Raw genomic sequence first — 51,921 nt, 5'->3', positions numbered from 1 at the left:
AAACTATGAGGGATAAGGGCAAGTGTTCTCGCCCGTTAAGAATAAGGGTTGCCTGTTAAGGTCGAAAGTTAAATACCAAACTTCTTACAAAGAAGCCACATCCCCTTGTGGGTGTGGTAGTTCACACTTAGTGTTTTTGTTTTGTATATAGATTGAAGAGAAACCATATGAAATAGAAGGGAATCCCCCATTTACTTAAGTTGAGATGGAAAATTCATATTTTCAAGCAGATATTGAAAATTTTTATCGTTTTCGAAGTCGAAATTAACGATTCTCGCAAATACATTATTAAATTTTGTGTATTTTTCAAATTGCTGAAACTTTTTCTTTTTAGGAGTTTTGTATTTTGAAAGTATTTTTTCACCTAAAGGAGTAAGATCATAAGCATAAGGGCATTTGAATAAGAATGGCTCTAGAGGAAGTTTTCCATCAAAAGCAGCACAAAAATTTTCAAGATGATGACCGATTTCATAATAATCAATACAAATTGGCTGAATTACTTGAAGATAATATCCAAAAACATTTACAAACCACATTCCAAAAAATATATCTAAAATAGTCATTGATGCCATAATCATTTTTGCCTCTTTATGCTTTGATGTAAATTCGTCGAAGTCTTCCATGCCAGATAGCTTATTGTCACTGAATAGAAAACTAATGTCTATATTTAATTTTGAATACATTTTTTTATAAATATCATCTACAATCATATTATTATCAAGTAAATATATAATAAAATCTTCTGTAAATGTATTTTCAAGGAATACTAACTGCCTTAGCAATATTTTTGATGAAACAGCAATGCTTGCATTGAATATTTTTTCAAACTGTTTCCTTTTTGACAACTTAAAGAAGGTGTTGACTTCATCGGTTACTTGTGCACATTTTATGTGTAATGAGGGCATATCCTTTAATAGGTTTAGCTCATATGCTACTTCAGTGAGATAAATTAAGTAGTACATATTGTTATAATTGATATTGACTAGCAAATCTTCAAAATCCTCAACAAGAAAATCTTCTTCTTTGCAAAATCGTACACTAGGCGTACAAAACTCAATAAAAGTTTTCATGTCATTGACAACAGGGTGATTATCTAAACTGAAGAATTTAAAATTTAGTTCGAATTTAAGAGCTCGTTTTCCGTTTCGTTTAGCATTAACATGAGGAACTGTCATATATTTAGTGCCGAATTTTTTGTGAATTTGTGTGTTTATATAATTTGCAGGAGAAGTTTTATCATCGTTAATAAGTGATGAATAATACCAATTTTTAAATATGAAGTCGCTAAAAATGAATAACTCTTTTTTACGTTTTGATTTAAGATCGTTATATTCTAGTTCAAAATTCTTTTCAAATAAGTGAATTACATCGCTTATTCTCTCATTGTTTAAACAATATTCAGATATATTTTTTTCCATTTCATTATCCCATCCTTTACATATGCATTTTATAACATCACTGTATATTATAGACAGAATGTTAACAAAAAAATCATTTAAGCAAAAATTTTTCTATGAGATTTGTAATTATTATACTTGTGGAATTTTCAAGAATGTATAATTTATAGTATTATTTTTGAATAAAGATGTGGATTTTGCAGTTTGACAATATAATTATGATAAAATATAAATGAGAGCTCTAATTAATGAAAGTAGTTCACGGGAGGAGTACAGAGGTATGAAATTCAATATTTTTAAAATAGAGACGTTTATTCCAGAGGAATATGTTACAGAATTAAGGAAAAGTCTTAATGATATAGGTGTATTGAGCATTGGTGGAAATTATGATAATTGTATGACGGTTTCAAAGGTTATAGGGTCATGGAGACCTTTAGAAGGAGCCAATCCATTCGAGGGTAATATAGGCGAAATATGTATTGCTGAAGAAATCAAGGTAGAATTTTGTTGCAAAAGAGATATTGTAAAAACTGCAGTTGAAACGATCAAAAGAGTACATCCCTATGAAGTGCCGGTTATAAATATTATTCCTATTGTGAATATTGAAGATATATAAAGCATTTTCAAAGAAATAACTAGTCAGTATGCTGATTTATTTTGTGAACTATTTCATCGTCGGAATCCGTTGATAAAAACTACTATCAGAGGAACCCAATTCTTCGTATTTCACAAAATAATAAGTCAAATATGTATAAGAAAATATTTAAATTCGTAATTTAAATTTTCATCATATATAGTACAATGGAAAGAAATGTAGCACGTAGAGATTTTTACAGTGAACATTGATACAAAATATATGTGCATTAAATATAAATATAAATATTTCATATTACGAATTGAAGGAGAAAATAAATGAAAGGTGAGATTGATATGAATTGTTTGTTTTGTAATTATGATAGAAGTGAAATAATAGCAGAAAATGAGTTGGCTTTTGCAATTCTAGACCGTTACCCGGTCAATGAAGGACACACACTTATTATACCAAAAAGGCATTTTGCGAATTTTTTTGAAGCAACAAGAGATGAGGTTATAGCAATTTATAGCTTAATGCATGAGGTAAAAGAAATGCTAGATATTCAGTATGAGCCAACAGGTTACAATGTGGGCATAAATATTGGGTATGACGCAGGACAAACTATAATGCATCTTCATGTGCATTTAATTCCTAGGTATAAAGGGGATGTTGAAGATCCTAGAGGAGGAATAAGAAAATTAAAGGATGAATTGGTTCCGTATGAGGGGTGATATGTGTGATTAATTTTAGAATTAAGGGATAATTTAAATGACTTACTTTAAACGAAATTGCTGAGAAGAATTACTAATCAGCAGCTTTAATTTGCTTATAAAGTTAATTTTTACTATAATATGTGGTAAAATTAAATAGGATTAATAATTTATATTTTGTGTGGGGGAACAAAATGAAAAGTGGAGAAGATAAGATAAAATTAGGAAGTATTGCTGAAGATTTATTTATAGAAATATTTTCAGATGTTTTCGGTGTGGATAAAACAAATTACTTGTATCCTCAATATAACTTTGTTGATATTTATGGAAATAATAGATATATTGATTTCGCTCTTAAAAGTGAAGGAGAAAAAATTGCAATAGAAATAGATGGCGAAACATGGCATAATCCTTCGAAGGTATCAAGAGATAAATACTATGATGATTTATTAAAACAAAATTGTCTTATTTATGATAATTGGAAAGTATATAGATGGGTTTACAATCAACTTAAAATGCAACCTGAAAAAGTTAAAGACGAGCTTATTACATTTTTAGGCGAATTACCTATTTTTGATGAAATTGATAATTTTCTACCTGAACAGAAAGGAAAAGCTTTTGTTTTAAAAGAACATCAGCAAGAGGCATTAGAAAATTTAGAAAAAATGAGACAAAATCATGAAACTATTGCGTTGCTTTATCATGCAACAGGTACAGGGAAAACAGTAACCGCGGTTAAGGATGCAAAAAAAATAGGAAAGAGAACTCTATTTTTAGCTCACAGAAAGGAACTAATTAAGCAGGCTAAGAAAACTTTTGAAGCTGCATGGAGTGAAGTGTCATGTGGAATATATATGGGATCTACAAAAGAAGCAGATAAATATGTTGTATGTGGAAGTATACAGAGTATAGGTTCAAATTTAGATATGTTTAAGCCTGATGATTTTGGATATATTGTTATTGATGAAGCTCATCATGTGGCTGCTGAAACGTATAGAAAGATTCTTGGTTATTTTAAGCCTGATTTTACTTTAGGTCTTACAGCAACTCCAGAAAGAGAAGATGGTGAAGATATACTAGAAATATTCAAAAAAACTGCTCATAAACTAGATTTGAAAACTGCTGTAGAAATTGGCGAATTAGTTCCTATAAGATGTATAAGAGTTAAAACTAATGTTGATTTATCATCAATAAGGATAAATGGAATAAAATATAATTCAAAAGATTTAGAAAGCAAGTTGTTTTTACCAGAGAGAAATAAGCTAATTGTAGATACTTATTTAGAATATGTTAAAAATAAAAAAACGGTGGTGTTTTGTGCATCAGTTTTCCATGCTGAACAAATTGCACAACTTTTCAAACAAGCGGGTATTAATGCAGAAGCAGTTTCAGGGAATACCAAAGTAAAATTAAGAGAAAAAATATTAACGAATTATGAGCATGGAGACATTGATGTACTGTGTGCATGTGATTTGCTTAATGAAGGATGGGATAGTCCTAGAACAGATGTGCTTTTTATGGCTAGACCTACGATGTCTAAAACTATTTATATGCAACAGTTGGGAAGAGGAACAAGAAAATGTGAAGGAAAAGATTATTTAATGGTATTCGATTTTATAGACAATGCTAACCTTTTTAATATGCCTTTATCTGTTCATAGAATATTTGATATTAATAAATATGTTCCAGGTGAATATGTAGTAGCTTCAAGTAAGCAAAGAAAGATAGATGAGGACTTATTCAGAAAAGGAGAGAAACCAGTTGTATATTTAGATTTTCCAGTGGATCCTTCGGATTATGAATACGTTGATTTATTTGATTGGCAAAAAGAAGCCAAGAATTTAATTTCACAAATTGAATTTGTAAGAATGGTTGATGTACAAGCAGAAACGTTAAGTAGATATATAAGAGATGGGAAGATAAAACCAGATTTACAAGTTCCAATGAGCAATAAAGTATTCAATTATTTTAAGAGAGAGACCATAGAAAAATATGCCAGAGAATTTGGATGGGAGCTAATAAATGCAGCTAATATGAAAGATAAATTCATGAAAATGATTAAAACAATGACGATGTCATATTCATATAAGCCAGTATTGTTAAAAGCTATGTTAAATGAGTGTGATGAAAAAGGTAAAGCATTAATTGATGATATTGTAGATTATTTTATTGATTTTTATAAAGATAGAAAACGAAGGGGATTGAAGGTAGAAAAGAAAAAATGCATATATAATCATGATATTTTGGAAAGAAAAGATATAAGAAAAAATATATTATCTAATCCTTTTAAGAGGTTTGAAGATATGAGATTTATGGAAAAATGCAAAGATATAGAATATGTGAGATTCAATAGATATATTTGGAAGAAATTAAATGATGAAGATAAAGAATGGATTGTTAGATGGTGTGATAAGAAGTTGAATGAGTATTATGGGGAATGAAATGTTTTGTGAGTGTTAGAATATTTTTTTAATAAATGCATGAAATTGTATCTAATAGATGAAGAATTATTTATTTTATCAAAGGCACGAAAAATGATAGCATATTGTTAGCCAAAAATGTAAAAGTATTTATTTAAAAAATATATAAGAAAGACACAAGTATTATCTAAAAATTTATCAAGGGGGTTAAAAAGAAGTGCAAAAAAATAATTATATTATCAAAAATATGGAAGAATATATGGGGTTTGAGAAAATTACAACATTAGAAAAAGGAAGTAGGTTTTTGCAATGGATATTATATTATTTATTTGAAAAAACTGATGATGAAATTGAATGTAATGATTTAGAAGAGGGTGTCCTAATTTCAGATGGAGCTAATGATGGAGGTATTGATGCAGCATTTGAAGAAAATGGAGCAGTTCATATAATACAGGCTAAATTTGGATATTCACATAAATATGAAGAAGTTATTGCATTTTTAGGTAAGATTAAACTTTTTATTATGGATGGACCGCAGGATAATATAAAAGAAGAAAGTATAGAAGTTTATAATGCGATTACAAAAGCTGAAGAAGTGTTTATATATTACATTACGAATGAGCACATAGTGGAAAGTAAATATGAAAATATAATTAAATTTATTAGCGATATAGAATATGAGCTTAATAATTTTTATGATAATAAAAGATTTAAAATAAGAGTATTGGATATAAATAAGATGGAAGACTTTATTGATGAATGTAAAGAAATGGTTCCGAAAAAATTTAAAGGCACTAAACACAACATTAAAGTCGAAAAATATTTTGTAAATAAAGAGAATAATACAATAATTGCTGAAGTTTCATTAAAAAGTTTAGCAACATTTATAAATAAAGCTGAAAAATATTTATTTTATTCAAATATCAGAAATTTTTTAGGCAAAAATAAAGTGAATAAGAAAATTGCAGAAACGTATTGTACATGTCCTAAAAACTTTTGGTTTTATAATAATGGTATAACAATAGTGTGTGATAACTTCGAAAAAAAATTTGAATTAAAAGATGGAGGAGCAAAAATAGAAATTATAACACCACAAATTGTTAATGGTTGTCAAACAGCAAGCACAATTTATTCGATTTGGAAGAAACAAAATAAAGAAAAAAGAAACAAGGTTGAAGGAACAATTTTAGTTAAGATTATTAAAGGCACAAATAAAAGAAAGGAAATTACAAGATATACAAATACGCAAACAGCAGTTACAGGAAAAGATTTTTTTGCTTTAGAAGAATTCCATCAAAAATTAAAAAAAGAATTTAAATCTTTGGGGTATAATTATGAAATACAAAGAAAAGACAAAGTGAACAAAAAAGCAAGAGGGAGTAAGGAATACGCATATCTCTTTGATAAAAAGTTTAAAAATTCATTTTTTGTAAAAGATGTTGTACAGGCTTTTGCGGCAGGAATGCATTTTAAACCAGCTAAGGCTAGAAGCATAAGTAACCTAGTACCTGGTGGAATATATTATGATAAATTATTTAATGATGAAGCGACTCCACAAAATCCAAAATATTATTTATTTCCTTACGGTGTTATGTATTATTCCAGGAATATATTAGGACACAAAAATAATAACAAGTTAAAATCTTCTAATTTGTTATATATATCGATATATTTTAAAATAGTACTACAAATTTTGAAACGCTTAAAACTAGTTGATGAAGATGTAGATGATTTTATTCATTGTGATGACAATATACTAATTTATTTAGATGAAATATTTGTAAATGAAAAGTTAAATAAAAAATTATTACAGTTAGCAGAAAATGTATTAAAGATATTTTTAACAGATAGTACGATAAAAAGAAAGATAGGTGATAATTTACCTAAATTTCTTAAATCTAATATTGAAAATGATCCTGAAGCTATTTTTATACTTTCAGAAAAAATTAACGATGCACTTGGTGAATTTGATATTTCTGAGGTTGAAGAAGTATTATTAACACCCGTTTAGAAATTTTTAAATAAAAAATATTTAATGAAACATTATCATCCTTTACAATAACGTCAAAAATATTATCGTGAGGGATGATATAAAATTAAAATTTATAGTTGCAATAGTTACAATAAACAATAAATGTAATTTTAAAGATAAAGATATAGCAATCTTATATTTTTCATCTTCATTCAATATTTTTACAATACTTTTGCAGCACGGACACTTATTGTGGTAATTATCCGAATAATCTTTCCAATAATTTGGGTTGACAACGGAAGGAGCAATAGTTGCTCTAAATTCATTTATATTATATCTAAAACCAATATAGCTATTGTTCTTGAATGAATAATATATAAATCCAGGGATAATGGTACTACCATTATCAGGTAGACAACTTTTAATAGTTGCATAATCCCCAAAACCATCAAAACCTAAAGATATATAATTATCTCTAAGCCTATTATCTATGGAATATATTGGTACATTATTTTTTAAACTTTTATTTGTTAAATTATCAAGTATTACTGAGTTGATTATAAAGGCATTAATATTATATTTAAATTTGACTTCTCTAAGTTTAATATAATAACTTAAAAGATTCCTTAAGTTATATTTAGTATGTTCAATATCAAATATGATTATATCATTTTGGGTAATTACAGATATGATTTCATTAAGAGCTTCATAGAAATAGTTAATTTTCAATTTGTAGCCTATTAAATTGAAAAAGTTTCTTAATTTTTTACTATTGCTTACGATTAATTGTTGATTAAAATTATAATTACTTTCATCATAAGATATTATTGGAATTAAATTTTTAAAAGAACTCAGAGAATGAAATAAATCTATCTCATATAAAGGATTATTATTTAGTTTGTTTAAAAATGTATTAATAGCAGATTTAGTTTTTTTATGTTTAGATAGCTTAATAATATCAGTCATAAAAGGAGTGTTGATACTAGATGTGTTTTTTAATTTTTCACATAAAGAGCGATTTGATTTAGATGATGATTTTTCTTGTACGATTTCAATTAATGGGATAATTTTCTTGTTGATTGTGTATTCGTAAAGATTCTTCAAAGACTTCATTTCTACTGGTCTATTTTTAAGTATTGGTGTATAAAATTGGTTCATTATTCCTTTGAAAAAATATCTTTGTTTAGTATTAAAGATATGAATGAATTAACAATAGTAGAATACAATTTTTATGAGTTACATTACAAAAAATAATCTAACAACGTATTTTTAGGAAATGTGTTAAAGTAACAAGTTTTATTTTTAGTGTAAAAAAAGATAAATAATGGTTATATTAACCACCAAAAAAATATTTTCATAACTTAATTTATTTGTAAATTATGTTATAATAGATATAAATATCATATGATTAATATAATTAAACCTATTTAGTTGATATTGGAGGAGATTATGCAGTTAAATATTGAACAAAGAAAATTAATACAAGCTAAACCTTCAGGGCACGTTCTTATAAAAGGAGTTGCCGGTTCAGGAAAAACGACAGTTGCTGTTCATAGGATTTTATTTTTGCAGGACAATTATTGTATTGAAGAAGATGATAACATATTATTTATTACGTATAATAAGACTTTAGTTAATTATATCAGTCATATATATGCGAACATAAAAAAGGATGCTGATGAATATGGGAATTTTCTTTCTCAAAATAATGTAAAGCCTGAAATATGTACTATTGATAGCATAATGTATCATTATTTTAAAAGATTTAAAGAAAATAGTAAATATAAGTATAATATTACGTGGGATAATTCATTGAAAAATTCCATTTTAAAACAATCTATTGTTGAATTGCAGAAAAAATATTCTGATGTTAAACTTTTGGATATTGTAAATACGAAGTTCTTGAGTGATGAGATAGATTGGATAAAGTCTTGTAATTATATGGAGTTTGATGAGTATCAAAGTGTTGATAGAATAGGACGAATGAGCAACAATAAAAGTGAAGGCCCTCAAAAGTTAATGAAGAATTCGAGAACAAGGGAAGCTATTTTTGAACTTATGCTTCTTTATGATAAAAAATTGAAGGAAAAGGGATATATTGATTTCAAGTCAATGGCTCTTTTGGCATTGCATGAGGGTAAAAAAGGTATTGAAAAAAAGTATACGCATATAATCGTAGATGAATGCCAGGATTTAACGAGAGTGCAGCTAGAATTTATCAGTTTATTAAACAAGGAAAAAGCATATTCAAGTATATTATTTGCAGCAGATACTGCACAGAGTATATATACACATGCATGGCTTACAAAGGGGAGAAGCTTTTCTAGTATTGGTTTTGATATGAAAGGGAAAAGTAATACACTTGCTAAAAATTATAGAACTACAACCCAAATTGCTGAAGCTGCATATAGCTTACTAGAGGGTGATGAAAATATAATTGAGGATAGTAATTTTGTTAAACCTTCACTTATAGATAGGCAGGGAGTGTATCCTGTATGTAAAGTTTTTAATAATGAGTCAGATGAAGCTAGATTTGTTGTAAAAACTGTCAAATCAGAATTGATTAAAAAATTTAAATATAAAGATATTGTTATAATAGCTAAGAATAGAAATCAGTTAACTTACATAAAGAGTTATTTTGATAAAGCTGGAGTACCGGCTGATATAATAACTAGGAATGAAACAAAGTTTGACGTTGATTCTGTAAAGTTGCTAACTATCCATTCTATGAAAGGATTAGAATCAAAAGTTGTTATGATTATAGGTATCAATCAAGGTGTTATACCTTACTTTACATATAAAAGTTCGGAAGATGCAGAAATGCAGGAAACAATGGAAAGAAAGCTTTTATATGTTGGAATGACACGGGCAAATGAGTTGCTATATATGACGAGTAGTGGTGCACCATCGAAATTTATAGGAGAAATAAATCCTAGTTATCTTAAAATGGATTCAAACATTAATATGTCAAGATTTTATAGAGTGGATGTTGATGAATACCTTTTTAGAGAAAATATAGTTGATATTTTTTCAAAAGAAGAAGCTGTTAGACAATATGTAATAAAGGAATTGATCGAAAAATATAAGTATCCTAAAGAACTTATAGAGATTGAATATAAGATAAATAGTTTTTCAAAGATGGGTTCTGCTGATATACTTGTTTCGAGGTATGAAAATAACAGCAAAATTCCTTATATTATCATTGAAACAAAGGCTTATGGGGCTGGTATAGAAGAAGCATTTTCTCAATTAAAGAGTTACATGAGTAATTTAAATTGTTGTGAATACGGTGTTGCCACTGATGGTAATGAAATTTTGGTTATTAATAATAAATTTGAGAAAGTACAGTATATTCCACCGTTTTCTTCAAATATGTTACCATCAACTTTAGAAAATTATACATATATAGATTTAAAGCATAATAATAGGGAATATGTATTAACAATTGATAGTACGATGCCTAATTATTTATATGTAAAAAGTAAGGATGGGTCTGAAGAATTTACTGAAGAAAATCTAAAGTCTGTTGTAGTATTTGATAATATTGCAGCAGGAAAACCTATATATATGTGTGATGATGTAAATGGTAAATTCTACATTCCTAAAGAATGGTTGAGTAATAATAAAGATACTTTTATATTGCGAATTAAAGGAAATAGTATGATTAATGCAAATATTAACGATGGTGATTATGTTGTACTAGAAAAGTGTCAAACTGTAGATAATTACCAAATAGCAGCTGTGGCAATAGATGAGAATGCTACATTAAAAAGGGTTGTCAAGATGGGAGATTCAGTACTTTTATTGGCAGAAAATAAAGATTATGAACCAATCCAAGTTAGTAGTGAACAAGTTAATATATTGGGTGTTGCTATTGGTATTATACATATTAAAAAGTAGTTTAGTATTCATTAACGTCATTGAACTCAGTTCACTGGCGTTAATTTTTGGTGTGAAATTATTGCAAAATTATTATTTTGACTTTTATCTTTTCTAGAATTATACTATTATGGTGGTTTGAATTATTGTACATGGTGAAAATTATTAACATGCTACTGGAATATTATCGCCAAATTTTGAGTTTTGATTATTTCATATATGATGAAAACTGTCATAGCACAGCTCAATAATAAATAACTAGATTGAAAGGAGTAAATTTAATGAATCGGTCAAAACAATTAGGGGAAGAAAGAATTGGTAAACTATTGATGAAATTTTCATTACCAGCCATAGCAGGAATGCTTGTAAATGCACTTTATAATGTTGTTGATAGGGCAGTGGTTGGAAATGTTGTTGGTAAGGATGCCATTGCAGGACTTACTATTACAATGCCTATAGCAATAATAATCATGGCATTTGGAATGCTAATAGGTATAGGTGCTGCTGCACGTGTATCTATACGATTAGGACAAAACAAAAAGGATGAAGCAGAAAAAATACTTGGTAATGCTTTTATACTGCTGATTGCAGTGTCTTTATTGGTTACTGTATTTGGACAAATTTTTAAAGAAGATATACTAAGGGCATTTGGAGCAAGTGATAATACAATAGGATATGCTATAGACTATATCACTATAATATTGTATGGTGCAGTTTTACAGAATATCGGCTTTGGATTAAATAATATAATTCGTGCAGAAGGAAATCCTAAGATTGCAATGTTTACAATGCTAATAGGAGGAGTTTTAAATATAATTTTAGATATACTATTTGTATTAGTTTTTAAATTTGGAATAAAAGGAGCAGCATATGCAACAATTATTTCTCAAGCTGTAAACACAATTTGGGTATTATATTATTTTGTAGGTGAAAATTGTGTATTGAAATTAAAAATTCATAATTTTAAATTGAAGAAATCAGTAATTTTGAGCATAGTTTCGATAGGATTTGCACCTTTTTCTATGCAAGTTGCAGCTAGTATGGTTCAAGTACTATACAATACTAAATTAGCTAGTTTTGGAGGAGATACAGCTATTGCTGTTTTTGGTGCAATTAACAGTATAGTAATGCTTATCTTAATGCCGGTATTTGGAATTAATCAAGGTTCACAACCTATTATTGGCTATAACTATGGTGCTAAAAATTATAAAAGGGTGAAAAAGACTTTAAAGCTTGCAGCTATTGCAGCTACATTTATCACTACAAGTGGATTTTTGATGGCTGAATTAGTTCCATCTTTGTTAATAAAGCTATTTAACAGAAATAGTTTAGATATGCTTAATATGGGAACTAGAGCAGCAAGAATATATTTATGTATGTTTCCTATTATAGGTTTTCAGATAGTATGCTCTAATTATTTTCAAGCCATAGGAAAAGCTACGATTGCTATGATACTTTCACTTGCTAGACAGGTTATCGTATTGATACCGTTATTATTAATACTTCCGCAAATCTTAAAATTAGATGGTATATGGATCTCAGGTCCAATTTCGGATTTTATATCATCACTTATAACTTTGGTTTTAATATACAGGGAACTCAAAAAACTAAACAAAAAGATTGGTGATGTTGAACATTTAGAGGTTGCTAATAGATAGTTGCCCATATTTATAAAAGTATTTATAAAAATATTTATCGATTTTACAAGAGATTTTGTTTCAGGTGGAGTAGAGTCTCTACCTGAAGTCCCGATGTTTTGCTTTAGCAAAACGAGTTCACAAAAATCTTAGAATTGGAGTTGATTGTATGTCAAAAACAAAAGTGACCAAGATTGATGTATTAGCTGAAACAAAATATTTGAAGTTATATAATGCGGAATATATAAACAAAAATGGAGAGACTAGAAACTGGGCTATAGCTTCAAGAAAAGATTTAGATACTGTTAAAAATAAGTTTTTTAATGGAGCAGAAGATGATATAGACGCTGTTATAATAGTAGCTACTCATGTTGAACAAAATAAAATAGTTATTATAAGACAGTTTAGGGTGCCTATAAATGATTATGTATACGAGCTTCCAGCTGGGCTTGTAGACAGTGGAGAGGATTTTATAACTACTGTTAAACGTGAACTTAAGGAAGAAACGGGTCTTGATTTGATACAAATTGATTATGAAAAAAGCAAAACAAAAGCATACGTGTCTACGGGAATGACTGATGAGTGTATATCATTGATTTATTGCACCTGCAAAGGGAATATATCCCAAAAATACTTAGAAGCTGATGAGGATATAGAGGCCATGCTATTGTCTAAAGAAGAAGCTATTGAACTAATTAATTCAGGAAAGAAAATTGATATTAAAGCATTGTTTGCCATACAAAATATGTAAGCACCTCCGGGGTAGTTCCATTTTATGGAACTACCCCGAAACCGTTGAAGGAAGCGATCTGAGGCTTTATTCCAGAAAATGGAGTGACCTCAGAGGCGCTTTATTGAAATAACCTATAGTTGTTGCATGATTAATCAATATTATCTATTTGAATAAGTCAAGAATTTAAAATACAATAAGTGCAGGGATGAAGATTTAACTTTCATGTTAGCTTGTTAGCTTGGTAAAAATGAAAGAAAGTGAGGAATATTATGGATAACTATAGAGAAATGTGGGAAAAGTTAAATATTGATTTGGAAAGGCATGATCAGCTTTGCAAGGCTATTCCACAAATGTATGAATCTATATTTGTAAGTCAAAAGGATAGACCAAAGGGAATGAATTATTTTAGTTTTGTTGTTTTGGAAATCCATGGACTTAGAATAAAAGAATTAGAAGAGGCAAGAAAAAATGGGCGAAAGGTAATTGGGACTTTCTGCGTATTTGTTCCAGATGAAATAATAGTTGCACTTGATGCAATTAGTATTGGACTTTGTGCAGGTTCGCAATTTTGGATTGAGTCAGGAGAAAGAGCTCTTCCCAAAAATTTGTGCCCACTTATAAAAGCATTTACAGGAGCATTAATTGATAGAACGTGTCCTTATTTTATGTCATGTGATTTACTTATAGGTGAAACAACTTGTGATGGCAAAAAGAAGGCATGGGAAGTGATAAATAAATATAAACCTGTGTATGTTATGGATCTCCCACAGATGAAGAGAAAGAAAGATTTTAATATGTGGAGAGAGGAAATAAATCAGCTTATAGAAAAACTTGAAGAACTAACAGGAAATAAATTAACAGTAGACAAGCTAAAAAAAGCTATTGATTTATGTAATAGGAAAAGGAGAGCACTTAAAAGACTATATGATTTAAGAAAAATGAAGCCGTCTCCAATAAGTGGCCTTGATTCATTACTGATTTCACAGATTGCTTTCTATGATGATCCAGAAAGATTTATTGAAAATGTAAATAAGCTTTGTGATGAATTAGATGAGAGAGTTAAAACAGGTAAAAAATCTGATAAGAAGAGAATAATGATAACAGGTACTCCTATGGCACTTCCAAACTGGAAAATGCATGACATAATAGAGAAGTTAAATGCAGAGGTTGTTGTAGAAGAAACTTGTACAGGAACAAGATATTTTGAAAATGAAGTATGTGAAGATGGTGAAACGATTGATGATTTAGTTAAAAATCTAGCAGATAGATATTTAAAAGTTAATTGTGCTTGTTTTACTCCTAATGAAGGAAGAATTGATGATATATTAAGATATGCAAAGGAATATAATGTAGATGGTGTTATTGATTATGGTTTGTCTTTCTGCCATACATATGCCATTGAAGATTCAAGCATACAGAAGGCTTTAAAGGAAAATAATATACCAGTAATGAGAGTAGAAACAGATTATTCAACTGAAGATTCCGGTCAGATTAAAACTAGAATCGAAGCCTTCTTAGAAATGATTTAAGGGGTATTGCAAAATGTATTATATTGGTATTGATATTGGTTCAACTGCTGCAAAAACTACTGTTTTTAAAGGTAATGAGATTATTGAAAATTTTGTAGTTCCTACAGGATGGAGTAGCGTTGAAACTTCACAACTTATAATGAAAAGACTTAATGATATGGGAATATATAAAGAAAATTCAAAAATAGTTGCAACTGGTTATGGTAGAGTATCAGTACCATATGCAGATAAAACAGTAACAGAGATAACATGTCATGGTAAGGGCGCTGCATATCTTTCAGGAGAAAGTTGCACAGTAATAGATATCGGAGGACAGGATACCAAAGTTATAACTGTTGAAGATGGCATCATAGTTGACTTTATTATGAATGATAAATGTTCAGCTGGAACGGGTAGATTTTTAGAGATTATGGCAAATACTTTAGGTGTTGATATTGATTCTTTGTGCAATCTAGCATCAGAAGGTGGTGGCATTACAATAAGCTCTATGTGTACTGTTTTTGCAGAATCAGAAGTAATAGGTCTTATTGGAAGAGGGGAAAAAAAGGAAGACATTGCATATGCTATTGTTGATTCGGTTATTAGCAAAGTAAAATCGCTTTGCATAAAACATAATGAAGGATACAATTATTTTTTAACTGGAGGATTGAGTGGTAATAAGTATATAGTTGATAGTCTTTCAAAAAAATTAAATAAACCTGTTAGAACACATTCGCTAGCTAAATATGCAGGTTCTATAGGTGCAGCACTTATACCTCAGGGGTAGTTCCATTTTATGGAACTACCCCTGAGCCGTTCAAAAGAGCCGTTTAAAGTCGTGTTCCAAAATATGGGTTTTCCTCAGAGGCACGAAATGTGGTATAATTAAATAAATATTTAACAATTTAGAGGTGCTGAATAATGGAATATTTTATTGATGTTGCATATAAAAGTATAAATAAATATGGTGAAGAGTTATGTGGAGATAGAGTTGAAATAATAGAGTTAGAAGATAGTACTATTATTGTTATGTCGGATGGACTAGGAAGTGGTGTTAAAGCTAATATTTTAGCATCGTTGACTACAAAGATTGTTGGAACACTGTTAAAAGAAGGTATGGATATATTCGAAACAGTTAGTACAATTACTAATACGCTTCCAGTGTGTAAAGTTAGAAATATTGCTTATAGTACATTTACTTTTATTAAAGTTTATAAAGATGGAAGAGCACATATTGTCGAGTATGATAATCCAGGTGTTTTTATGTTGAGACGTGGTAAGAATTACAATTTGGACAAAAGAGAAATAGTGATAAACAATAAGAAGGTATATGAAAGCAAATTAAATGTTAAAGATGGGGACGTATTTGTTCTGGTTAGTGATGGAGCAATACATGCAGGTATAGGAAATATATTAAATTTAGGATGGACATGGGATAGCGTAAAAGAATATTTGGAAAAATGTACTCGTAATAGAAAATGTGCTAGGGATATTAGTAAGGATTTGATTTCCGTTTGTTGGGATTTGTATGGGAGTAAACCAGGAGATGATACTACAGCAGTTGCAGTTAAAATTAGAAAACCAGAATATATAGATATTTTTACAGGTCCACCGGAGGATAAAAATAATGATAAATATGTTATTGAGAAACTTATGAGTGGAAAAGGAAAGAAAATTATTTGTGGAGGAACTGCAGCAAATATTGCTGAAAGAGAGCTTAAGAAAAAATTGATTGTTAATGATGATTATTATTGTGATGTTCCACCAACGGCTACTTTAGAAGGAATAGATTTGGTTACAGAAGGAGTACTTACAATAAGCAAGGCGATAGATAAAATAAAAAAATATTCAGAATCAGTATTGTTAAATGATGGGTATGACATAAAAGGGGATGATGGTGCATCTAAACTTGCTAGTATGCTTATAGAAGAATGTACACATATACATTTTTGGATAGGTAAAGCAATAAATCCAGCACATCAAAATCCAAGTTTTCCAGCTAATTTGAGTATAAAATTAAATTTAGTTGAGCAATTAATTGAATTGTTAAAAAGTTTAGGAAAATGTGTTGAAATTACATATGTTTAAATTGATTTTAGTGATATTATATTATATATGAGGTGAAAATATGAAATTGATTGATATTAAAGAATTACTGGATGCCGAATTTCTTACAAAGAATAACTATTACGACAAGGAAATTGAAAGAGCATTTGGTTGTGATCTTATGAGTGATGTTTTGGCAAGAGTTAGTGGAGACGTTTTGTTATTAACTGGACTAGCTAATATTCAGACAATAAGAACAGCAGAGATGAAAGATATCAAGTGTATTGTATACGTTAGAGGGAAAAGACCTTCAAAAGAAGTAATAGATCTTGCAGAAGAAAAAGAGATTATTTTAATGAGTACAAAACATATAATGTTCACTGCATGTGGAATATTATTTAATGCTGGTATAAAGGGAGCTGAAATTCAAATATGAAAGAAGAACTTATTAAGCTTCACTATGATGTAGTAAGTGGTGACTATTTAAAAGCAGGAGAATCGTCAAGTAACATAAAAAAAGCACTTATGCAATTGGGTATAAAAAGTGATATAATTAAAAGGGTTTGTGTAGCGTGTTATGAAGCTGAAATAAATGTTGTAATTCATTCATATGGTGGATGTATAGATGTTACAATTTATGAAGAAGAGATAGAGATTGTAGTTAGTGATGAAGGTCCTGGCATAGAAGATATAGATTTAGCGATGACTGAAGGATACTCTACAGCACCTGAAACAGCCAGAGATATGGGATTTGGGGCTGGAATGGGATTGCCTAATATTAAGAAAAATTGTGATGTTTTTGAAATAAAATCATCGGTTGGCAAAGGTACTGAAATAAAAATGATTATATATTTTGAATAGGGTGATTGAATGAATAAATTGTTTCGTGCACTTAAGTTGAATGAGGAAAACTGTAGAGGTTGCACAAAATGTATGAATAAATGTCCTATGGAAGCTATTAGACTTAAGAATTCAAAGGCTGTAATATATGAAGATAGATGTATTGATTGTGGTATATGCATAAGAACTTGTCCTTATAATGCTTATAGTGCTGAAAAGAATTCGCTTTACGACATAAAAAACTACAAAATTAAGGTAGCTATACCTTCAACAACATTGTATTCTCAATTTGGGAACAATGTAAAACCATTTCAAATTAATGAAGCTGTTAAAAAATTAGGATTTGATGAAGTATTCGATATATCTTATGCAAGTGATATAACATCCGAAATAATAAAAAAGGAAATTGATAAAGTGGAGAAACCTTCTATAGGAGTTTTTTGTCCAAGTATTCAAGAGTTGATAAAAGTAAATTATCCAAGCTTATTGCCTCACATAGTTAAAGTCTTAACTCCTATAGAAATATCTGCGAGTTTAATCAGAGATGAATATTTAAAAAAAGGATTTAGCTATGATGAAGTTGGAGTATTTTACTTATCTCCCTGTGTTGCATGGATACCTATGATAAAATCATCTGCCTCGAATCTAAAAACCAAAATTAATGGTATAATAGCAATAAATGACATATATAGTAAGATTATAAAAAATTTAGAAAATAAAGAAAATTTATCGACTAAACCATCTAATATTTCATATACTGGATTGTCGTGGTCATATATTGAAGGTGCAAGCGAATCAATGGGTTTAAAGCAATTCATTGCTGTTGATGGTATTGAAAATGTTAAATTGGTTTTTGATGATATAGTTAATGGAAAATTTAAAGATGTTGATTTTGTTGAATCATATGCATGTAACGGTGGATGTGTAGGGGGAATTTTTCTCATTGAAAATCCATATAATGCAAAGAGAATTACTAAAAATTATTTTGATAAAATTAATTTTACTTATGGTGTAAAGGAAATTAGCGACTATTATCATAAGGAATTTTCAGGTGATGTTAAAAATATTAAAGTAGTAAATCAGAAACTTGCAGATGATTTTATGAGTGCAGTTAGAAAAATGAAATATATGAACGAGTTAGTAAATATGCTTCCAGGTACGGATTGTGGTTTGTGTGGTTCGCCATCGTGCAAAGCATTTGCGGAAGATGTTGTTAGGGGATTGGCGTCACTGGATGAATGCATAATGATTAAAAATGGAGGAGAAAAAAATGAAAGTTAGAGAAATTGTTAATAATCTTAGTTGTAAAGTATTAGCGGGACATAATGGTTTGGATAGAGAAGTGAAAGGTGTTTATATAAATGATCTACTAAGTTGGGTCATGTCTCATGGTAATAGCAATAACATTTGGATTACAGTTCAAACGCATCCTAATGTTATTGCTGTAGCGTCTCTTTTGGATTTTTCATGCGTGATTATTCCAGAAAATTCTGATATTGAAGAAGTAACGCTAAAAAAAGCAGACGATGAGGGAATACCTATTTTGCAGACCGAGTTAAGTGGTTATGAATTGTGCAGTGTATTGAATGAATTAGGTGTCTAATTATGAAGATTTATGTAGATTTGCATATTCATACTGCATTATCTCCATGTGGTGATAATGATATGACACCAAATAATATTGTTAATATGGCATTTTTAAAAGGGTTAGATGCTATTGCTATTACTGATCATAACAGTTCAGAAAATGTTAAGGCATGTATTGATGTTGGCAAAAGGGTTGGTATAACGGTTATTCCAGGTATGGAGCTTCAAACAAAAGAAGATATACATGTTATTTGTCTATTCAAAAACATAGATTTTGCTATGACATTTCAAGATTATGTTTACAATAATTTGACTACTGACAAGAATAATGAGGAAATTTTCGGGAAACAAATAATTTATGATGAAGAAGACAATATAATTGGATATAATGATAAACTTTTGCTCGCTTCATCAAATATATCCTTCGATGAAGCTTTTTACAAGGTAAAGGAACTTGATGGTGTTTTTATTCCGGCACATGTAGACAGAGATTCATTTAGCGTAATTTCGAATTTAGGCTTCATACCAGATTATTTAGATATAAAAACAATTGAATATAATTCATTAGAAAAACTTAAAAAGTTTATTGAAGTAGGCATAATAAATAAAAATTATAAATTTATAAAATCTTCCGATGCACACAATTTGGGAAGAATATTGGAAAGAAAAAACGGAATAAGCGCAAAAAATATTGCGATAAATGCAATATTTAATGCATTAAATTGATTAATTATAAAATTTCGACACATACCCTTTTTTGTTAGTTATTTAATTAACGTAATAATTGGCAATCAAAAACGTAAATAAAATACTTTTAATCGAATAATTATTATGTTAATATTAATATATATGTGTCCAAAAAAATATATATTTCGACATATTTCGACATAATTCGCAATGTCTGATTTTTAAAAAGATTGTGTTAATTAATTATCATGTGAAGGAGCGATGGTAGTGTTAAAAGATGAAAAATGCTGTGAATGTGGGACAAATACTGACAAACATGTCAATACAAAAGAAATTATTAACAAACATAAGAGTAAAAAAGGGGCATTAATTCCAATTTTACATGAGATTCAGGATACGTATGGTTATCTTCCAAAAGAGGATTTAGAAGTTGTATCTGAAGAAACTGGTATTCCTATGACAGAAATTTATGGCGTTGCAACTTTTTATTCATTTTTTTCTTTAGAGCCAAAAGGGAAACATGTTATTAGAGTATGTCTAGGAACAGCATGTTATGTAAAGGGTGCTCAGAAAATCATAGACAGGATTAGTGAAGTGCTTGATGTTGAAATAGGCAAAACTACAAAAGATGGTAAATTTACATTGGAATCTTGTAGATGTTTAGGGGCTTGTGGTCTTGCTCCGGTAATGGTTATAGATGATAAAGTCTATGGAAGATTGGTTCCGGAAGATGTAGATGAGATATTAGAAGAATATTAAATAATATTTTACATTTGGGTTGGAGGTGCTGTAATTGAAAAGTCTTAAAGAGTTAGAAGAAATAAGAAAGAAGACTTTAGGAAGAGTAAATCAGAGAAAAGATAGAACAACAACAAGAATAGTTGTAGGTATGGCTACATGTGGTATTGCTGCAGGAGCAAGACCAGTATTGCTTTCAATAATGGATGAAGTTGAAAAGCTTGGATTAGAGGATGTTATAGTTGCACAAACTGGTTGTATAGGTGTTTGCAGATTAGAACCTATAGTAGAAGTTATTAGACCGGGAGAAGAAAAAGTAACATATGTTAAAATGACAGCTGAAAAGGCAAAGAGAGTGGTAAAAGAACATATAGTAGAAGGTAAAGTAGTAACAGAATACACAATGCATGTAGTCGAAGGAAAAGTGTTAAATGATTATAAAGTTGAGAACGACTAATAGGGAGGTATAGAGATGGCATTTTATCGTTCACAGGTACTTGTCTGTGGTGGTACAGGATGTACTTCATCAGGTTCAAAAGATATTTTAGAAGCTTTTAAAGAGGAAATTAGTAAGCACGGAATTGAAAATGAAATAGAAGTTATAAGAACTGGATGTTTTGGACTTTGTGAATTAGGTCCAGTAGTTATTGTTTACCCAGAGGGGGCTTTTTACAACCATGTAAAAGTAGAAGATGTTCCAGAACTTGTTTCAGAACATCTTGTTAAAGGTAGAGTATTGAAGAGATTGCTTTATCATGAAACAATTGAAGAAGATAGAATTAAATCATTGAACAATGTAGATTTTTATAAGAAACAGTTGAGAATAGCTCTTAGAAATTGTGGAGTAATTGATCCTGAAAATATTGATGAATATTTAGCATTTGATGGTTATAAAGCATTGGAAAAGGTTTTAACTTCAATGAAACCAGAAGATGTAATAGATACTTTAAAGAAATCAGGTCTAAGAGGTCGTGGTGGCGGTGGATTTCCAACGGGACTTAAGTGGGAATTTGCAGCAAAACAGAAAAATGAACAGAAATATATTATCTGTAATGCAGATGAGGGAGATCCGGGTGCATTTATGGATCGTTCAGTTCTTGAAGGAGACCCTCATTCAGTAATAGAAGCTATGGCAATTGGTGGATATGCAATTGGTGCAAATCAAGGGTACGTGTATGTTAGAGCTGAGTATCCTATTGCTGTATCAAGACTTCAAACTGCGATAGATCAAGCAAGGGAATATGGTTTATTAGGTAAAAACATAATGGATACAGGTTTTGATTTCGATTTAGAAATAAGACTTGGTGCAGGTGCTTTTGTGTGTGGTGAAGAAACTGCATTAATAAATTCAATCGAAGGTAAAAGAGGAATGCCAAATCCTAAACCACCATTCCCAGCAGTTAGCGGACTTTGGGGCAAACCAACAATAATTAACAATGTTGAAACTTATGCTAATATACCAGTTATTATAAATAAAGGGGCAGATTGGTTCGCAAGCATTGGAACAGAAAAGAGTAAAGGAACAAAAGTATTTGCTCTTGGCGGTAAAATTACAAATACTGGTCTTGTAGAAGTACCAATGGGAACAACTTTACGTGAGGTTATTTATGAAATAGGTGGAGGAATTCCAAATGGTAAGAAATTTAAAGCTGTTCAAACTGGTGGACCTTCTGGAGGATGTTTGACAGAGGAACATTTAGATACACCTATTGATTATGATAACTTAATTGCATTGGGATCTATGATGGGTTCTGGTGGTATGATTGTCATGGATGAAGATAACTGTATGGTTGACGTTGCAAGATTTTATCTTGAATTTACTCAAGAGGAGTCTTGTGGAAAATGTACTCCTTGTAGAGTAGGTACAAAGAGATTGCTAGAACTTCTTGAAAAGATAACTAAAGGCAATGGAACTATGGAAGATTTAGATAAACTAGAGGAATTATCTAAGCAAATTAAAGCTACTGCACTTTGTGGACTTGGACAGACAGCTCCAAATCCGGTATTATCCACATTAAAGTATTTTAGAGATGAATATGAGGCTCATGTTAAGGATAAAGTTTGTCCAGCAGGTGTTTGTAAAGCATTAGCTAGATATACAATTATTGAAGAAAAGTGTAAAGCTTGTGGTTTATGTGCTAAAGCATGTCCTAATGGAGCTATCATTGGAAAAGTTAAACAAGGATTTAAGATAGATCAAGATAAGTGTATAAAATGCGGTGCTTGTTTGGAAAAATGTCCATTTAACGCAATAATCAAGAAATAATTCATTTACGTAAGGAGTGAAAAAAGTTAATGGAAAAGGTTAATATTACCATAGATGGGATAAAAGTTGCAGTGGATAAAGGTACTACTGTTCTTCAAGCTGCTAGACAAATTGGAATAAGAATTCCTACTCTTTGCCATCTTGAAGGGATAAATAAACCTGCAAGTTGTAGAGTGTGTGTTGTTGAGGTAGGGCCTAGACTTTTGGCTTCATGTGCATTAAAAGCTGAAGAAGGAATGAATATTAAAACAAATACTCAGAGGGTTAGAGAAGCTAGAAGAGCTGTTGTTCAACTGATTCTTTCGAATCATAAAGGTGATTGTACGACTTGTCCAAGAAATGGAAAATGCGAACTTCAAAGCATAGCCAATGAACTTAACATTAGAGAAGTAAAATACGAAGGTGAAATTTCTAAAAGTGAAATAGATATGTCATCCCTTTCAATAGTTAGGGACAATGAAAAATGTGTTTTGTGCGGAAGATGTATTAGTGTATGTAGTGATGTGCAGACAGTTAATGCTATAGGTTGGTCAAATAGAGGTTTTGATACTAAAGTTGAACCTGCTTATGGAAAGCTCTTAGGAGAAACTGTATGTACAAATTGTGGACAATGTATTCTTGTATGTCCAGTTGGTGCATTGCATGAGAAAGAAAATATTAAAGATGTTTGGAAAGCAATATCTGATGATGATAAGTATGTTGTTGTGCAGACTGCTCCTGCTGTAAGGGTTGGATTAGGAGAAGAATTTGATATTCCAGTTGGTAACAGAGTTACAGGAAAAATGGTTGCTGCACTTAGAAAACTTGGTTTTGATAATGTGTTTGATACTGATTTTGCGGCTGACCTTACAATAATGGAAGAAGGAACAGAACTACTAAAGAGATTGGAAAAAGGCGAAAATCTTCCACTTATGACATCATGCTGTCCGGGATGGGTTAAATTTGTAGAGCATAATTATCCTGATATGTTAGATAACCTTTCAACTTGTAAATCACCACATGAAATGGAAGGTGCAATGATTAAATCTTATTTTGCTCAGAAGATGAATATCGATCCTGCTAAAATAGTTGTTGTTTCAATTATGCCTTGTGTTGCTAAGAAATTCGAAGGAGAAAGAGAAGAATTATCATATAATGGCTTAAAGGATGTTGATATTGTTCTAACAACTAGAGAACTTGCTCAAATGATTAAAGAAGCAGGTATAGATTTTGCTAATCTTGAAGATGAAAAATTTGACAATCCTTTAGGAGAGTCTACAGGTGCAGCAGTAATATTTGGAACTACTGGTGGTGTTGCAGAGGCTGCATTAAGAACAATATTTGAAATTACATCAGGTAAAGAATTAGAAGAAATTGATTATGAAGTTGTAAGAGGTATTGAAGGTATTAAAGAAGCAGAGATTGAATTGCCAAATGGTAAAAAAGTATCTGCAGTAGTAGCTCATGGTTTAGGAAATGCAAGAAAAGTTCTTGATATGGTTAAGAGTGGCGAAAAAAATTATGAATTTATAGAAGTTATGGCATGTCCTGGTGGATGTGTGAATGGTGGAGGACAACCATTCCTTCTTGATAAAGAGGAAACAGATGTTAAGATTGAAAGAGCAAGAGCTATATATGAAGAAGATAAAGCACTTCCAATCAGAAAATCTCATAAAAACCCATATATTAAACAGATTTATGATGAGTTCTTAGGAGAGCCAAACAGCCATAAGAGTCATGAATATCTTCATACTCATTACGTTAAGAGAGAAAAATTCTAAACATATTTTTCTAAATATATTTCTAATAAAGTCTGGGGTAATCCTCAGGCTTTATATTATAATAGGAAATAATAGGGAGAGATAGTTATGAAGGAAATTTCGCTTCATATAATGGATATTGTAGAAAATTCTATTGCAGCAAATGCTGATTTGATAATAATAGAAATTAATGAAAATAAACGTGAAGATATTTTGAAAGTTACTATTAAAGATAATGGTAAAGGCATAGATAATCAATTATTGAAGAACATCAAAGATCCATTTACCACTTCAAGAAAAACAAGAAGGGTTGGATTAGGAATCTCTTTATTTGAGGCAGCTTGTATACGCTGTGAAGGTGACTTGTCTATAAAATCTAAGGTAAATGTAGGTACTGAAGTTACAGCGATTATGAAATTAAGTCATATTGATAGAGCTCCTTTAGGGAGAATGAGTGAAACCATATGTTCATTTCTTCTTCGTAAAGATATTGAAATAGTATATAAACATAGTGTTGATGACAAGCAATTTGTATTGGATACAAGAGAACTAAAGAAAATTGCAGGTGAAGATTTGAGCATTCCAGAAATATTAACTTGGATAAGAGAATATATAGATGAAAATTTAGAGAAAATAGGTTCTAAAAAGTGGTAAAGTCCAGCATTGAGCTGGACTTTATTTTTTCTTGTATTTCTCAATTTTAATTTCTTTAATTACTACATCTTTTATTGGTTTTGGGCTTTCTTTTGAACCTGAAACTTTAACGGAGGCTATCTTATCAACAACATCCATTCCTTCAAATACTTGACCAAAAACAGTATGCTTATAATCGAGCCAAGGTGTACCGCCAACTTCCTCGTATTTTTTAATAACTGCATCAGACCAGTAATCTCTATTAGCATTTTTTAATTGAGCTTTTATTGTATCTGGCAATTTGTTGTTTTGAACTATAAAAAATTGACTGCCATTTGTATTAGGTCCTGCATTTGCCATGCTAATAGCACCTCTAAAGTTATGTAATTTCGTTGAAAATTCATCCTCAAAGGGTTTGCCCCATATACTTTTTCCACCTCTACCGGTACCGGTAGGATCACCACTTTGAATCATAAAACCTTTAATTACTCTATGGAAAATTACATTGTTATAATATCCTTTAAGTGCAAGAGCTTTGAAGTTTTTTACTGCTTTTGGAGCATATTTTGGGAACAATCTAATTTTTATATTTCCCATATTAGTTACTATTACAGCGTATTCCTCACCGCTTTTAAGTGGCTGAAATTGGAGCAATTCTTCTTTAGATACCTTTTTAATATTTGTTTTATCGGTATTACTACTATTATCAATAGAGCTTGTGTTATTAGTTTTTGTTTTGGCAGTTGTTGTATTATTATGTGAAGTTGAATTTTTATTCTTAGAAGCTGAATTTGTACACCCAGTAAACAAAAAAGTGATAAGAATGCACAAAATAATAATTGATTTCTTGGACATTTTATCAATCCTTTCATTAAATATATGTTTTATAAGTCAACATAATTATAGCACTCTATGTATTTTTTTAAAAGAAAATTCACAAATGTTTATTGATGATGTATAATTATAAGGACATAAAGGTGTAAGTTTTATAGATAAGAAAGGAATTAAAGCTTTTGATTCAGGTGGGGTAAAGTTTCCAACTGAAATATCTATGTTTTGATTTAACAAAACGGGTTCACTTACTTAGGAAAGTTTGCACTACTAGATGAGAGTTTTTATGGTATGAGTTGAGAAATTTGTGTTATAGACTGTATAAACGAAAGGGGATAAATCTATATGAAAATATATCTTGAATGCATTCCATGCTTTTTGAGACAAGCTGTTGAGGCATCACAAATGATTACGGATGATTTAGACAAACAAGAGAATATTGTTAGAAAGGTTTTGCATGAGTGTAGCAGACTTGATTTGACTGAAACGTCACCATATATGGGAACTTTAATACATAGATACATAAAGCAAGTTTCAGGAAATGATGATCCTTATAAGGATATAAAAGTTAAATTTAATAGAGTTGCCCATGAAATATGTGATGAGTTAAATCTAGACAAATTGATTGAAGAGAGTAATAAGCCTTTTGATATGGCGGTGCGATTAGCAATTGCAGGGAATATAATTGATTTTGGAGTAACGTCTGAAATAGAAGAAAGTAAAGTTAGGGATACTGTAAAAAGCTGTATTGATGCAGAAATAAAGTTTAACACGTCAAATGAACTTAAAGAAGCCATAGATAAAGCAAAAAATATATTGTACCTTGGAGATAATTCGGGTGAAATAGTGTTTGATAAATTGTTGATAAAACAATTGCCTAGAAATAAAGTTACATATGTTGTTAAGGGAAAACCGGTTATTAATGATGCCACTATGGAAGATGCAAAAAGTGTAGGTATGACTGATATTGTAAGAGTTATTGATAATGGAGCAGATGTGCCAGGAACTTTATTGAAATTTTCGTCACCTGAATTTATAGATGAATTTAATAAAGCTGATTTGATAATAGCCAAAGGACAAGGAAACTATGAGACGCTTAGCCATACTAAAGATAAAAAAATATTTTTCTTACTTAAAGCAAAATGTCCTGTAATAGCAAAGGATTTAAATTGCGGTGTAGGGGATATAATAATTAAAAAGAATTATTAACTGCGTTATGCAGTTATTTTTTTATATAAAGTACTTTTTTTATTTCTTATTATGTATTATAATTAACATATCCGAATAAACTATTAATTTATTATAAAAATGTTCGCGAATACAAAATGTTAATTTAAATGTGTGGGAGGCATTGATATGAAAAAGCATATTTTCAGGCTGTATGTAGAAAAAAAGCCGAACTTTAATGTGGAGAGTGAAAAGCTTTTACATGATATTAGAAATACTTTAGGTATAAGCAGATTAGAAAATGTGAGAATAATTAATCGATATGACATATGTGGTATAACTGAAGAAATTTATGAAATGGCTAAGAAAACTATTTTTTCAGAAGCGACAGTTGATTATATTTATGATGAGAATATACATATCAGTGAGAATGACAAGTTTTTTGCTGTTGAGTATTTGCCGGGGCAATACGATCAAAGAGCGGATTCGGCAGCACAATGCATACAAATTTTAACTCATGAAGCTAGACCGGTAATAAGATCAGCAAGATTAATAATTTTAAAAGGTGATATTTCAGAAGATGAGTTTAATAGAATAAAAAATTATTATATTAATCCTGTGGATTCAAGAGAGGCATCCATGGATAAACCCTGTAGTATTGATATGAATAGTGAATTTGTAAATGATATTGAAATTATTGATAACTTTATTGAAATGGATAGATATGAACTTGAATTAGTATTGGAAAAGAATAATTTAGTTATGAGTTTTGAAGACTTACAATTTTGTCAAAAATATTTTAGAGAAGAAAAAAGAAATCCAACTATTACCGAGTTGAAAGTCATAGATACTTATTGGTCAGATCATTGTCGTCATACAACATTCCAAACAGTATTAGAGAATATAAATTTTGAAGATAAAGCTTTAAATAACCCTATAAGGAAGGCTTATAATGAATACTTGTCTTCTAGGAAATTTGTATATGGTGAAAGGCATAAGGATATATGTCTTATGGATATTGCTACTATTGGTATGAAGGAATTGAGAAAAAGAGGGCTTTTGGATGATTTAGATGTTTCAGATGAAATAAATGCTTGTAGTATTGTAATAGATGTAAATGTTGATGAAAGAACTGAAAAGTGGCTTTTAATGTTTAAGAATGAGACACATAACCATCCTACTGAAATAGAACCATTTGGTGGTGCATCAACATGTTTAGGTGGTGCTATAAGAGATCCACTTTCCGGAAGAAGTTATGTTTATCAGGCTATGCGTGTTACAGGAAGTGCAGATCCAAGAAAAAAAATTGATGAAACTCTGCAAGGAAAATTACCGCAAGTTAAGATTACCAAAGAGGCAGCAAGAGGATATAGTAGCTATGGAAATCAAATTGGACTTGCAACAGGTCATGTTTCAGAAATATATCATGAGGGTTACATGGCTAAAAGAATGGAAGTTGGAGCTGTTGTTGCAGCTGCACCATATGAAAATGTCATAAGAGAAACTCCCAAGAGCGGGGATGTTATAATACTATTAGGTGGAAGAACAGGAAGAGATGGTATTGGGGGTGCATCTGGTTCATCAAAAGAACACGATGAAAATTCACTCATTAGTTGTGGTGCTGAAGTGCAAAAAGGAAATGCACCTACAGAAAGAAAAATTCAGCGTTTATTTAGAAAACCAGAAGTTACAAAGTTAATTAAAAAGTGTAATGATTTTGGTGCTGGGGGAGTATCTGTTGCAATAGGTGAACTTGCAGATGGGCTTGAAATAGATTTAGATTTGGTACCTAAGAAATACGATGGTTTAGATGGGACTGAACTAGCAATATCCGAATCTCAAGAAAGAATGGCAGTAGTTGTTTCATGTGAGAACTCTGAAAGATTTATAAAATATGCAAATGATGAAAATTTAGAAGCAGTTGTTGTTGCAAAAGTAACCAATGATAGAAGAATGAAGATGATGTGGAGAGGAAACAATATTGTAGATATTAAAAGAGATTTTTTGGATACAAATGGAGTTAAACAGAAAAGAAATGTTTTTGTTAAAGCACCAAATGAAGATAAAAGCTATTTTGCAAGTGAACTCGTTTTACTAAATAAGAATGAAAGTGCTCAAGTCAAAACTAAGTGGATATCAAATTTAATGGATTTAAATGTATGCAGTCAAAAAGGATTAGTTGAAATGTTTGACAGTACAATTGGTGCGGGGACAGTGTTAATGCCATTTGGAGGCAAATATCAAACTACTCCAACAGAAGTTATGGCTGCAAAAATTCCAGTTATTGAAGGAGAAACAACAACTGCATCATTGATGTCATATGGATATAATCCATATATTTCTGAGTGGAGTCCATTTCATGGTGCTGTATATGCAGTAGTTGAATCCATTGCTAAAATAACAGCTGCTGGTGGAGATTTTAGAAAAATAAGACTTACTTTTCAAGAATATTTTGAAAAGCTTGGGTATGATGATGTAAAATGGGGAAAACCATTTTCGGCACTATTAGGTGCTTTGCATGTGCAAAAGCAGTTTAATATACCAGCTATTGGAGGAAAAGATAGTATGTCAGGAACATTTAAGGATTTGAATGTACCTCCAACATTGGTATCTTTTGCTGTTTGCGTTGAGAAGGCTGATAATATTATATCTCCGGAGTTTAAGAGTAGTGTAAGCAAAGTGATTATGATAAAAGCTGATAGGGATGAATATGAACTTCCTGAATTTGAGCAATTAAAGAAAAATTATTTAAAGATACATGAGCTTATAAAAAGAGGAATGATAACTGCAGCTTATACAGTAAAAACGGGTGGAATTGCTGAAGCTATTACAAAAATGTGTTTTGGAAACAAAATAGGATTTGAGTTTGAAAATGGTATAGATGTAAATGGACTTTTTTCACCAGAGTATGGAAGCATAATCATTGAAGTTGGAAAACAATTTGATTTGGATAAAGAACTGCCTGAAATAAACTATTGTTTGCTTGGACATACAACTGAAGAGTATGTTATAGATGTAAATGGCGTAAGAATTGATATTGAAGAAGTTTATAGAAAATGGTGTGAACCTCTTGAAGAAATATTTCCAACGAATGTTAGCGAGTCCAAAAATGACAAGAGTAATTGTGGTGTAAATACTTGTGAACAAAGCAATGAAAAATATGTTGATAGTAAGGATAAGAAGCATTTAAGCATTTTATCATCATGTAGAACGGGTGCTCCAAGAGTAATGATACCAGTATTCCCAGGCACAAATTGCGAATATGATTCTAAAAGGGCTTTTGAAAAGGCAGGGGCTATTGTTGAAACAGTAATATTTAATAATTTAAATAGTTTGAGTATAAATGAATCAATTGATAGAATGATAAAAGTTATAAAAAATTCTCAGATTATAATGATTCCTGGAGGTTTCAGTGCTGGTGATGAACCAGATGGTTCAGGTAAATTTATTGCTACAGTATTCAGAAATCCTAAAATGAAAGAAGCAGTTATGGAATTGATTAAAAATAGAGATGGTTTAATGCTTGGAATATGTAATGGTTTTCAGGCGCTAATAAAATTAGGTCTTGTGCCATATGGAGAAATAAGAGATATTGATGATAAATGTCCAACACTAACTTATAATAATATTGGAAGACACGTATCGTGTATGGTAAATACTAAAATAATTTCGACAAAATCACCATGGTTTAATTGTGTAAAAGTAGGAGATATTCATACTATTCCAGTATCACATGGTGAAGGTAGATTTGTTGCAAATGACGAAATTGTACAAAGATTATTCAGTAATGGACAGATAGCAACACAATATGTTGATTTAGATGGAAATCCAACTTATGATGTGAGGTTTAACCCGAATGGTTCTATATGTGCAATAGAGGGTATTACAAGTCCAGATGGAAGAATACTTGGTAAGATGGGGCATAGTGAAAGAATAGGTAGTAATGTAGCTAAGAATATTATCGGAAATAAAAATCAGAGTATATTTGAATCAGGTGTGAACTATTTTAAATAGTAAGTAGAAAAAAACAAGTAAAATCTGTATAATATAATTGACACTAGAAAAATGCGGTGTTAAACTATACTTGACAAAAGATTAACAAACACAATTGTTTTGGTACAACATTTTCACTACAATATTTAAGGAGGTGAAAGATATCTAATTACTAGATATCTGCAAAATGGTTACTATTGAAGTATGTGTTGGTAGTGCGTGTCACTTAAGAGGTTCGTATAATGTAATTAATGCATTTAAAGAGATTATTGACAAAAGAAAGTTAAATGATAAAGTTGAAATAAAAGCAGCATTTTGTTTAGGAAATTGTACAAGACCTGTATCTGTTAGAGTAGATGAGGGCGAAGTACAGTCTGTAAATGAGGATAATGTAGAGAGATTTTTCGATGAAAATGTAATGAAGAGGTTGTAATATGAGTTTAATTAGGTTATCAGAGGGAAACTGTAGAAGCTGTTATAAATGTATTAATTCTTGTACAGTTAAAGCTATTAGAATGGTAGATGAACAGGCAGAAGTAGTGGGCGAAAGATGTGTAAATTGTGGCCATTGTATTGTTGTTTGTCCTCAAGGGGCAAGAACAATAGAAAATAAAGTAAGTGTTATTAAAGAAATACTCAATAATAAAAATAGAAAAGTTGTTGCAAGTTTAGCTCCATCATTTGCTGGAGCTTTTGATGTAGATGATTATAGACAGATTGTTGCAGGTTTAAAAAAAATAGGCTTTAGCATCGTTGAAGAAACTGCTATAGGTGCTGAAGTTGTTTCAATGTTATATGATGACTTCTTTGGTGAGAATGATTTAGAAAATTTTATAACAACTAGCTGTCCATCTGTTAATTATTTGATAGAAAAATATTATCCATCATTAATAAAATATATGGCACCAATAGTTTCACCTATGATTGCTCATGGAAAGCTGCTTAAAAAGAATTATGGCAGTGATTGTTTTACAGTATTTATAGGGCCTTGTGTTGCAAAACAAGCTGAAGCTGCAGAAGAAGGTTATGAAGGAGTTATTGATGCCGTTATAAATTTTGGCGAATTAAAGAAATGGTTTATAGAAGAAGGAATTGAACTTACTTCATTAAGTCCAGAAGAATTTGATAGAAAATCACCTGTTTTGGGGTGCGAATTTCCACTGCTAGGTGGTATAGTTGGTAATTTAAAGAAAATTAAAAAGTGTAATTATGATATCATAAAAGTAGATGGTCTAAAGGAGTGCATGGGGCTTTTTGAAAGCATTAAAAGGGGAGACTTGTCAAATGTATGCATAGAAGCGAATGCTTGTAGAGGGGGATGCATAGGTGGGCCTGCTATGGGAAAACAGTCTGGTTCTTATTTTAATCATTTGATAAAAGTAAAAGATTATATTAAATCAAAGAAAATATCAGAGAAATATGATAAAATAGATATTCCAACTGATCTAGATTTTAGTACATCTTTTAAAGACAAAAGCTTTATTATAGAGATAGCCTCTGACGAAAAAATAACTGAAATATTAAAACAAATGGGTAAATATGACAAGTCAGATGAATTAAATTGTGGTATATGTGGCTATGATACATGTAGGGCAAAAGCTCAAGCTGTTTATGAGGGTATGGCTGAAGCAGAAAATTGTTTGCCGTATCTGAGAAGCAAAGCAGAAAGAATGACAAATGAAATATTTGAATACTCTCCTAATATTATATTAATAGTTGATAAACATATGAAAATAAAGGAAATTAATCCAACAGCTGAAAGTGTATTTAATACCAAATCAGAATATATTAAAGATAAACCTGTATCAAGTATTATTGAAGATACTGATTTTATTTCAGTTATGGAATCAGGTAAAAATATTTTTCCTAAGAAGAGGGTGTATTATAAGGATAAAGTTATTCTTATAGATAGCATAATGTATTTACATAAATATGAAGTTTTGTTAGCGATTATGAGAAATATTACAGAACAAGAGAAAAACAGAGAAGATTTTCTAGATGTAAAACAGAATACACTTGAAGCAGCTCAAGAGGTTATTGAAAAACAGATGAGAGTTGCACAGGAAATAGCAAGTTTGTTAGGGGAGACTACTGCTGAAACAAAGGTTATACTTACTAAGTTAAAGCAAATTGTGTTGAAAGAAGAAGATTTATAAGAAAGGGAAGGATATTATGGATAAAGTTACTAATGTACAACTTATTAAGTTTGAAAGTAATGTCCAATTAATAAAGTATCAAGTATTGAAAGAGGTAGCAAAATTAGCATTTGAGGGTGCATTGAAAGAAAATTATCATGAAATACCTAAAAAGATTATTCCAGGTCCTAAGCCAATTACTAGATGCTGTATTTATCATGAGAGAGAAGTTGTTAAAGAGAGAGTTAGGATGGCTATGGGCGGAAATAGAGAAAATAAAAACAACATTGAAGTTCTTGAGGCTGCGTGTGATAAATGCCCTGTTCAAAGATATGTTGTTACAGAAGCCTGTAGAGGATGTTTAGCACATAAATGTGAAGAAGCTTGTCCTTTTGGAGCTATATCTGTTGTTGATCATAAAGCGAGAATCAATTGGGATATATGCAAGGAGTGTGGTAAATGTAAAGATGCATGTCCGTATAATGCTATTGTTGATGTATTAAGACCGTGCATGAAAGCATGTAATGTTGGTGCATTATCAATGGATGAAGAAGGAAAAGCTAGAATTGACGATAGTAAATGTATTCAATGTGGAAGTTGTGTTTATTCATGCCCATTTGGAGCAATTGAAGATAAGTCATATATAGTAGACACTATTGAGCTTATAAAAAAAGCTAAATCAGACAAATTTAATGCATATGCAATAATTGCACCTGCTATTTCAAGTCAATTTACTTTTGCAACAATTGGTCAGGTTGTTACAGCAATAAAGAAGTTAGGTTTTCATGATGTTGTGGAAGCTGCTTTAGGTGCAGATATAGTAACAGAGAATGAAACAAAGGAATTTGCTGAAAATGTTAATTCAAAAGGTTTTATTACTAGTTCATGTTGTCCTGCATTTGTAGCATATATAAATAAAAATTATCCAGAGCTTATGGATAATGTATCAACGTCTGTTTCACCAATGATTGCTACTGCAAGACTTATAAAGAGTTTAGAATCAAATGCTAGAATAGTTTTCATTGGACCTTGTATTGCTAAGAAAATGGAAGCTCAACAGGATGATATTAAGGATGAAGTTGATTATGTATTAACATTTGAGGAATTATTAGCGTTATTGGATGCAGCTGATATTCAGGTTAATGATTGTGAAGAAAGCGTTCTTGATAATGCATCTTTATTTGGTAGAATTTTTGCTAGAAGTGGAGGACTAACTGAGGCTATTAAAGAAGTTATAGAAGAAAAAAATATAGATATAGAATATAATCCTGTTACTTGTAATGGTATAAAGGAATGTGATATTGCATTAAAGATGGCTAAGGTTAAGAGATTAAAAGGTAATTTCATAGAAGGAATGGCATGTGTTGGTGGATGTATCGGTGGGCCAGGTGTACTTCAACATCATGGACCTAAAAACAAAAAAGCAGTAGATGAGTATGGAAAGATGGCTAAAGAACATAAAATTGAAGATGTTACTAAGATTTTTGATACATCAAGTATTAGATTGCACAGGAATTTTGATAAAGCATTTAAAAAATGATAATAAATTAAATGAAAAAGGCATGAAGGTACAATATCTTACATGCCTTTTTTATTGTTTTTTTTACTTGTATCAGCTATCTTTTTTAATTTGTTCATAATATCTTGTTGTGTTATCAAATGCTGTTGAATTGACCATACAAATTTACCATAATTTAATTTATCATTATTTAATAACATATTAAAGTAATTTTTTTCTTTTTGAGTAAGAGAAGCTAAAAATTTTTCTTGAAGATTACTATCTAGAGAAAAATAATTTCTTTTTAGTTCTCTTGAAAATGAGTCAGCATTTGATGAAAGCTCATTTGCCCTATTTATCATATTTTTTCTTGATACAAATATAAAAACTATAATAATACATATGAAAATTAAAAAACTCCACATAAAATTATAATCCTTTCTAGTTATAGTGCAGTTTTAATAACGTTACATATTATTATACCACATTTAACTAGCGAATTAAATTAAGCTAATCACATTATATTGTTCGTTATAACACGAATTATATGTAATAATAAATAAAAAATATATTGACTTATTCGAAAAGTGATGATAACATTTAATTAAACAATGATGTTATTAAAAATGAATACTTAGTTCATAATATATTTCTGATAATATGGTTCAGAAGTTTCTACCAAAGGCCGTAAATCTTTGACTATTATGAATTATGGGGACATTATATGCTAGTAGCGTTTGATGTTATTTTACAGTTTCCATTTTTCATTATAGTAAAGATGGAAACTATTTTTTTTGGGGAGGTTATATGTATGAAAGTTGCTATTATTTTTGGAAGTAAATCTGATACTAAAATTATGAAGAATTCAGCACTGGTTCTAGATGAATTTGGAATAAGCTATAAGGCTTATATTTTATCAGCGCATAGGGTTCCTGAAAAACTTTTAGAAGTTATTAAAGAACTAGAAAGTGATGGTGTTGAATGTATTATTGCTGGTGCGGGATTGGCTGCACATCTTCCAGGAGTTATTGCTTCACACACAACTATTCCTGTAATAGGAGTTCCTATCAATGCAGCAGTTGATGGCTTGGATGCACTTCTTTCAATAGTTCAAATGCCAAAATCTATTCCTGTTGCAACAGTTGGCATAAACAATAGTTATAATGCAGGCATGCTTGCTGTTCAAATGTTATCATTAAAGTATCCAGAACTAAAGTCAAAATTGGTGAGTTTTAGAGATAGAATGAAAAAGAATTTTATTGAAGAAAATGAAAAGGGAGTTGATTTTAATGAGCAATAGAAAATTATTATATGAAGGAAAAGCAAAGAAAATTTATGAAGCAGATGATTCAAATCGTGTTATAATTTATTATAAAGACGATGCTACTGCATTCAATGGTGTGAAAAAAGCTCAAATAAGTAAAAAGGGTATTCTAAATAATGATATTACATCTAAATTGTTTCAATTATTAGAAGAGAGAGGTATAAAAACTCATTTTGAAAAGAAGATAAGTGATAGGGAACAATTATGCAAAAAAGTTACAATTATTCCACTAGAAGTAATTGTGAGAAATATTGCGGCTGGAAGTATGGCTAAAAGGTATGGAATTGAAGAAGGAACAGAGCTAAAAACTACTGTTTTTGAAATAAGTTATAAAAATGATGAGCTCGGAGATCCTTTGATGAATGATTATCATGCTGTTGCAATGGGACTTACTACTTTTGATGAACTTGACTATATATATAAAGTTGCATCAGATGTCAACAAAACATTAGGCGAATTTTTTGAGAAACAGGGTATTAAACTAGTTGATTTTAAATTAGAATTTGGAAGATATAATGATGATATACTTTTAGCTGATGAAATTTCACCTGATACATGTAGGTTATGGGATATTAAGACTGGTGAGAAGTTAGACAAGGATAGATTTAGAAGAGATTTAGGTAATGTAATTGAAGGATATGAAAAGATTTTAGAAAGAATAGATAAGTAACGGCAAATAATTAATTATATGCAAATTTAATTATATACAATGAGAGTATTGTAAAATAATTTAAGGAGAATTTTTATGGGTGATAACATAAATCATGATAAATTTCACGAGGAATGTGGTGTGTATGGTATTATCAGCAGAGGTGATGATTTAGATGTTGCTAGATTAACCTATTATGGTCTTTATGCACTACAACATAGGGGACAAGAAAGTTCTGGTATAGCTACTTGTACACCGAATAAAATGACGTGTTACAAGAATATGGGACTTGTTTCTGAGGTATTTGATGAAGAAATTCTTGATGAAATTAAAGGTTCTTCAGCTATAGGGCATGTTAGATATTCTACCGCAGGTGAAAGTACACTAAAAAATGCTCAACCTTTGTTGAGTACGTTTAAGCTTGGTGAAATAGCTATAGCACATAATGGAAATTTAGTGAATGCAGATGTTATTAGAGAATTGTTAGAGGAATGTGGTTGTGTATTTCAAACATCAATTGATTCAGAAGTAATATTAAATTTGATTGCAAGGGGAGCTAAAAAAGGAATTGAAAAAGCTGTTGTTGATGCTGTTCAAGCAATTAAAGGATCTTATGGTATTGTTATTTTGACTAAAGATGAATTGATTGGAGTTAGGGATCCAAATGGTATAAGACCATTATGTCTAGGTAAAATAGGAAACAGTTATGTGATTGCTTCTGAAAGTTGTGCACTCGATGCAACAGGAGCTGAATTTATAAGAAATGTAGAGCCAGGTGAGATTATTATAGTTAATAAAGATGGGGTGAAATCAATAAATTTTGCAGAAAAGATAGAAAAGGCTGTTTGTGCTTTTGAATATATATATTTTGCAAGACCTGATAGCATAATTGATAATATTAGTGTTTATAATTCAAGAATAGAAGCTGGTAAAATATTATTTGATGAAGCACCTGTTGATGCAGATATTGTTGTTGGAGTTCCAGATTCAGGAATACCAGCGGCAATAGGATACTCAAAGGCTTCAGGTATTCCATACGAAATAGGATTGATAAAAAATAAATATACAGGTAGAACGTTTATTTCACCAAATCAAGAGATGAGAGAAAAGGCTGTATCTGTTAAGTTAAATGCACTAAAAGAAAATGTGTATGGTAAAAGGGTGGTTCTTATTGATGATTCAATTGTTAGAGGAACTACGAGCAGAAGGCTTATTGATATACTTAAGAAGGCGGGTGCTAAAGAGGTTCATTTTAGAGTGTCTTCTCCTCCTGTAAAATATCCTTGTTATTTTGGAATAGATACTCCATATAGAAAAGAGTTAATAGGAGCTGTTTTAGATACAGAGAGTATAAGAGAAAAGATAGGGGCTGATAGCTTAGCATATATAAGCATAGATGGTTTATTAGCATCATTGGGACAAAAAAATGGTTTTTGTCTTGGATGCTTTAATGGAGTTTATCCTATATCAGCACCTATTAAGTAAGCTCGCTTTGTTGAAGCAAAACATTGGGACTTTGTGTATAGAGTTTACTCCACATGAAGTAAAAAGCTTCAATAATATCACTTATATAACTAGATATCACTTATATAACTAGAATCAAGCAAACAAAAACTTGGTGCTAGCCAGCTTCAATCTCCATCTTGCATAAGAGGGAGTCTTGTAGAATTGATAAATTAGGAAAGAGGGGTTACTTATGTTAACGTATAAAGAAGCAGGAGTTAACATTGAAGAGGGATACAAGGCAGTTAAATTAATGAAAGAATATACTGCTAAGACATTTACAGAAGGTGTTTTGACTAACTTGGGAAGTTTTGCTGGAATGTTTGAAATTGGAAATAAATATAGGAATCCTGTTTTGGTATCAGGTACTGATGGTGTTGGTACTAAACTTGAAATAGCTTTTAAATTAAGAAAATACGACACTATTGGTATTGATTGTGTAGCAATGTGCGTAAACGATATTTTGTGCCATGGTGCAAAGCCTTTGTTTTTCCTTGATTATATGGCTTGTGGAAAGCTTGATGCTGGAGTTGCTGCCGAAATTGTAAAGGGTGTTTCAGAAGGATGTATTCAATCAGGGTGTGCATTAATAGGAGGAGAAACTGCTGAAATGCCTGGATTTTATAAAGAGGGAGATTATGATTTGGCTGGTTTTGCAGTTGGTATTGTCGACAAAGATAATATAGTTGACGGAAGCAACATAAAATCTGGAGATTCTTTAATAGGAATAGCTTCATCTGGAGTACACAGCAATGGTTATTCTTTAGTTAGAAAATTAATTAAGGATTATAGTGAGGATTTTAAAGGAAATATAATAGGAAGTGTACTTTTAGAACCTACTAAGATATATGTTAAACCCGTTCTAAAACTTATTGAAAAATATAATATAAATGGTATGGCACACATTACTGGTGGAGGCTTTTATGAAAATATACCAAGGATGTTTAAAGAAAAATTTACTGCTATAATAGATAAGAATAGCTTTGATGTGTTGCCTATTTTTAAGTATATAATGGAGAAAGGCGTATCAGAAAAAGATATGTTTAATACGTACAATATGGGGATAGGTTTTGTACTATGTGTAGACAAAAAAGACGAAAAAAATATATTAAAAGACCTAGAATTAATGGGAGAAAAAGCATATAAAATAGGTTATGTTGAAGCTGGAGGTGGGGGAGTTTGTTTAAAATAGCTGTACTCATATCTGGTGGAGGAACAAATTTGCAATATATAATAGATAGCATTAATAGAAATTATCTGAATTGCTCAATAGAATGTGTTATAAGCGATAGGAAAGATGCATATGGACTCGAAAGAGCAAAAAATAACGATATTGATACGCATTATATAGATAGAAAATATACTGAAAAAAGTGTTTCGGATAGAATTTTGGAAATTATTGATGGCAAGGTTGATTTGATTGTTTTAGCAGGGTTTTTATCTATACTTGAGGGTGAAATACTAAGAAAATTTAAGAATAAAATTATAAATATTCATCCCTCACTTATTCCAAGCTTTTGTGGAAAGGGAATGTATGGCATTAAAGTGCATGAAAAAGCTATTGAGTATGGTGTGAAAGTTAGCGGATGTACAGTGCACTTTGTGGATGAAGGAACAGATACGGGACCTATAATAATTCAAAAAGCTGTACCTGTTTATTCATATGATACAGCTGAAAAATTACAAGCTAGGGTTTTAGAAGAAGAACATAATATTTTAGTAGAAGCAATTAAGTACATTAGCGAAGGTAAAATTGAAATAATTGGACGTAAAGTTAAGATTTCTAGCATTTGCAACTAAAAATCTATAAAAGTTTTATAAGATAAATTCTTATAAAATAAATTCTTATTATTTATTTGTCTAGAAATAATTTGTTTCGGAATAACTAATATGCTTTAAATGAGTAAAAATCATTACGATAAGTTACAAATGACTTGACAACTCAATTTGTAATACTGAATTTTACTGTTTTCTTGTACTAAATGATATTTTACATTTAATGGATTGAAATTTGCTTATTTATAGTAATGATTAAACCACAATAAGCTATGGATAAATTTCAAATATACAACATATAGTATTTATGAAATTGATTCTTATGCATATATAGTGATGAGTTTCTTTTTAAAATACTTTCTGTGGGATAACCATAGTAATATGTTTGAATAAATTTGCTATGTAAAATTAAAAATAATTCAAGGGAGAGATTAAAGTGATTAGGAGAGCTTTAATAAGTGTATACGATAAGACCAACATTTTAGAATTGGCTCAATTTTTGCAAAACAACTGTATTGAAATCATTTCAACAGGCGGAACGTATAATTATTTGGTTAAAAATGGTATAAAAGTTACTGAAGTATCTGAAGTAACAGGCTCTGAAGAAATACTTGATGGAAGAGTTAAAACACTTCACCCTGTAATTCATGGAGGAATATTAGCAATTAGAGATAATAAAGAACATATGGATACGATTGAGAGAAAAAACATAAAACCGATAGATATGGTTGTCGTAAATTTATATCCTTTCTTTGAAAAAGTAAAAGAAGATATTGCATTTGAAGAAAAAGTTGAATTCATAGATATTGGCGGTCCAACAATGCTTAGGTCGGCAGCAAAGAATTTTAGAGATGTTTTGGTAGTGACTGATATAAATGATTATGATGATATTATAAATCAGTTAAAAGAAAACAATGAAGTGGATTACAATACTAGGAAAAGATTAGCTGGAAAAGTATTTAATTTGACTTCATCTTATGATGCTGCGATTAGCAATTTTATGCTTGATTATGATTATCCTGAATACCTATCTCTTTCATATCGAAAATTATCTGATCTACGTTATGGCGAAAATCCACATCAAAGTGCTGCTTGTTATGTATCTACATCTGGTTTAGGAATGATGAACAATATTGAACAATTGAATGGGAAACAGTTATCATACAATAACATAAAGGACATGGATATTGCTTGGAAAACAGTTAATGAATTTGATGAAATAGCTTGCTGTGGCCTTAAGCATAATTCACCATGTGGAGTTGCTGTTGGTGATAGCGTACTTGAAGCATATAAAAAAGCTTATGAGTGTGATAGCGTTTCAATATTCGGTGGAATTGTAGCATTTAATAGAAAAGTAGATAAAAATACTGCATCTGAAATAGTCAATATTTTTCTTGAGATTGTAATTGCACCCGATTTTGATGAAGATGCACTTGAAATCTTAAAGAGTAAGAAAAATTTAAGAGTTATAAAGTGCACAGATAAGCCAGAAGATAAATTAGAAATGGTAAAAGTAGATGGGGGAATATTAGTTCAGACTTCAGATGATAAGCTTATTGACGAAATAAAGATTGTAACAGATAAACAGCCTACAGAAGCTGAAATGAAGGACTTGCTATTTGGCATGAAAGTGGTAAAATATGTTAAGTCAAATGCGATTGTTGTTGTAAAAGATGGCATGGCAAAGGGAATAGGCGCAGGACAAGTTAATAGAATTTGGGCAGCCGTAGAGGCACTTGACAGAGCTAGAGATGGAGTCATACTAGCATCAGATGCATTTTTCCCATTTAGAGACGTTGTTGATGAAGCAGCAAAACACAACATAAAAGCTATAATACAGCCAGGAGGTTCTATAAGAGATAAAGAATCTATACAAGCATGTAATGAACACGGAATATCAATGGTATTCACAGGAATAAGACACTTTAAACATTAGTTTGTTCCTCTGAGGTGCTAACAGAAAATGGTTACACACTCAGAAACCTTTAATTTCAATGGATATGACCTTGAAGGAAATAAATGGTTGCACCTCAGAGGAACAAAAAAAGGAGGTAAATATGAAGGTATTACTTATTGGTTCGGGAGGAAGGGAACATGCCATAGCGTGGAAACTTTCAAAAAGCAATAAAGTAAAAAAAATATTCTGTGCCCCGGGGAATGGGGGTACATATAAAAATGATAAATGTGAAAATGTAGATTTAAATGGAATAGACTCGTTTCTCAAATTTGCATTAGAGAATAATATAGATATTACAATAGTTGGTCCTGAAGCACCATTGGTAGAAGGCATAGTTGATAAATTTAAAGAAAATGGACTGAAAATATTTGGTCCATCAAAGAAAGCGGCTCTTTTAGAAGGAAGTAAGGCATTTGCTAAAAATTTCATGAAAAAATATGGTGTAAAAACAGCTGAGTATGAGGTTTTTGAAGAAAAAGAAAAAGCAATATCGTATTTGGAGAAATGCAACTATCCTGTTGTAATAAAAGCTGATGGTTTAGCTGCGGGTAAGGGTGTTTCTATATGTGAAACATATAGTGAAGCAGAAAAAGTAGTTTATAACTATATGATAAGTGATGTTTTTAAGGGTGCTGGAAAGAAAATTGTAATTGAAGAATATTTGGATGGTGTTGAAGCATCAATACTTTCAATTACAGATGGTAATACAATAATACCATTTATATCTTGTATGGATCATAAGCCTATTTATGAAGGAAATGAAGGGCCTAACACTGGAGGTATGGGTACTATAGCACCTAATCCACATTGTAATGATGAAGTTTTGAAAGAGTTTGAAGAAGTTATTTTAAAGCCAACTCTAAAAGGAATTATGGAAGAGAATTTAGACTATATTGGCATAATTTTCTTTGGGTTAATGATTTGCAAAAAGGGTGTATATTTGCTTGAATACAATGTAAGAATGGGTGATCCAGAAACACAAGCCGTTCTTCCATTAATGAAAAATGATTTATGTGAGCTAATTTTTAGTGCTTTAGATAAAAAATTAAAAACATATGAAATAGATTGGGAAGACAAGTATTCGTGTTGTGTTATAGCGGCATCAGGAGGATACCCAGAAAAATATGAAACAGGGTTTGAAATTACAAATATAGATAGTATAAAGAATTTATTATTCATTGCTGGTGCTAACTATAAGCAAGAAAAATTAGTAACTACTGGAGGACGTGTTCTAGCTATTACTTCAGTAAAGAATACATTGCACGAAGCAATAAAAAGTACTTATGAAGATATTAAAAGAGTGAATTTTAAAAATATGTATTATAGAAAAGATATAGGTGATAATTAAGGCTTTCTAATATTGAAGGCCTTTTTTACATTTGTAATAGTTTTTAGGTTTTTTGAAATAATAAACAATATGATGTATAACAATAGGTAGTAAAATATAATAATATGAAAAAATAGTTATTGGCATTTGCTATTTATAATTTTTTGTTGTATAATATTACATGAATTAATACTAATATCTAGGAGGTAGTAACTATGAAAATAGCAATTTCGAGTACAGGTAAAACGATAGATGATACAATGGATTCAAGATTTGGAAGATGTAATTATTTTATAATTTATGATTTAGATACTGATGAATATAAAGCGATTGAAAATAATGGTATTTCATCAGCTCAAGGTGCAGGCATAGCTGCGGCACAACAAATATTAGATGAAAATGTTGATGTGGTTATTAGTGGTAAGTTAGGTCCTAATGCGTATAGAATAATTGAAGGTGAAGGCATTACTATGCTTCAAGCAGAACAAGATAAAATAAGCAATATTATTAATGAATACAGGGAAAATAAGTTGTCTCACCAAAAGGGAGCAGGTGCTGCGCACGCTGGGTTAAAGTAGACACTTTTGATGAGGAGTTGATAAGTTTGAATATAGGAGTATTAAGTGGAAAAGGAGGAACAGGGAAGACAACTGTTTCTACAAATCTTGCTTATATTTTAAAAGCAGCATATATTGATTCGGATGTTGAAGAACCTAATGGATTTATATTTTTAAAACCAGAGATTATTAGTTCAGAAGAAGTTAAGATTGCTTACCCTGTTATTGATGATGAGAAGTGTACTAACTGTGGAAAATGTGCTGAAGCGTGTCAGTTTAACGCTTTGGTAAAGACTAAGAAGGATATAATTTTATTTCAAAAGCTTTGTCATGGATGTGAAGCTTGTGGGGTAGCATGCCCTGTAGGAGCTATATCATTTGAAGATAGAAAAATTGGGCTTATTGAGGTGGGTATGTCAGGCGATATAAAATGCATGAGAGGTATACTGGATATAGGTGAACCTCTAGCAGTACCTGTTATAAAAGGACTATTAAAAAGAATAGATTCAAATGGTGTTAATGTTATAGATTGTTCGCCAGGTACTTCTTGCAATGTTGTGAATACATTACAATATGTTGATATGGCCATATTGGTTACAGAACCTTCAGAATTTGGTTTACATGATTTAAAACTTGCTGTAGGTTTGGTTAGAAAATTTAATATACCATTTGGAATTGTAATAAATAAGGAGAGTAGTGATAAGAATATAATCAGAGATTACTGTGAGAAAGAAAATATACAGATATTTGGTTCTATACCTTATGAAAGAGAAATTGCAGAGATATATTCAAATGGAAATATGCTGGTTGATAATGAGAAATATAGGAACATTTTTAAAGGTATTGCCAAAAGTGCAAAGGCGGTGATAGAATGGAACTAGTAGTTATAAGTGGAAAAGGTGGAACAGGTAAAACCACGATTGCCATTGCATTGTCTGAATTGGTTAATAATGTAATAAAAGCCGATTGTGATGTTGATGCACCAAATTTGTATTTGATGTATAAAGGTGAAGATATTGAATCAAAAGGATTTGTTACAGGTAAGAAAGCAGTAGTTAATCAAGAATTATGCATTAAGTGTGGAAAATGTGATACTGTTTGTAAATATGATGCTATTAAAAAAGGCGTTATTACAGAATACAAATGTGAAGGTTGTGGAGCATGCACATATGTATGTCCTACAAATGCTATAAAATTAGAAGATGCTGTTGATGCGAAAACCATCATAACTAAGACTGATAAAGGCTTTATTTCAAGAGCAGAGATGGAAATTGGTGCAGATGGTTCAGGTAAGCTTATTACAGAAATAAGAAAGAATGCTAAAAAATATGCAACAAATGGAGAACTTTTTGATGACGAACCTTTGATAATTATAGATGGTTCTCCAGGTATAGGATGTGCTGTAATTTCATCTATAAGCAATACTGATGCGGCTCTGATCGTAACAGAACCTACAAAATCAGGGCTAGAGGATTTGAAAAGAATATTGTCTGTGTGTAAACATTTTAATGTACTTCCTCTTGTATGCGTTAATAAGCATGATATTAATGACGAAGTAACAAATGAAATATTAGAATATTGTTCAAAAAATGGTATTGACGTTGTGGGCAAAATTCCTTATGATAATACAGTAATGAAAGCAATAAACGAATTAAAGCCTATAACAGAATTTAAAGAAAGCAAAGCATATAGTGCAATATTGGATATGTGGGGTGAAATAAGTAAGATTTTGTATAAGCAGTAGGTTTATCAATCTTGTAATATTTCCACATTTATAGTTGAAGTATTGAAGTTATAGGTGAAGTATTGGATTTATAGTTGAAGTATTGAAGTTATGCGCTAGATTTGGTAGAGTTTATATTATGATTTTCAATATTTTGATTTTGAAAATGTGAATGGCAATATAAAAGCTATTGGTAAGTACAATATGAAGTTTTTAAGTTATGTTTTGATTTAGCAAAACTTTAACAGTACTTCGGTGAAATTTTGGCAAAATAAGTTTAATGATTTATAATTTTAATAAATAAAAATACATATATGTTTGTATGCATATAAAATATCAAAAGGAGGAGTTTTTATTATGAAAATTGCTGTTGCTGTAAATGATGGTGCTGTTAGTCAACATTTTGGACACTGTGAGGATTTTTATATTTATGATGTAGAAGATAATAAGGTTGTTAATAAGAATGTTGTTCCTAATCCAGGACATAGACCAGGATTTTTGCCTGTATTCTTAAAAGACAATGGTGCAAATGTTATAATTGCAGGTGGAATGGGTGGTTCTGCTCAACAATTATTTAATGAAAATGGTATTAAAGTTGTAGTTGGAGCAAGTGGAAATGCTGATGAAGCTGTTAATGGATATTTAAATAATGAACTTGAATTATCATCCAATGTATGTAATCATGACCATTAATTATTAGCGTTTTAGAATAGGCTGATTGTGTAAAATGTAAAATGAATTTTATACTGACTTTAGATGGTTTGAATTTTCCATCTAGAGTTTTGGTATACATGTTTTGTACAAGGGATTTTCAAAGAATATTTAGTGTAGAGCGTTTTTGAATTGTTATTTTCTATAAAATGCTTAAATGATAATATTAATAATTTTGAGGAATGATTTGTTTGGAAAATATATCATCTATTGAAAAAGTGTTAAAGGAAAAAGGGTACAAATTGACAAAACAGAGAAGTGATATTTTAAGTGTCATATATAAAGAGAATACTCACTTAAGTGCTGAGGAAATATATGCAAGGCTTAAAAAGAACAATATTGGATTAGCTACGGTTTACAGAACCCTTAATCTATTAACTGATTTGAATATACTAAAAGAAGTGAAAATTAATGAAATGAGCTATTATGAACCTAAGATGTTCAGCAAAAAGTCACTTCATATTCATTTTAAATGTGATAAATGCAACACTATTTTTGACATTGATAGCGATAGCATAGCTGTTAAATATTTAAAAATAAATAGACTTATAGAAAAAGAAAATAACGTAATCGTAAATGATGTTGATATACTTTTGAATGGAATATGTGAAAAGTGCAGAAATAAATGACGACTGCGATTTTTATAGAAAATTATAAAGCCCATCTAAAAAATATGTTTATTAAATGAAAATTTTACTAATAATAATACTGATATAGTGGTATAGTAATATTAGGTATTGTATTAATTGTTTAAAATTTGAAGTTTAGATGGGAGATGATGATATGAAGGTATTAAAAAGAAGTGGCGAACTTCAAGATTTTGACTTTGGAAAACTTGAAGCTTCAATAGCTAGGGCATCAGATGATGTTAAAGAACCTTTTACAATGTCCGATGTAGAAAATATATCTCATGGTGTATTAAAAAGATTAATGAGTATGGATAAAGAGGTGATAGGTTCAAACGAAATTTCTGAGGCTGTATTATCAGAATTACAAAAAAACAATTTTACTGACTTAGCTCAAACATATATTAATGATAAGATATAGCATATAAGGCACATTTAAATAAATAATAAGCCAGTATGCTGATATATTTAGCTTGTTATTTATTCTTAGCCTGAAAGCAGAAGCTGCTGATTGATGATAAACAGTAGCTTCTGCTTTTAGGTTTTTATGTATTTTAAGTTTTAAAACATGTTGGGTTATGAACTTGAAATAAAAATTATTTATTATTACTTTAGTTTGATTTATTAGGTTATAATTCGAACATCATTTTGATAGCAATAGCTAATGACATAGTTACAAATATTGGTTTGATGATTTTTACACCATTTTTTATGGCGAGTTTTGTTCCTAATCTTGCACCTAGTATCATGAAAACTGCTACTGGCAATCCTAATTTGTATTGTATTTGATGATGTAATGCAAACATTATAAGTGCCGAGATATTGCTAACAAAATTTAAGAATTTTGCATTTCCAATTGATTTCGTAAAATCAAATTTAAATATCTTTATGAATCCGAATATTAAGAAAGAGCCTGTACCAGGTCCGAAAAAACCATCATAAAATCCAAGTGAAAAAGCAAGAACAATTCCATAAAACAAATTCAATTTGGTTATTCCAGAAAAATTGTCTTTCCTACCAAGGGATTTTGAAAATAGAGAATATATTCCTATAATAAGAACGAGAACTAGTACAATTCCCCTAAGAAAATCTGCACTTATAAATTGAACTATAGTAACCCCTAAAATAGAACCTATAAGAGTAAAAGGTATTAAATATTTTAGCAGTTTAAAGTTGACTTTGCCACTTGAAGCAAATTTTAAAGAGCTTGTAAATGAACCAGAAGTAGCACAAAATTTATTTGTTCCAAGTGCAATATGAGGATCTAAACCTGCCATCAAAAAACCAGGGACACTTATAAGACCTCCACCGCCAGCGATTGAGTCAACAAAAGCAGCAGTAAATCCCATTAAACATAAGAGAACTATTTTTAACATTTAGACACCTACCTTAAGACATCTTCAAAAAAATAAGTAGCCAGTATGATAGTATATTTGACTTGTTATTTTCTTTTAAATGCCTAAAAATATAATCCATTTCATTATAATAAAATTGTTTGTAGAATTAAAGCATTTTTAAAAATATTTATTTATTTTTTTGTGTGACTGATTTAAAATAAGAATATAATGGTATAAATGTATATTTTAAATTGATTGTGATATATAAAGTATATATTTTGAAATGATTGTGGGGTGAATATATGCTTGAACAGAAGCGTAAGCTAGGGGATAATCATTTGCATGAAATAGAAAAGTTAAATGAGAGAATGGAACAATTGAATAAAAAGAATACTAATGTTAAAGTAGAAGTAAAGAAAAGAGTAAGAGGAAATAATAGAAAAAATACTTTGGTAAAATGTCTTAAATATAATATGATGAAGTTTTTAAGGGTTATGCTAAGCAATATAATAGATTTTATGCTTATACTAGCTATCTATTACCCGTTCAGAAATACGATGAAATATTATCATTTTTTATCGATTTGTATTGTATACTTCTGCATATTTGATGGTATAATAGGGTGGTCAGTTGGGAAAAAAATATTGAGATTAAGAGTGTTTGATGTAAAAACAATAAAAGAATTCAATGATCATATTAAATATTAAATATTAAATATTAAATATCAAATATTAAATAGTAAATATCAAATATCAAATATTAAATAGTAAATATCAAATATCAAATATTAAATATCAAATATTAAATATCAAATATCAAATATCAAATATTAAATATCAAATATTAAATATTAAATATTAAATATCAAATATCAAATATCAAATATCAAATATTAAATATTTATATAATTACTATACAAATATAACTTTGAGCGATTTTATAGGACACTCGGTTCGTAATTTAGAGTTTTGTTATGTATATTACAAATTAAAGTCATAAGATTTCTGATTTTGATTATTTGATTAAAGAATGTTAGTATAATACTTGTATATTCTTGAGAATGGAGAGATAACATGAAGAAAAATGGTGTTTATGAATTTACAATTGAAAATACAGAATTCCCTGGCATGGGGGTTGCATATTATGAAGGAGAAAAAGTACTTATAAAAAATGCACTTCCAGGTCAAAGAGTTCTTGGTAGAATATCGAAGAAGAGAAAATCTAAAATTGAAGCTAAAATAATTGAAATAATTGAAGATGTGGATTATAAAGTTTCACCTAAGTGTTCTGTTTTTGGAATATGTGGAGGGTGTACAAATCAAGATGTTCCTTACGAGAAACAATTAGAATTAAAGAAAAACCAAGTAATGAAATTATTTGATAAAGCAGGAATATCAGATTTCGATTTTGAGGGGATAAAATCAAGTCCAGAGGTCTTTGAATACAGAAATAAAATGGAATTTACTTTTGGTGATTTTGAAAAGGGTGGTAATATTACACTAGGCATGCATGCAAGAGGAATGTCCTATTCTATTGTTACAGTTGATAATTGCAGGATAGTTGATGAAGATTTTAGAACAATATTAAAAACAGTACTAAACTATTTTACTGATAAAAATATTCCTCATTATAGAATAATGCCACATGAAGGTTATTTGAGAACATTAGTAGTTAGAAAGGGAAAGAATACTGGAGAAATTTTAATAAATATTGTAACAACATCACAAATGGAATTTGATTTTACTGAAATAGTTAACATATTAAAGAGCAAAAATTACAACGGGCAATTAACAGGAATAATACATACTATTAATGATTCTTTATCAGATGTAGTTCAGGCCGATAAAATCGAAATATTATTTGGAAGAGAATACATATATGAGAGATTGTTAGGACTTAAATTTAAAATAAATCCTTTTGCATTTTTCCAAACAAATTCAAAAGGTGCAGAAAAGCTATATAGCATAGTTAGAGATTTTATGGGAGATAGTAGTTCAAAAACAGTATTTGATTTATATTGTGGCACAGGTACAATAGGTCAAATAGCTGCCCCAAAAGCTAAAAAAGTTGTCGGCATTGAATTAATTGAGGAAGCAGTAAAAGCTGCAAAAGAAAATGCTAAATTAAATGGACTTGATAATTGCGAATTTATTGCAGGGGATATAAAGGATGTAATCAAAGATATTACTGAAAAACCAGACTTAATTATTCTTGATCCACCGAGAGCAGGAGTACACCCAAAAGCATTGGAGTATGTGCTGAATTTTAAAGCTAAAGATATAATTTACGTTTCATGCAATCCAAAGACATTGGTTCAAGATTTAAAAGTTATGATTGAAGATGGATATGATGTAGAAAAGGTAGTTTTAATGGATATGTTCCCGCATACGGTTCATTGTGAAAGTGTAGTTAAACTACATATCACCCCAGGGGCGTAAATTTTTCCAAATACATTATCAGGGGACGGTGAGTTAATGCTTACCGTCCTCTCTTCATTTGCACAGGAAGAAAGTAAAAACGTAAGTGAGAATCTAAAGTGGAAGGGAGATAATGCTTTAGTAAGGTATAAGTCAAAGCAGTTTATAGAAATTCTAAAAAATGCAAAGCCAATAGAAAAATTTGATATGGACTTATTCTTTAGTATTGTTGAGAAGATGGTAGTGTTTGATGGGAAAAAGATTATTGTAAATTTGCTTGATGGTACTGAGATTGAGGTTGTAATTGGAATTGATTAAAACAAACATTGTGTAGAAAAATGTAGAAAAATGCAGAAACTTTCACAGAAAATATTGTTGACAAATATGGTACTAAATGAGGTAAAATGATAGGTGTGGTTAAAATATACAAAACAATATTTGGATATGAATTGAGTTGACTAAGTTTATCAAAGAGAATTATTATTTTTATGTTTACTTAAAAAGTAAAAGGAATAATTTGTATTAGATTTAAAAAAAGGGATGGTGGTTATCATGTTTAAGAGGAAGTTGCTTATATGTTTGTGTGTGTTAGCGATACCAGTAGTTGCTTTTACAGTGTTATCCTCCTCACTAGCAGGGTGTACTACAACTAAGCAGAGTGAATTATTGAAAATGAGTACTCACGAAAACTAAGATATAGGAAAGGAAAATATAGTAAAATAAAGGAATTGAGGCACACAGTAAATATATAGAAATTTTAAGATTAAAAAAGAGCATAACAAAAAAGCCTAACAAAAGACCAATTTTTTAAAATTTTATTATAAAATTATCAAAGAACATTGAGTGCGAAAATTAATATTAAGGGACATTAAAATAAATAACAAGTCAATTTTATAAATAAATATAGAAAAATCCTTTTCAAATATGTTTTAATGTTAATAACAACAAAAACATATAAAACAAAAGAAAAGGATATGGTTATATGATAAACGAGTTATTTGGAAAATGCAAATATATCTTAGTA

47 protein-coding genes and 1 riboswitch are annotated in these 51,921 nt (G+C 30.2%); of the genes, 42 read left to right on the top strand and 5 right to left on the bottom strand.

Translation table 11 applies throughout. From position 1 onward, the window contains the following. Nucleotides 1–191 precede the first annotated feature (191 nt). Entirely contained in the window at nt 192–1,418 is a 1,227-nt protein-coding gene (locus CLTEP_RS08675) for a hypothetical protein (RefSeq protein WP_066825542.1), read from the bottom strand. 259 nt (nt 1,419–1,677) lie between these two features. On the opposite strand from CLTEP_RS08675, the gene cutA reads away from it, so the two are divergent. The 4 genes from cutA to CLTEP_RS08655 all read left to right on the top strand — a co-directional run bounded on the left by cutA (nt 1,678) and on the right by CLTEP_RS08655 (nt 7,112). Then, the gene (gene cutA, locus CLTEP_RS08670) at nt 1,678–2,013 is read left to right on the top strand and encodes a divalent cation tolerance protein CutA (RefSeq protein WP_066825539.1); all 336 of its coding nucleotides are present in this window, start codon (nt 1,678–1,680) and stop codon (nt 2,011–2,013) included. 296 nt (nt 2,014–2,309) lie between these two features. Further along, nucleotides 2,310–2,702: an HIT family protein gene (locus CLTEP_RS08665; RefSeq protein WP_242863897.1), complete on the top strand. Its 393-nt coding sequence runs from the start codon at nt 2,310–2,312 to the stop codon at nt 2,700–2,702. Between the two features lie 173 nt (nt 2,703–2,875). Continuing rightward, entirely contained in the window at nt 2,876–5,122 is a 2,247-nt protein-coding gene (locus CLTEP_RS08660) for a DEAD/DEAH box helicase family protein (RefSeq protein ID WP_066825535.1), read from the top strand. A gap of 196 nt (nt 5,123–5,318) precedes the next feature. Then, a complete protein-coding gene (locus tag CLTEP_RS08655) occupies nt 5,319–7,112 on the top strand; it encodes an AIPR family protein (RefSeq protein ID WP_066825531.1) in 1,794 nt (597 codons plus the stop codon). A gap of 42 nt (nt 7,113–7,154) precedes the next feature. On the opposite strand, the gene CLTEP_RS08650 is transcribed toward CLTEP_RS08655, so the two are convergent. After that, nucleotides 7,155–8,231 carry a beta family protein gene (locus CLTEP_RS08650; RefSeq protein WP_066825528.1) on the bottom strand — a complete coding sequence of 359 codons (1,077 nt, stop codon included), beginning with the start codon at nt 8,229–8,231 and terminating at the stop codon, nt 7,155–7,157. A 291-nt stretch (nt 8,232–8,522) separates the two neighbouring features. On the opposite strand from CLTEP_RS08650, the gene CLTEP_RS08645 reads away from it, so the two are divergent. From CLTEP_RS08645 to CLTEP_RS08570, 16 genes are all read left to right on the top strand, one after another. Beyond that, nucleotides 8,523–10,973 carry a S24 family peptidase gene (locus CLTEP_RS08645; protein WP_066825525.1) on the top strand — a complete coding sequence of 817 codons (2,451 nt, stop codon included), beginning with the start codon at nt 8,523–8,525 and terminating at the stop codon, nt 10,971–10,973. Between the two features lie 260 nt (nt 10,974–11,233). Continuing rightward, nucleotides 11,234–12,610 carry an MATE family efflux transporter gene (locus tag CLTEP_RS08640; RefSeq protein ID WP_066825522.1) on the top strand — a complete coding sequence of 459 codons (1,377 nt, stop codon included), beginning with the start codon at nt 11,234–11,236 and terminating at the stop codon, nt 12,608–12,610. A 148-nt stretch (nt 12,611–12,758) separates the two neighbouring features. Further along, nucleotides 12,759–13,340, top strand: coding sequence for an NUDIX hydrolase (locus tag CLTEP_RS08635; RefSeq protein WP_066825519.1), 582 nt, complete (start codon nt 12,759–12,761; stop codon nt 13,338–13,340). 251 nt (nt 13,341–13,591) lie between these two features. Next, entirely contained in the window at nt 13,592–14,851 is a 1,260-nt protein-coding gene (locus tag CLTEP_RS08630) for a double-cubane-cluster-containing anaerobic reductase (protein WP_066825509.1), read from the top strand. A 13-nt stretch (nt 14,852–14,864) separates the two neighbouring features. Then, nucleotides 14,865–15,617, top strand: a complete 753-nt coding sequence (locus CLTEP_RS08625) for an acyl-CoA dehydratase activase (RefSeq protein ID WP_066825506.1) — start codon at nt 14,865–14,867, stop codon at nt 15,615–15,617. Between the two features lie 134 nt (nt 15,618–15,751). Next, complete coding sequence (locus CLTEP_RS08620) at nt 15,752–16,918, top strand: SpoIIE family protein phosphatase (protein WP_066825503.1); 1,167 nt, start codon at nt 15,752–15,754, stop codon at nt 16,916–16,918. Between the two features lie 40 nt (nt 16,919–16,958). Beyond that, nucleotides 16,959–17,312 (top strand): DRTGG domain-containing protein, encoded by a 354-nt coding sequence (locus tag CLTEP_RS08615; RefSeq protein ID WP_066825500.1) that lies wholly within the window; start codon nt 16,959–16,961, stop codon nt 17,310–17,312. Then, complete coding sequence (locus CLTEP_RS08610; RefSeq protein WP_066825497.1) at nt 17,309–17,737, top strand: ATP-binding protein; 429 nt, start codon at nt 17,309–17,311, stop codon at nt 17,735–17,737. Before CLTEP_RS08615 ends, CLTEP_RS08610 begins: the two co-directional genes overlap by 4 nt. 9 nt (nt 17,738–17,746) lie before the next feature. Further along, complete coding sequence (locus tag CLTEP_RS08605; protein WP_066825494.1) at nt 17,747–18,997, top strand: [Fe-Fe] hydrogenase large subunit C-terminal domain-containing protein; 1,251 nt, start codon at nt 17,747–17,749, stop codon at nt 18,995–18,997. Beyond that, nucleotides 18,987–19,319 carry a DRTGG domain-containing protein gene (locus CLTEP_RS08600; protein ID WP_066825491.1) on the top strand — a complete coding sequence of 111 codons (333 nt, stop codon included), beginning with the start codon at nt 18,987–18,989 and terminating at the stop codon, nt 19,317–19,319. The genes CLTEP_RS08605 and CLTEP_RS08600 overlap by 11 nt, the downstream gene beginning before the upstream one ends. Nucleotides 19,320–19,321: 2 nt before the next feature. Continuing rightward, on the top strand, nt 19,322–20,029 hold the full coding sequence (locus CLTEP_RS08595; protein WP_066825489.1) for a PHP domain-containing protein: 708 nt from the start codon (nt 19,322–19,324) through the stop codon (nt 20,027–20,029). Between the two features lie 228 nt (nt 20,030–20,257). Further along, nucleotides 20,258–20,749: an NADH-quinone oxidoreductase subunit NuoE gene (nuoE, locus tag CLTEP_RS08590; RefSeq protein WP_278319539.1), complete on the top strand. Its 492-nt coding sequence runs from the start codon at nt 20,258–20,260 to the stop codon at nt 20,747–20,749. Nucleotides 20,750–20,783: 34 nt separating this feature from the next. Next, nucleotides 20,784–21,185: a (2Fe-2S) ferredoxin domain-containing protein gene (locus tag CLTEP_RS08585; protein ID WP_066825482.1), complete on the top strand. Its 402-nt coding sequence runs from the start codon at nt 20,784–20,786 to the stop codon at nt 21,183–21,185. Nucleotides 21,186–21,200: 15 nt separating this feature from the next. Further along, the gene (gene nuoF / locus CLTEP_RS08580; RefSeq protein ID WP_066825473.1) at nt 21,201–22,994 is read left to right on the top strand and encodes an NADH-quinone oxidoreductase subunit NuoF; all 1,794 of its coding nucleotides are present in this window, start codon (nt 21,201–21,203) and stop codon (nt 22,992–22,994) included. Between the two features lie 29 nt (nt 22,995–23,023). Beyond that, a complete protein-coding gene (locus tag CLTEP_RS08575) occupies nt 23,024–24,754 on the top strand; it encodes an NADH-dependent [FeFe] hydrogenase, group A6 (RefSeq protein ID WP_066825470.1) in 1,731 nt (576 codons plus the stop codon). A gap of 87 nt (nt 24,755–24,841) precedes the next feature. Next, the gene (locus CLTEP_RS08570; RefSeq protein WP_066825467.1) at nt 24,842–25,387 is read left to right on the top strand and encodes an ATP-binding protein; all 546 of its coding nucleotides are present in this window, start codon (nt 24,842–24,844) and stop codon (nt 25,385–25,387) included. Between the two features lie 21 nt (nt 25,388–25,408). Here the strand turns inward: CLTEP_RS08570 and CLTEP_RS08565 are convergent, their stop codons facing one another. Next, nucleotides 25,409–26,221, bottom strand: a complete 813-nt coding sequence (locus CLTEP_RS08565; protein ID WP_084364802.1) for a peptidylprolyl isomerase — start codon at nt 26,219–26,221, stop codon at nt 25,409–25,411. 321 nt (nt 26,222–26,542) lie between these two features. On the opposite strand from CLTEP_RS08565, the gene CLTEP_RS08560 reads away from it, so the two are divergent. From CLTEP_RS08560 to CLTEP_RS08540, 5 genes are all read left to right on the top strand, one after another. After that, entirely contained in the window at nt 26,543–27,406 is an 864-nt protein-coding gene (locus CLTEP_RS08560) for a damage-control phosphatase ARMT1 family protein (RefSeq protein ID WP_066825464.1), read from the top strand. 147 nt (nt 27,407–27,553) lie between these two features. Next, nucleotides 27,554–31,378 carry a phosphoribosylformylglycinamidine synthase gene (locus CLTEP_RS08555; protein WP_066825462.1) on the top strand — a complete coding sequence of 1,275 codons (3,825 nt, stop codon included), beginning with the start codon at nt 27,554–27,556 and terminating at the stop codon, nt 31,376–31,378. A gap of 166 nt (nt 31,379–31,544) precedes the next feature. Next, nucleotides 31,545–31,790, top strand: coding sequence for a (2Fe-2S) ferredoxin domain-containing protein (locus tag CLTEP_RS08550; RefSeq protein ID WP_066825460.1), 246 nt, complete (start codon nt 31,545–31,547; stop codon nt 31,788–31,790). Between the two features lies 1 nt (nt 31,791). Further along, nucleotides 31,792–33,513, top strand: coding sequence for a [Fe-Fe] hydrogenase large subunit C-terminal domain-containing protein (locus CLTEP_RS08545; RefSeq protein ID WP_066825458.1), 1,722 nt, complete (start codon nt 31,792–31,794; stop codon nt 33,511–33,513). 16 nt (nt 33,514–33,529) lie between these two features. Next, nucleotides 33,530–35,032 carry a 4Fe-4S dicluster domain-containing protein gene (locus tag CLTEP_RS08540; protein WP_066825455.1) on the top strand — a complete coding sequence of 501 codons (1,503 nt, stop codon included), beginning with the start codon at nt 33,530–33,532 and terminating at the stop codon, nt 35,030–35,032. Nucleotides 35,033–35,070: 38 nt separating this feature from the next. Here CLTEP_RS08540 and CLTEP_RS08535 read toward each other — a convergent pair whose 3' ends face one another. After that, nucleotides 35,071–35,415 (bottom strand): hypothetical protein, encoded by a 345-nt coding sequence (locus tag CLTEP_RS08535; protein ID WP_066825451.1) that lies wholly within the window; start codon nt 35,413–35,415, stop codon nt 35,071–35,073. Nucleotides 35,416–35,612: 197 nt separating this feature from the next. Continuing rightward, a riboswitch (purine riboswitch) is annotated at nt 35,613–35,712 on the top strand. Between the two features lie 89 nt (nt 35,713–35,801). Between CLTEP_RS08535 and purE the strand changes: the two genes are divergently transcribed. From purE to CLTEP_RS08470, 13 genes are all read left to right on the top strand, one after another. Then, on the top strand, nt 35,802–36,290 hold the full coding sequence (gene purE, locus CLTEP_RS08530) for a 5-(carboxyamino)imidazole ribonucleotide mutase (protein WP_066825545.1): 489 nt from the start codon (nt 35,802–35,804) through the stop codon (nt 36,288–36,290). Further along, nucleotides 36,280–36,984, top strand: coding sequence for a phosphoribosylaminoimidazolesuccinocarboxamide synthase (purC, locus tag CLTEP_RS08525; protein ID WP_066825442.1), 705 nt, complete (start codon nt 36,280–36,282; stop codon nt 36,982–36,984). The genes purE and purC overlap by 11 nt, the downstream gene beginning before the upstream one ends. Nucleotides 36,985–37,059: 75 nt before the next feature. Further along, nucleotides 37,060–38,448, top strand: a complete 1,389-nt coding sequence (purF, locus tag CLTEP_RS08520) for an amidophosphoribosyltransferase (RefSeq protein ID WP_066825440.1) — start codon at nt 37,060–37,062, stop codon at nt 38,446–38,448. A 211-nt stretch (nt 38,449–38,659) separates the two neighbouring features. Beyond that, entirely contained in the window at nt 38,660–39,658 is a 999-nt protein-coding gene (gene purM, locus CLTEP_RS08515; RefSeq protein ID WP_066825432.1) for a phosphoribosylformylglycinamidine cyclo-ligase, read from the top strand. Then, a complete protein-coding gene (gene purN / locus CLTEP_RS08510) occupies nt 39,646–40,266 on the top strand; it encodes a phosphoribosylglycinamide formyltransferase (RefSeq protein WP_066825429.1) in 621 nt (206 codons plus the stop codon). Before purM ends, purN begins: the two co-directional genes overlap by 13 nt. A gap of 412 nt (nt 40,267–40,678) precedes the next feature. Beyond that, nucleotides 40,679–42,178, top strand: a complete 1,500-nt coding sequence (gene purH, locus CLTEP_RS08505; RefSeq protein WP_066825427.1) for a bifunctional phosphoribosylaminoimidazolecarboxamide formyltransferase/IMP cyclohydrolase — start codon at nt 40,679–40,681, stop codon at nt 42,176–42,178. Nucleotides 42,179–42,299: 121 nt separating this feature from the next. Beyond that, nucleotides 42,300–43,547, top strand: a complete 1,248-nt coding sequence (gene purD / locus CLTEP_RS08500; protein WP_066825425.1) for a phosphoribosylamine--glycine ligase — start codon at nt 42,300–42,302, stop codon at nt 43,545–43,547. Between the two features lie 194 nt (nt 43,548–43,741). Continuing rightward, nucleotides 43,742–44,104 carry a NifB/NifX family molybdenum-iron cluster-binding protein gene (locus CLTEP_RS08495; RefSeq protein WP_066825422.1) on the top strand — a complete coding sequence of 121 codons (363 nt, stop codon included), beginning with the start codon at nt 43,742–43,744 and terminating at the stop codon, nt 44,102–44,104. 26 nt (nt 44,105–44,130) lie between these two features. Further along, nucleotides 44,131–44,964 (top strand): P-loop NTPase, encoded by an 834-nt coding sequence (locus tag CLTEP_RS08490; RefSeq protein WP_066825419.1) that lies wholly within the window; start codon nt 44,131–44,133, stop codon nt 44,962–44,964. After that, complete coding sequence (locus tag CLTEP_RS08485; RefSeq protein ID WP_066825411.1) at nt 44,955–45,827, top strand: ATP-binding protein; 873 nt, start codon at nt 44,955–44,957, stop codon at nt 45,825–45,827. The genes CLTEP_RS08490 and CLTEP_RS08485 overlap by 10 nt, the downstream gene beginning before the upstream one ends. A gap of 336 nt (nt 45,828–46,163) precedes the next feature. Continuing rightward, nucleotides 46,164–46,499: a NifB/NifX family molybdenum-iron cluster-binding protein gene (locus tag CLTEP_RS08480; RefSeq protein WP_066825408.1), complete on the top strand. Its 336-nt coding sequence runs from the start codon at nt 46,164–46,166 to the stop codon at nt 46,497–46,499. 209 nt (nt 46,500–46,708) lie between these two features. After that, nucleotides 46,709–47,146 carry a Fur family transcriptional regulator gene (locus CLTEP_RS08475; protein ID WP_242863896.1) on the top strand — a complete coding sequence of 146 codons (438 nt, stop codon included), beginning with the start codon at nt 46,709–46,711 and terminating at the stop codon, nt 47,144–47,146. A gap of 154 nt (nt 47,147–47,300) precedes the next feature. Continuing rightward, nucleotides 47,301–47,564 carry an ATP cone domain-containing protein gene (locus CLTEP_RS08470; protein WP_066825398.1) on the top strand — a complete coding sequence of 88 codons (264 nt, stop codon included), beginning with the start codon at nt 47,301–47,303 and terminating at the stop codon, nt 47,562–47,564. A 208-nt stretch (nt 47,565–47,772) separates the two neighbouring features. Here CLTEP_RS08470 and CLTEP_RS08465 read toward each other — a convergent pair whose 3' ends face one another. Continuing rightward, complete coding sequence (locus CLTEP_RS08465) at nt 47,773–48,519, bottom strand: TSUP family transporter (protein WP_066825393.1); 747 nt, start codon at nt 48,517–48,519, stop codon at nt 47,773–47,775. A gap of 263 nt (nt 48,520–48,782) precedes the next feature. Here CLTEP_RS08465 and CLTEP_RS08460 point away from each other — a divergent pair, with 263 nt between their 5' ends. The 4 genes from CLTEP_RS08460 (at nt 48,783) to CLTEP_RS14880 (ending at nt 51,590) form a co-directional block, all read left to right on the top strand. Continuing rightward, the gene (locus tag CLTEP_RS08460; protein WP_066825390.1) at nt 48,783–49,187 is read left to right on the top strand and encodes an RDD family protein; all 405 of its coding nucleotides are present in this window, start codon (nt 48,783–48,785) and stop codon (nt 49,185–49,187) included. 366 nt (nt 49,188–49,553) lie between these two features. Next, complete coding sequence (gene rlmD / locus CLTEP_RS08455; protein WP_066825387.1) at nt 49,554–50,918, top strand: 23S rRNA (uracil(1939)-C(5))-methyltransferase RlmD; 1,365 nt, start codon at nt 49,554–49,556, stop codon at nt 50,916–50,918. A 36-nt stretch (nt 50,919–50,954) separates the two neighbouring features. Then, nucleotides 50,955–51,215, top strand: coding sequence for a hypothetical protein (locus tag CLTEP_RS08450; RefSeq protein WP_242863895.1), 261 nt, complete (start codon nt 50,955–50,957; stop codon nt 51,213–51,215). A 234-nt stretch (nt 51,216–51,449) separates the two neighbouring features. Beyond that, entirely contained in the window at nt 51,450–51,590 is a 141-nt protein-coding gene (locus tag CLTEP_RS14880; protein ID WP_161938364.1) for a hypothetical protein, read from the top strand. Nucleotides 51,591–51,921 lie beyond the last annotated feature (331 nt).

Source organism: Clostridium tepidiprofundi DSM 19306, from assembly GCF_001594005.1.
Classification (GTDB): Bacteria; Bacillota; Clostridia; order Clostridiales; family Clostridiaceae; genus Clostridium_AC; species Clostridium_AC tepidiprofundi.
The sequence above is the reverse complement of the archived record's forward strand: the minus strand, read 5'-3'. Positions and strand labels throughout refer to the sequence as shown.

Coding starts and splice junctions, on each gene's coding strand:
- CLTEP_RS08675 (WP_066825542.1), bottom strand. CDS start 1,418: ATGGAAAAAAATATATCTGAATATTGTTTAAACAATGAGAGAATAAGC.
- cutA (WP_066825539.1), top strand. CDS start 1,678: ATGAAATTCAATATTTTTAAAATAGAGACGTTTATTCCAGAGGAATAT.
- CLTEP_RS08665 (WP_242863897.1), top strand. CDS start 2,310: ATGAAAGGTGAGATTGATATGAATTGTTTGTTTTGTAATTATGATAGA.
- CLTEP_RS08660 (WP_066825535.1), top strand. CDS start 2,876: ATGAAAAGTGGAGAAGATAAGATAAAATTAGGAAGTATTGCTGAAGAT.
- CLTEP_RS08650 (WP_066825528.1), bottom strand. CDS start 8,231: ATGAACCAATTTTATACACCAATACTTAAAAATAGACCAGTAGAAATG.
- CLTEP_RS08645 (WP_066825525.1), top strand. CDS start 8,523: ATGCAGTTAAATATTGAACAAAGAAAATTAATACAAGCTAAACCTTCA.
- CLTEP_RS08640 (WP_066825522.1), top strand. CDS start 11,234: ATGAATCGGTCAAAACAATTAGGGGAAGAAAGAATTGGTAAACTATTG.
- CLTEP_RS08635 (WP_066825519.1), top strand. CDS start 12,759: ATGTCAAAAACAAAAGTGACCAAGATTGATGTATTAGCTGAAACAAAA.
- CLTEP_RS08630 (WP_066825509.1), top strand. CDS start 13,592: ATGGATAACTATAGAGAAATGTGGGAAAAGTTAAATATTGATTTGGAA.
- CLTEP_RS08625 (WP_066825506.1), top strand. CDS start 14,865: ATGTATTATATTGGTATTGATATTGGTTCAACTGCTGCAAAAACTACT.
- CLTEP_RS08620 (WP_066825503.1), top strand. CDS start 15,752: ATGGAATATTTTATTGATGTTGCATATAAAAGTATAAATAAATATGGT.
- CLTEP_RS08615 (WP_066825500.1), top strand. CDS start 16,959: ATGAAATTGATTGATATTAAAGAATTACTGGATGCCGAATTTCTTACA.
- CLTEP_RS08610 (WP_066825497.1), top strand. CDS start 17,309: ATGAAAGAAGAACTTATTAAGCTTCACTATGATGTAGTAAGTGGTGAC.
- CLTEP_RS08605 (WP_066825494.1), top strand. CDS start 17,747: ATGAATAAATTGTTTCGTGCACTTAAGTTGAATGAGGAAAACTGTAGA.
- CLTEP_RS08600 (WP_066825491.1), top strand. CDS start 18,987: ATGAAAGTTAGAGAAATTGTTAATAATCTTAGTTGTAAAGTATTAGCG.
- CLTEP_RS08595 (WP_066825489.1), top strand. CDS start 19,322: ATGAAGATTTATGTAGATTTGCATATTCATACTGCATTATCTCCATGT.
- nuoF (WP_066825473.1), top strand. CDS start 21,201: ATGGCATTTTATCGTTCACAGGTACTTGTCTGTGGTGGTACAGGATGT.
- CLTEP_RS08575 (WP_066825470.1), top strand. CDS start 23,024: ATGGAAAAGGTTAATATTACCATAGATGGGATAAAAGTTGCAGTGGAT.
- CLTEP_RS08570 (WP_066825467.1), top strand. CDS start 24,842: ATGAAGGAAATTTCGCTTCATATAATGGATATTGTAGAAAATTCTATT.
- CLTEP_RS08565 (WP_084364802.1), bottom strand. CDS start 26,221: ATGTCCAAGAAATCAATTATTATTTTGTGCATTCTTATCACTTTTTTG.
- CLTEP_RS08560 (WP_066825464.1), top strand. CDS start 26,543: ATGAAAATATATCTTGAATGCATTCCATGCTTTTTGAGACAAGCTGTT.
- CLTEP_RS08555 (WP_066825462.1), top strand. CDS start 27,554: ATGAAAAAGCATATTTTCAGGCTGTATGTAGAAAAAAAGCCGAACTTT.
- CLTEP_RS08550 (WP_066825460.1), top strand. CDS start 31,545: ATGGTTACTATTGAAGTATGTGTTGGTAGTGCGTGTCACTTAAGAGGT.
- CLTEP_RS08545 (WP_066825458.1), top strand. CDS start 31,792: ATGAGTTTAATTAGGTTATCAGAGGGAAACTGTAGAAGCTGTTATAAA.
- CLTEP_RS08540 (WP_066825455.1), top strand. CDS start 33,530: ATGGATAAAGTTACTAATGTACAACTTATTAAGTTTGAAAGTAATGTC.
- CLTEP_RS08535 (WP_066825451.1), bottom strand. CDS start 35,415: ATGTGGAGTTTTTTAATTTTCATATGTATTATTATAGTTTTTATATTT.
- purE (WP_066825545.1), top strand. CDS start 35,802: ATGAAAGTTGCTATTATTTTTGGAAGTAAATCTGATACTAAAATTATG.
- purC (WP_066825442.1), top strand. CDS start 36,280: ATGAGCAATAGAAAATTATTATATGAAGGAAAAGCAAAGAAAATTTAT.
- purF (WP_066825440.1), top strand. CDS start 37,060: ATGGGTGATAACATAAATCATGATAAATTTCACGAGGAATGTGGTGTG.
- purM (WP_066825432.1), top strand. CDS start 38,660: ATGTTAACGTATAAAGAAGCAGGAGTTAACATTGAAGAGGGATACAAG.
- purD (WP_066825425.1), top strand. CDS start 42,300: ATGAAGGTATTACTTATTGGTTCGGGAGGAAGGGAACATGCCATAGCG.
- CLTEP_RS08495 (WP_066825422.1), top strand. CDS start 43,742: ATGAAAATAGCAATTTCGAGTACAGGTAAAACGATAGATGATACAATG.
- CLTEP_RS08485 (WP_066825411.1), top strand. CDS start 44,955: ATGGAACTAGTAGTTATAAGTGGAAAAGGTGGAACAGGTAAAACCACG.
- CLTEP_RS08480 (WP_066825408.1), top strand. CDS start 46,164: ATGAAAATTGCTGTTGCTGTAAATGATGGTGCTGTTAGTCAACATTTT.
- CLTEP_RS08470 (WP_066825398.1), top strand. CDS start 47,301: ATGAAGGTATTAAAAAGAAGTGGCGAACTTCAAGATTTTGACTTTGGA.
- CLTEP_RS08465 (WP_066825393.1), bottom strand. CDS start 48,519: ATGTTAAAAATAGTTCTCTTATGTTTAATGGGATTTACTGCTGCTTTT.
- CLTEP_RS08460 (WP_066825390.1), top strand. CDS start 48,783: ATGCTTGAACAGAAGCGTAAGCTAGGGGATAATCATTTGCATGAAATA.
- rlmD (WP_066825387.1), top strand. CDS start 49,554: ATGAAGAAAAATGGTGTTTATGAATTTACAATTGAAAATACAGAATTC.
- CLTEP_RS08450 (WP_242863895.1), top strand. CDS start 50,955: ATGCTTACCGTCCTCTCTTCATTTGCACAGGAAGAAAGTAAAAACGTA.
- CLTEP_RS14880 (WP_161938364.1), top strand. CDS start 51,450: ATGTTTAAGAGGAAGTTGCTTATATGTTTGTGTGTGTTAGCGATACCA.